Annotated in this window: 50 protein-coding genes (2 of these 50 cut by a window edge); 21 read left to right on the forward strand and 29 right to left on the reverse strand. The window is 63.5% G+C overall.

Annotation, left to right across the window (positions count from 1 at the left end; all coding sequences use genetic code 11):
* The 6 genes in view from Q0936_RS12865 to Q0936_RS12890 are tightly spaced (at most 3 nt apart) and all read left to right on the forward strand, a layout consistent with a single transcriptional unit that may run on beyond the window.
* Positions 1-2,070: the 3' portion of a 3-hydroxyacyl-CoA dehydrogenase NAD-binding domain-containing protein gene (locus tag Q0936_RS12865; RefSeq protein WP_299295105.1), read on the forward strand. 21 nt of this gene lie to the left of the window's left edge; the window shows 2,070 of its 2,091 coding nt (coding positions 22-2,091); its start codon lies off the left edge, out of view; it ends in the stop codon at positions 2,068-2,070.
* Positions 2,071-2,073: 3 nt separating this feature from the next.
* Complete coding sequence (locus Q0936_RS12870) at positions 2,074-3,273, forward strand: acyl-CoA dehydrogenase family protein (RefSeq protein WP_299295103.1); 1,200 nt, start codon at positions 2,074-2,076, stop codon at positions 3,271-3,273.
* Positions 3,273-4,343 (forward strand): acyl-CoA dehydrogenase family protein, encoded by a 1,071-nt coding sequence (locus tag Q0936_RS12875; RefSeq protein WP_299295101.1) that lies wholly within the window; start codon positions 3,273-3,275, stop codon positions 4,341-4,343. The genes Q0936_RS12870 and Q0936_RS12875 overlap by 1 nt, the downstream gene beginning before the upstream one ends.
* A complete protein-coding gene (locus Q0936_RS12880) occupies positions 4,324-4,755 on the forward strand; it encodes a PaaI family thioesterase (protein WP_299295099.1) in 432 nt (143 codons plus the stop codon). The genes Q0936_RS12875 and Q0936_RS12880 overlap by 20 nt, the downstream gene beginning before the upstream one ends.
* Positions 4,752-5,522 carry an oxepin-CoA hydrolase, alternative type gene (locus Q0936_RS12885; protein WP_299295097.1) on the forward strand — a complete coding sequence of 257 codons (771 nt, stop codon included), beginning with the start codon at positions 4,752-4,754 and terminating at the stop codon, positions 5,520-5,522. Before Q0936_RS12880 ends, Q0936_RS12885 begins: the two co-directional genes overlap by 4 nt.
* Positions 5,522-6,997 (forward strand): class I adenylate-forming enzyme family protein, encoded by a 1,476-nt coding sequence (locus Q0936_RS12890; protein WP_299295095.1) that lies wholly within the window; start codon positions 5,522-5,524, stop codon positions 6,995-6,997. The genes Q0936_RS12885 and Q0936_RS12890 overlap by 1 nt, the downstream gene beginning before the upstream one ends.
* Positions 6,998-7,007: 10 nt before the next feature.
* Here the strand turns inward: Q0936_RS12890 and rpe are convergent, their stop codons facing one another.
* The gene (gene rpe, locus Q0936_RS12895) at positions 7,008-7,697 is read right to left on the reverse strand and encodes a ribulose-phosphate 3-epimerase (RefSeq protein WP_299295093.1); all 690 of its coding nucleotides are present in this window, start codon (positions 7,695-7,697) and stop codon (positions 7,008-7,010) included.
* A 191-nt stretch (positions 7,698-7,888) separates the two neighbouring features.
* Between rpe and xylB the strand changes: the two genes are divergently transcribed.
* On the forward strand, positions 7,889-9,337 hold the full coding sequence (gene xylB / locus Q0936_RS12900; protein ID WP_299295091.1) for a xylulokinase: 1,449 nt from the start codon (positions 7,889-7,891) through the stop codon (positions 9,335-9,337).
* Complete coding sequence (xylA, locus tag Q0936_RS12905; RefSeq protein ID WP_299295088.1) at positions 9,334-10,641, forward strand: xylose isomerase; 1,308 nt, start codon at positions 9,334-9,336, stop codon at positions 10,639-10,641. The genes xylB and xylA overlap by 4 nt, the downstream gene beginning before the upstream one ends.
* A gap of 18 nt (positions 10,642-10,659) precedes the next feature.
* On the opposite strand, the gene Q0936_RS12910 is transcribed toward xylA, so the two are convergent.
* The 8 genes from Q0936_RS12910 to Q0936_RS12945 all read right to left on the reverse strand — a co-directional run bounded on the left by Q0936_RS12910 (position 10,660) and on the right by Q0936_RS12945 (position 19,358).
* Positions 10,660-11,928, reverse strand: a complete 1,269-nt coding sequence (locus tag Q0936_RS12910; RefSeq protein ID WP_299295086.1) for a glutamine synthetase family protein — start codon at positions 11,926-11,928, stop codon at positions 10,660-10,662.
* Positions 11,929-11,933: 5 nt separating this feature from the next.
* Positions 11,934-13,154 (reverse strand): cytochrome P450, encoded by a 1,221-nt coding sequence (locus Q0936_RS12915; RefSeq protein ID WP_299295084.1) that lies wholly within the window; start codon positions 13,152-13,154, stop codon positions 11,934-11,936.
* A complete protein-coding gene (locus tag Q0936_RS12920) occupies positions 13,151-13,864 on the reverse strand; it encodes a type 1 glutamine amidotransferase (RefSeq protein ID WP_299295082.1) in 714 nt (237 codons plus the stop codon). Before Q0936_RS12920 ends, Q0936_RS12915 begins: the two co-directional genes overlap by 4 nt.
* Positions 13,865-14,005: 141 nt before the next feature.
* Positions 14,006-14,938 (reverse strand): tripartite tricarboxylate transporter substrate-binding protein, encoded by a 933-nt coding sequence (locus Q0936_RS12925; RefSeq protein WP_299295080.1) that lies wholly within the window; start codon positions 14,936-14,938, stop codon positions 14,006-14,008.
* A gap of 34 nt (positions 14,939-14,972) precedes the next feature.
* A complete protein-coding gene (locus tag Q0936_RS12930; RefSeq protein ID WP_299295077.1) occupies positions 14,973-16,463 on the reverse strand; it encodes a tripartite tricarboxylate transporter permease in 1,491 nt (496 codons plus the stop codon).
* A complete protein-coding gene (locus tag Q0936_RS12935) occupies positions 16,463-17,203 on the reverse strand; it encodes a tripartite tricarboxylate transporter TctB family protein (RefSeq protein ID WP_299295075.1) in 741 nt (246 codons plus the stop codon). Before Q0936_RS12935 ends, Q0936_RS12930 begins: the two co-directional genes overlap by 1 nt.
* Positions 17,200-18,561, reverse strand: a complete 1,362-nt coding sequence (locus Q0936_RS12940) for an aminotransferase class III-fold pyridoxal phosphate-dependent enzyme (protein ID WP_299295073.1) — start codon at positions 18,559-18,561, stop codon at positions 17,200-17,202. Before Q0936_RS12940 ends, Q0936_RS12935 begins: the two co-directional genes overlap by 4 nt.
* Positions 18,558-19,358, reverse strand: coding sequence for an IclR family transcriptional regulator (locus Q0936_RS12945; RefSeq protein WP_299295070.1), 801 nt, complete (start codon positions 19,356-19,358; stop codon positions 18,558-18,560). The genes Q0936_RS12940 and Q0936_RS12945 overlap by 4 nt, the downstream gene beginning before the upstream one ends.
* 88 nt (positions 19,359-19,446) lie before the next feature.
* Between Q0936_RS12945 and hpaE the strand changes: the two genes are divergently transcribed.
* Positions 19,447-20,958, forward strand: a complete 1,512-nt coding sequence (hpaE, locus tag Q0936_RS12950; RefSeq protein WP_299295068.1) for a 5-carboxymethyl-2-hydroxymuconate semialdehyde dehydrogenase — start codon at positions 19,447-19,449, stop codon at positions 20,956-20,958.
* A gap of 31 nt (positions 20,959-20,989) precedes the next feature.
* Complete coding sequence (locus Q0936_RS12955; RefSeq protein ID WP_299295066.1) at positions 20,990-22,387, forward strand: pyridoxal-dependent decarboxylase; 1,398 nt, start codon at positions 20,990-20,992, stop codon at positions 22,385-22,387.
* Here Q0936_RS12955 and Q0936_RS12960 read toward each other — a convergent pair.
* Complete coding sequence (locus Q0936_RS12960) at positions 22,384-23,286, reverse strand: glucokinase (RefSeq protein WP_299295063.1); 903 nt, start codon at positions 23,284-23,286, stop codon at positions 22,384-22,386. The two genes, Q0936_RS12955 and Q0936_RS12960, sit on opposite strands and share 4 nt — an antisense overlap.
* 216 nt (positions 23,287-23,502) lie before the next feature.
* Between Q0936_RS12960 and Q0936_RS12965 the strand changes: the two genes are divergently transcribed.
* Positions 23,503-24,705: an ROK family transcriptional regulator gene (locus tag Q0936_RS12965; protein ID WP_299295061.1), complete on the forward strand. Its 1,203-nt coding sequence runs from the start codon at positions 23,503-23,505 to the stop codon at positions 24,703-24,705.
* A gap of 29 nt (positions 24,706-24,734) precedes the next feature.
* Here Q0936_RS12965 and Q0936_RS12970 read toward each other — a convergent pair whose 3' ends face one another.
* Both Q0936_RS12970 and Q0936_RS12975 read right to left on the reverse strand, forming a co-directional pair.
* Positions 24,735-25,475, reverse strand: a complete 741-nt coding sequence (locus Q0936_RS12970) for an SDR family oxidoreductase (protein ID WP_299295059.1) — start codon at positions 25,473-25,475, stop codon at positions 24,735-24,737.
* 3 nt (positions 25,476-25,478) lie between these two features.
* Complete coding sequence (locus Q0936_RS12975) at positions 25,479-26,114, reverse strand: YceI family protein (protein WP_299295056.1); 636 nt, start codon at positions 26,112-26,114, stop codon at positions 25,479-25,481.
* 99 nt (positions 26,115-26,213) lie between these two features.
* Between Q0936_RS12975 and Q0936_RS12980 the strand changes: the two genes are divergently transcribed.
* Positions 26,214-27,101 carry a LysR family transcriptional regulator gene (locus Q0936_RS12980; protein WP_299295054.1) on the forward strand — a complete coding sequence of 296 codons (888 nt, stop codon included), beginning with the start codon at positions 26,214-26,216 and terminating at the stop codon, positions 27,099-27,101.
* On the opposite strand, the gene Q0936_RS12985 is transcribed toward Q0936_RS12980, so the two are convergent.
* Positions 27,098-27,556 (reverse strand): Lrp/AsnC family transcriptional regulator, encoded by a 459-nt coding sequence (locus Q0936_RS12985; RefSeq protein WP_299295052.1) that lies wholly within the window; start codon positions 27,554-27,556, stop codon positions 27,098-27,100. The two genes, Q0936_RS12980 and Q0936_RS12985, sit on opposite strands and share 4 nt — an antisense overlap.
* A 126-nt stretch (positions 27,557-27,682) precedes the next feature.
* Between Q0936_RS12985 and Q0936_RS12990 the strand changes: the two genes are divergently transcribed.
* Positions 27,683-31,087: an indolepyruvate ferredoxin oxidoreductase family protein gene (locus tag Q0936_RS12990; protein ID WP_299295050.1), complete on the forward strand. Its 3,405-nt coding sequence runs from the start codon at positions 27,683-27,685 to the stop codon at positions 31,085-31,087.
* Here Q0936_RS12990 and Q0936_RS12995 read toward each other — a convergent pair.
* The 6 genes from Q0936_RS12995 to Q0936_RS13020 all read right to left on the reverse strand — a co-directional run bounded on the left by Q0936_RS12995 (position 31,074) and on the right by Q0936_RS13020 (position 36,211).
* Complete coding sequence (locus Q0936_RS12995; RefSeq protein WP_299295049.1) at positions 31,074-31,739, reverse strand: D-lyxose/D-mannose family sugar isomerase; 666 nt, start codon at positions 31,737-31,739, stop codon at positions 31,074-31,076. The two genes, Q0936_RS12990 and Q0936_RS12995, sit on opposite strands and share 14 nt — an antisense overlap.
* A gap of 4 nt (positions 31,740-31,743) precedes the next feature.
* The gene (locus tag Q0936_RS13000; protein WP_299295048.1) at positions 31,744-32,676 is read right to left on the reverse strand and encodes a carbohydrate kinase; all 933 of its coding nucleotides are present in this window, start codon (positions 32,674-32,676) and stop codon (positions 31,744-31,746) included.
* Positions 32,655-33,272 carry a nucleoside/nucleotide kinase family protein gene (locus Q0936_RS13005; protein ID WP_299295046.1) on the reverse strand — a complete coding sequence of 206 codons (618 nt, stop codon included), beginning with the start codon at positions 33,270-33,272 and terminating at the stop codon, positions 32,655-32,657. The genes Q0936_RS13000 and Q0936_RS13005 overlap by 22 nt, the downstream gene beginning before the upstream one ends.
* 1 nt (position 33,273) lies before the next feature.
* Positions 33,274-34,041, reverse strand: coding sequence for an ATP-binding cassette domain-containing protein (locus Q0936_RS13010; protein WP_299295043.1), 768 nt, complete (start codon positions 34,039-34,041; stop codon positions 33,274-33,276).
* Positions 34,041-35,108, reverse strand: coding sequence for an ABC transporter permease (locus Q0936_RS13015; protein WP_299142718.1), 1,068 nt, complete (start codon positions 35,106-35,108; stop codon positions 34,041-34,043). Before Q0936_RS13015 ends, Q0936_RS13010 begins: the two co-directional genes overlap by 1 nt.
* 83 nt (positions 35,109-35,191) lie before the next feature.
* The gene (locus Q0936_RS13020) at positions 35,192-36,211 is read right to left on the reverse strand and encodes a sugar ABC transporter substrate-binding protein (RefSeq protein ID WP_299142716.1); all 1,020 of its coding nucleotides are present in this window, start codon (positions 36,209-36,211) and stop codon (positions 35,192-35,194) included.
* Positions 36,212-36,362: 151 nt separating this feature from the next.
* Here Q0936_RS13020 and Q0936_RS13025 point away from each other — a divergent pair, with 151 nt between their 5' ends.
* The gene (locus Q0936_RS13025; RefSeq protein WP_299295040.1) at positions 36,363-37,565 is read left to right on the forward strand and encodes an ROK family transcriptional regulator; all 1,203 of its coding nucleotides are present in this window, start codon (positions 36,363-36,365) and stop codon (positions 37,563-37,565) included.
* Positions 37,566-37,576: 11 nt separating this feature from the next.
* Here Q0936_RS13025 and ugpC read toward each other — a convergent pair whose 3' ends face one another.
* From ugpC to Q0936_RS13050, 5 genes are all read right to left on the reverse strand, one after another.
* Positions 37,577-38,665, reverse strand: coding sequence for a sn-glycerol-3-phosphate ABC transporter ATP-binding protein UgpC (gene ugpC / locus Q0936_RS13030; RefSeq protein ID WP_299142712.1), 1,089 nt, complete (start codon positions 38,663-38,665; stop codon positions 37,577-37,579).
* Positions 38,666-38,716: 51 nt separating this feature from the next.
* A complete protein-coding gene (locus Q0936_RS13035; protein WP_299295038.1) occupies positions 38,717-40,372 on the reverse strand; it encodes an alpha-amylase family glycosyl hydrolase in 1,656 nt (551 codons plus the stop codon).
* Between the two features lie 9 nt (positions 40,373-40,381).
* A complete protein-coding gene (locus tag Q0936_RS13040) occupies positions 40,382-41,536 on the reverse strand; it encodes a carbohydrate ABC transporter permease (RefSeq protein WP_299295037.1) in 1,155 nt (384 codons plus the stop codon).
* A 27-nt stretch (positions 41,537-41,563) separates the two neighbouring features.
* Positions 41,564-42,799, reverse strand: a complete 1,236-nt coding sequence (locus Q0936_RS13045; RefSeq protein WP_299295035.1) for a sugar ABC transporter permease — start codon at positions 42,797-42,799, stop codon at positions 41,564-41,566.
* 126 nt (positions 42,800-42,925) lie between these two features.
* Positions 42,926-44,284: an ABC transporter substrate-binding protein gene (locus Q0936_RS13050; RefSeq protein WP_299142703.1), complete on the reverse strand. Its 1,359-nt coding sequence runs from the start codon at positions 44,282-44,284 to the stop codon at positions 42,926-42,928.
* Between the two features lie 244 nt (positions 44,285-44,528).
* Between Q0936_RS13050 and Q0936_RS13055 the strand changes: the two genes are divergently transcribed.
* The 4 genes from Q0936_RS13055 (at position 44,529) to Q0936_RS13070 (ending at position 50,922) form a co-directional block, all read left to right on the forward strand.
* A complete protein-coding gene (locus tag Q0936_RS13055; RefSeq protein ID WP_299295034.1) occupies positions 44,529-45,554 on the forward strand; it encodes a substrate-binding domain-containing protein in 1,026 nt (341 codons plus the stop codon).
* A 2-nt stretch (positions 45,555-45,556) separates the two neighbouring features.
* A complete protein-coding gene (locus tag Q0936_RS13060) occupies positions 45,557-46,882 on the forward strand; it encodes a GH1 family beta-glucosidase (protein WP_299295031.1) in 1,326 nt (441 codons plus the stop codon).
* A 44-nt stretch (positions 46,883-46,926) separates the two neighbouring features.
* Positions 46,927-47,340: a hypothetical protein gene (locus Q0936_RS13065; protein ID WP_299295029.1), complete on the forward strand. Its 414-nt coding sequence runs from the start codon at positions 46,927-46,929 to the stop codon at positions 47,338-47,340.
* A gap of 126 nt (positions 47,341-47,466) precedes the next feature.
* Complete coding sequence (locus tag Q0936_RS13070) at positions 47,467-50,922, forward strand: AAA family ATPase (protein ID WP_299295027.1); 3,456 nt, start codon at positions 47,467-47,469, stop codon at positions 50,920-50,922.
* Here the strand turns inward: Q0936_RS13070 and Q0936_RS13075 are convergent, their stop codons facing one another.
* The 3 genes from Q0936_RS13075 to Q0936_RS13085 are packed head-to-tail and all read right to left on the reverse strand — an operon-like array spanning position 50,923 to position 53,935.
* Positions 50,923-52,095 carry a lytic murein transglycosylase gene (locus tag Q0936_RS13075; RefSeq protein WP_299295025.1) on the reverse strand — a complete coding sequence of 391 codons (1,173 nt, stop codon included), beginning with the start codon at positions 52,093-52,095 and terminating at the stop codon, positions 50,923-50,925.
* Positions 52,083-53,000: an adenosylcobinamide-phosphate synthase CbiB gene (cbiB, locus tag Q0936_RS13080; RefSeq protein WP_299295023.1), complete on the reverse strand. Its 918-nt coding sequence runs from the start codon at positions 52,998-53,000 to the stop codon at positions 52,083-52,085. Before cbiB ends, Q0936_RS13075 begins: the two co-directional genes overlap by 13 nt.
* Positions 52,997-53,935 (reverse strand): threonine-phosphate decarboxylase, encoded by a 939-nt coding sequence (locus Q0936_RS13085; protein WP_299295021.1) that lies wholly within the window; start codon positions 53,933-53,935, stop codon positions 52,997-52,999. Before Q0936_RS13085 ends, cbiB begins: the two co-directional genes overlap by 4 nt.
* Before the next feature lie 186 nt (positions 53,936-54,121).
* Here Q0936_RS13085 and Q0936_RS13090 point away from each other — a divergent pair, with 186 nt between their 5' ends.
* Positions 54,122-54,481, forward strand: coding sequence for a response regulator (locus tag Q0936_RS13090; RefSeq protein ID WP_299295019.1), 360 nt, complete (start codon positions 54,122-54,124; stop codon positions 54,479-54,481).
* On the opposite strand, the gene Q0936_RS13095 is transcribed toward Q0936_RS13090, so the two are convergent.
* Entirely contained in the window at positions 54,466-55,452 is a 987-nt protein-coding gene (locus Q0936_RS13095) for a glutathione S-transferase family protein (protein ID WP_299295017.1), read from the reverse strand. The two genes, Q0936_RS13090 and Q0936_RS13095, sit on opposite strands and share 16 nt — an antisense overlap.
* Positions 55,453-55,670: 218 nt before the next feature.
* Here Q0936_RS13095 and Q0936_RS13100 point away from each other — a divergent pair, with 218 nt between their 5' ends.
* On the forward strand, positions 55,671-56,027 hold the full coding sequence (locus tag Q0936_RS13100; protein ID WP_299295015.1) for a hypothetical protein: 357 nt from the start codon (positions 55,671-55,673) through the stop codon (positions 56,025-56,027).
* 54 nt (positions 56,028-56,081) lie between these two features.
* Here Q0936_RS13100 and Q0936_RS13105 read toward each other — a convergent pair whose 3' ends face one another.
* Positions 56,082-57,251 carry a MalY/PatB family protein gene (locus Q0936_RS13105; protein WP_299295013.1) on the reverse strand — a complete coding sequence of 390 codons (1,170 nt, stop codon included), beginning with the start codon at positions 57,249-57,251 and terminating at the stop codon, positions 56,082-56,084.
* Between the two features lie 99 nt (positions 57,252-57,350).
* Between Q0936_RS13105 and def the strand changes: the two genes are divergently transcribed.
* Positions 57,351-57,671: the 5' portion of a peptide deformylase gene (gene def / locus Q0936_RS13110; protein ID WP_299295011.1), read on the forward strand. Its footprint extends 204 nt past the window's final position; only the first 321 of its 525 coding nucleotides appear in the window; its start codon is at positions 57,351-57,353; its stop codon lies beyond the right edge, outside the window.

Raw genomic sequence — 57,671 nt, forward strand, 5'->3', positions numbered from 1 at the left:
TCGAGACAAGGCGATATCGCCGTTCTGACAGTCCAGAACCCGCCGGTGAATGCGTTGGGCCAAGCCGTGCGGCAGGGCCTGTGGGACGGCATGGACCGGGCCGAAGCGGATGACGGCGTACGCGCCGTACTGATCGTGGGCGACGGGCGCGCGTTTTTTGCCGGGGCCGATATCACCGAATTTGGCAAGCCGCCGCTTGAGCCGCATCTGCCCGACCTGATCAACCGGATCGAAGCCTCGCCATTGTTGGTGGTGGCGTCGATGCACGGGGTGTCCCTGGGCGGCGGTCTTGAGGTGGCACTGGGCTGTCACTACCGGATCGCCGTGCCGTCCGCCAAAGTGGGCCTGCCCGAGGTGCATCTGGGCCTGTTGCCGGGTGCTGGCGGCACACAGCGCCTGCCGCGTCTGACGGGGGTTGAGGCGGCGTTGGACGTCATGACCACGGGTCGGCACATCGGTGCGGCCAAGGCCCATGCGCTGGGCATCATCGACGTCGTCGAGGACGGCAATCAGATGGAAAACGGTCTGGCCTATACGCAGCGCCTGCTGGATCAGGGCGCGGTGCGCCGCCCCGTGTCCGAGATGGACCCGCCCGCGGCCATCGACTGGGACGCCGCGTTCGAGGCCATTTTGGCCAAAGGGCGCGGCCAGATTTCGCCCGCATGGTGCGTGCGTGCGGTGCAGGCCAGCGTTGAAAAGCCGTTTGACGAAGGGCTCAAGACCGAGCGCCAGATTTTCTACGACCTCATGCAGACCGATCAGCGCAAGGGTATGATCCACGCCTTTTTCTCGGAACGCGCTGTGTCGAACCTACCGGAGTTGAAAGGTGTTGAGCCAAGCGAGGTCCAGCACATCGCCGTGATCGGCGGTGGCACCATGGGCGCAGGCATTGCCACGGCGGCGCTGCTGTCGGGCCTGCGTGTGCACCTGCTCGAGATGTCGGCGCAGGCGGGTCAAGCCGCCCGTGGCCGGATTGAGGGCAACCTCGCCGGTGCCTTGAAACGCGGCAAGATCAACGCCGAGCAACATGATGCCATCCTTGGTCAGGCGCTCCAGATCGTGACCAGCTATGACGCTTTGGCGGACGTCGATCTGGTGATCGAAGCCGTGTTCGAGGACATGGAGGTCAAGAAACAGGTCTTTGCGGAACTGGACCGGGTGTGCAAACCCGGCGCGATCCTCGCGTCCAACACCTCTTACCTTGATGTCGACGCCATTGCGGCGACCACCTCGCGGCCCACGGACGTGTTGGGCCTGCACTTCTTTTCGCCAGCACATGTGATGAAACTGCTTGAGATCGTCGTGGGCGACAAGACCGCGCCGGAGGTCACCGCGACGGGCTTTGCGCTGGGCAAAATGCTCGGGAAAATCAGCGTGCGCGCGGGTGTGTGTGACGGGTTTATCGGGAACCGGATCCTCGCCACCTATCGCACTGCTGCCGACCAGATGATCCTTGACGGGGCCTCGCCCTACGAGATTGACGCGGCACTCGAGGACTTTGGTTTTGCGATGGGTCCTTTCGCCGTCGCGGACCTGGCCGGGCTCGACATCGGCTGGGCCGTGCGCAAACGCAAGCGTGCCGAGGGGCATGCGCCGAAACGCGACACGACCTATGCCGACACCCTCTGCGAACAGGGCCATTTCGGTCAGAAGACGGGCAAAGGCTACTACGACTACGCCGCAGGCAACAAAGCCCGCGTGCCTAATCCAGACGTATTGCCCATGATCGAAGCCGACCGCGCGCGGCTGGGCATCACACCTCGCGACTTCACCCACGAGGAAATCACCCGCCGCTACATGGCCGCCATGGTCAACGAATCCGCCAAAGTTGTCGGCGAGGGCATCGCCCGCCGCCCGCTCGACGTCGATATGACGCTGCTCTTCGGCTACGGCTTTCCGCGATACCGGGGTGGCCCGCTGAAATGGGCGGACATTGTGGGGCTCGAAGACCTCCTCAAAGACATCACCTCCTATGCCGCCGAAGACCCGGAGTTCTGGGCGCCCGCCCCCCTGTTGGAACAACTGGTGGCCGAAAACAAAACCTTCGATGACCTGAACAAAAAGGGCTGAGATATGGACCTGAGCTACTCCCCCGACGAACTGGCCTTTCAGGCCGAAGTGCGCGCGTTTCTGGCTGGCGAACTGCCGCAGGATATCGCAGAAAAGGTCCGACTGGATACGGACCTGACCAAAGACGACATGGAACGCTGGCACGCGATCCTGAACAATCGCGGGTGGCTGGCGCAAAACTGGCCCAAGGCTTTTTGCGGTGCCGAATGGTCCGCCGTCCAGCGCCACATCTACGACACCGAAGCCGCCGACGCCAACGCCCCCCGCATCGTGCCCTTTGGCCTCTCGATGCTCGGCCCTGTCCTGCAAAAATTCGGCTCGAAAGAACAGCAGGACCACTGGTTGCCCCGCATCCTCGACGGCACCGACTGGTGGTGCCAGGGCTATTCCGAACCGGGCGCAGGCTCCGACCTTGCGTCGCTGAAAACCAAAGCGGTCCGCGATGGCGACCACTACATCGTCAACGGCCAGAAGACATGGACCACGCTTGGGCAATTCGCCAACATGATCTTCTGCCTTGTCCGTACGGACCCGGATGTCAAACAGCAGGAAGGGATCAGTTTCCTGCTCATCGACATGGACACGCCGGGCGTCGAAGTGCGGCCCATCATCCTGCTCGACGGCTGCCACGAGGTGAACGAGGTCTGGTTCACGGACGTGCGGGTGCCCGTCGAAAACCTCGTGGGCGAGGAAAACAAGGGCTGGACCTATGCCAAATACCTGCTCACTCACGAACGCACGGGGCTGGGCGGCGTGGGCTTCTCCCAGGCGGGTCTCAAGACCGTCAAACGCATCGCTCGCGCCGCCAATCACAACGGCAAGCCGCTCATCGAAAACCCCCATTTCGCCGCGCGCGTCGCACAGGTTGAGATCGATCTGCGCGCCATGGCCACAACAAACCTGCGCATCATCTCGCAGGCCGCCGCAGGCGAAGCACCGGGGCTGGAAGCCTCCATGCTCAAGGTCAAAGGGTCGATCATCCGTCAGGAAATCAACGATTTGGCCCGCCGCGCGGTTGGCCCCTATGCGATGCCCTTTGCGTCCGAGGCAGTAGAAGGGGCCAACGACCGCATCCCCGACCCGCTGGACGCAGGACCGGTTGCAGGCCAGTACTTCAACAACCGCAAGCTTTCGATCTTCGGCGGGTCCAACGAAATCCAGCGCGGCATCATCGCCAAAGTGACCATGAGCGGAGGTGCATAATGGACTTCAACCTGACCGAAGAACGGCAGATGCTGCAAGACACGCTGCGCCGCTACCTGCGCGAACAATACGGTACCGCACGGCGCAATGAGATCCTCGCCTCTGACACCGGCTTCTCCGCCGACATCTGGACTGAACTCGCAGACCTCGGCATCCTCGGCGCGCTGTTCGCCGAGGACCATGGCGGCTTTGGCGGCGCAGGCTTTGACATCGCCGTGGTGTTCGAGGAACTGGGCCGCGCGGGCGTGGTGGAACCGGTGCTGGACTCTGCGCTGATGGGCGGTCGCCTCCTCGCGGCAGCGGGCAAAACGGACCTTGTCGAACTGGTCATTGGTGGCTCCTTGCACCTCGCTGTGGCCCACGGCGAACCTGACAGCCGCTATGACCTCGACCACGTAAACACCACCGTCTCCGACAACAAACTCACAGGCCGCAAGGCCGTCGTGATGAACGCCGAAGCCGCCGATCACCTGATTGTCTCGGCCAAGAACGGCGGCAGCATCGCGCTCTACCTCGTGGATAAGGGCGCGCAGGGTCTCGACATCCAGGGCTACCCACTCCTTGCAGGAGGACGCGCCGCCGAAGTCACGCTCGACAACACACCCGGCGCACCGTTGGGCCTCACGCTCGCAGACTACGAGGCCGCCAACCGCCTCGCCCTCATCGCCCAATGCGCAGAGGCTCTCGGTGCTATGGAAACCGCCACCGCGCTCACCAAAGACTACCTGATGACACGCAAGCAATTCGGACGGCCCATTGGTACCTTCCAAGCGCTCGCCCACCGCATGTCTGACCTGCTGATCGAGCTGGAACAGGCGCGGTCTGCCGTCATCAATGCCGCAGGCTATGCCGACGGTAAGGATGCCGACCTGCACCTCTCCGCCTCCAAAAACCTGATCGGACGCATCGGTCGCCTCGTGGCCGAAGAAGCGATCCAGATGCACGGCGGCATTGCCATGACGCAGGAATACGAACTGGCCCACATCGCCAAGCGCATCGTCATGGCCGACCACCGTTTCGGCGACACGGACTATCATCTGGAGCGGTTCATTGCCCTCTCTGCCGCCTGACGGCGATCCAAACGGGCCGGGCATCATCCGCGACGAAACCGGCGCGCAAACACTGCTGGGGTACGTCGTAGACATCCGTGAGGCGGGTGGCGTGTCGCGCTGTTGGCTCGACATCGGTGTGCAGCACGGCAACCGTCACGGCGGGCTGCACGGTGGCATCATGTCCGCCATGCTCGACAATGCCATGGGCTTTGCCGCCGCGCGCACAGGCAATGACGACGGCAGCACTAAGGTCGCGACCCTGACCATGACCACCAATTACCTCGCCCCCGCCCGCGACGGCGTGGTGGTCGCGACGGGCGAAGTATCTGGCGGTGGGCGCAGCACGATCTTTACCGAAGGGCGGCTCGAGGACGAAAACGGCACTGTCCTCGCCACTGCGACAGGCGTTTACAAACGGGTGCGCACATGACCGCGCGCATAGAGGACGCGGGCGATCGGTTGATCATCTGGAACGGCAATGCGGCGCGACGGGGTGCGCTTGGTCCGGAACTCTATGCGGCCATTCGGACAGCGATGGAACAAGCCGTGCACCCGCGCATTCGCGCAATCATCCTGACCTCGGACGGGGATTTCTTTTGTGCCGGCGGCGATCTGAATGTCCTGATTGAACGGCGGAGCCTGTCCGAAGCAGAACGGCGGGCCAAGGTGGATGACCTGCACGACTTGATCCGGGCCATGCGCGAGAGCCCCGTTCCGATTATAGGCGCGATCAAGGGCGGCGCGGCAGGTGCGGGCGCATCTCTGGCACTGGCTTGCGATCTGATTGTCGCCGAGGCGGGGGCAAAGTTCACAGCGGCCTATGTCAAAGCCGGGCTGGTGCCTGACGCGGGTCTGACCGCCTCCCTTGCCCGTCTGGTGCCACGGACCCTCGCGATGGAGATGTGTATCCTCGCGCGCCCCGTGACCAGTGAACGGTTGCTGGCCCTGGGTGCCATAACGGACTGTGTCGCTGGGCCGGATGTGCTGACCCGTGCACATCAACTGGCGGACGAGGTCGCGCGCGGCCCCCGAGACGCGATTGGGGCCATACGGTCGCTTGTCGCGTCCGCCTATGATCAAACCGAAGCCGTGCAGCTTGATCTTGAACGGGATGCAATGGCGCGCGCGGCAGGTGGGGCAGAGTCAGCCGAAGGGATTGCTGCCTTTCTGGAAAAGCGCCCCGCGAGGTTCGACTGATGGAAAGCGTGGCCGGACTATTGTCGCACCAAGTGGCCACGCAACCGGGCGCGCTTGCCCTTGAAGACACCACCGGCGCGCGGTGGACTTACGCGGACCTCGACCGCACGGCAGATGCGCTTGCCGCGACCCTCGGTCAGCGCGGGGTGATTGCAGGAGACCGCGTGTTGGTCGTGTCCGAGAACTGTGCCGCGGCAGTTGCGGCGCTCTTTGCCGTATGGCGTCTGGATGCCGTGGCTGTGCCGGTCAACGCGCGCCAGACAGCGCGTGAATTGAACCGTGTCATCGCCCATGCCGAACCCAGTGCGATCCTGTTGACGACAGAGGTGTCACCGGATGCGCAAACCCATGCCGAAACCCTGCATGCACGGCCGATTTCGGGCGCGTGGGGCATGCTGGCGCTGGTTTGTCCCCGCGGGGACAGTGCGCGGGCCCAAGAGGATGTGGCGGTTTTGCTCTATACGACGGGCACCACCGGTGATCCCAAGGGGGTGATGCTGACCCATGCGAATGTGCGGTTCGGTGGGGCGACCTCGGCCAACCTGCGCGCGATGACGCCCGCCGACGTGATCTATGGCGTGCTGCCTACCACACATGTGTTTGGCCTGTGCTCGGTTGTTGTGGCGGCGATCCATGCGGGTGCGCCGGTGCGCCTTGTGCCGCGCTTTGACGTGGCGTCTGTGTTTGGCGCATTGCGCGGCGGGATCACGCTGTTTTCGGCGGTGCCGCAGATGCATGCGCTGCTGATGGCCCATGCGAAATCACTGGGCTTGGCCGCGCTTGGATCCGAGACGCTGCGCTATGTGTCATCCGGTGCTGCACCCCTTGACCCCACGTGGAAACGCGAGGCCGAGGCGTTTTACGGCGTCGCCCTGCAAAACGGGTACGGCATGACCGAAAGCACCGCTGGCACGGCCGCCACGCGCAACGCGATTGGCGACCCGGATACCTCTGTTGGACCGGTCTTGCCCGGTATTGAAATCGCGATCGATGCTGAGGTGGCGGGTGGCGAAGTGCTGACGCGCGGTCCGCATGTGATGAAAGGGTATTTCCGCAATCCTGACGAAACCGCCAAGGTGCTGAACGCGGATGGATGGCTGCGCACCGGCGATCTGGGGCGCATTGATGCCCAAGGTCATTTGCACATTCTAGGCCGTGCGAAAGAGCTGATCATACATGGGGGGTTCAACGTCTTTCCGCCCGAGGTCGAAGCGGCGCTGAACGATCATCCGGACGTCGTGCAGGCCGCCGTGGTGGGTCGGAGCAAGGGAGGTGACGAAGAGGTTTTGGCATTTGTCCAGGTTCCAAACGGAAGCGTTTTGAAGCCCGAAGAACTGCGCCTGTTCGTCAAAGACCGGTTGGCCGGATACAAGCAACCCTCACACTATGTGCTGGCCAATGCCTTGCCTGCAGCGCCCACCGGCAAGATCCTGAAACACAAACTGATCGAAACCTTTGCCGGGCAGTTGCCCTGAGGCGGGCGGGTTAGGTCCAGACACCTTCGGCGGCTGCGCGAATCGCGCGGATGTTTTGACCGTAGGGCGTGGGGTCACTGACCGACCCGCCACGGAAAACGGCCGATCCGGCCACAAGAACGTCCGCACCGGCGCGCGCCACAATCGGCGCAGTGACCGGGTCGACGCCGCCGTCGATTTCGATGTGCACAGGCCGATCCCCGATCATCTCGCGCAGGGCTGTGATCTTGGCCGTCATGTCGATGAACTTCTGCCCGCCAAAGCCCGGGTTCACGGTCATCACGCAAATCAGGTCGACCATGTCCATGAGGTCCGCCACCGCCGTTGCGGGTGTGCCGGGGTTGAGGGCAACGCCCGCTTTCATGCCTGCGCCACGGATGGCTTGCAGCGTCCTGTGAATGTGCGGTCCTGCCTCGACATGTGCTGTCAGCACGTCCGCGCCCGCATCGGCAAAAGCCTGAATATAAGGGTCAACCGGCGCAATCATCAGGTGAACGTCCATGACACCCTTGATGTGCGGGCGGATCGCGGCACAGGTCGCGGGGCCAAAAGTGATGTTCGGCACGAAGTGTCCGTCCATGACATCGACATGGATCCAATCTGCGCCCTGCGCCTCGACGGCGGCGCATTCGGCCCCGAAATTGGCAAAGTCGGCGGCCAGGATGGATGGCGCAATCTTGATGGAACGGTCGAAGGTCATGCAGGTCTCCGGGTTGCGATGGCCGCGCTATATCCGGTCAGGGCCACGGTGGAAAGGGCACGCGATGTCTGTCGGCCGTGCGTGATAGTGGTTTGGCGGTTTGCGCGATGGGGAACTGCAGGCGGCCACTTGGGAATTTAATTTGACAAAGAAATTAAATGCGGCGACTGTGAGCAAGAGGGAGGACGACAATGTATCTGGGGCTTGATGTAGGCACGTCCGGTGTCAAAGCGCTATTGGTGGATGCCGACGGCCGTACGGTCGGCAGTGCGGATGCCACATATGACGTGACGAACCCCGCGCCCGGCTGGAGCGAGCAGGACCCTGCCGACTGGACGGGTGGGGTTGCGCAGGCGCTGGCGCAGTTGCGATCAGCGCATGGCAGCGCCTTTGCCGCGATCAAGGGATTGTCGTTGTCCGGTCATATGCACGGCGCTGTTCTGGTGGACGCAGAGGGCGCGGTTCTGCGCCCCTGCATCCTGTGGAATGACACGCGCAGTCACGCCGAGGCGGCAGAAATGGACGCTGCGGAAGCCGCTCGTGATCTGAGTGGCAATATCGTCTTTCCCGGATTCACGGCGCCAAAACTGGCCTGGGTGGCCCGGCATGAACCAGAGGTGTTTGCCAAAGTCGCACGCGTCATGCTGCCCAAGGATTATGTTGTCTGGTGGCTCACCGGGCGATACGCGACCGAGATGTCAGACGCCGCTGGTACCGCCTGGCTCGACGTGGGCAAGCGGGATTGGTCGGATACGCTGTTGTCCCTTGGCGGTATGACGCGGGCGCAAATGCCCGATCTGCTGGAAGGGACCGATGTAGTTGGCCCGGTCCAGAGCGCGCGCGCTGATCTGGGGCTGCCGCAAGATGCGCAAGTCGTGGCGGGGGGTGCAGACAATGCGGTTGCCGCCTGTGGGGTTGGCGCGTTGGGCGAGGGGGACGGGTTTGTGTCACTGGGCACATCCGGCGTCGTTCTGGCCGGGCGCGACCGCTATGCGCCCATGGCGGCAAACGCTGTCCACACATTTTGCCACGCCGTGCCGGGGCGTTGGTATCAGATGGGCGTTGTGCTGGCCGCGACCGACAGCATGAACTGGCTGGCCCGGATCACGGGGCAGAGCGCAGGGGCGCTGTCCGACGCCTTGGGCACCAAGGTGCAGGCACCGGGTGGGGCCAAGTTCTATCCCTACCTGTCCGGAGAGCGGACGCCGCACAACGATGCTCAGGTTAGGGGCGGTTTGACCGGTATTGATATTGCATCGACCCCGCAGGATCTGACCCGCGCCGTGATGACGGGGGTGAGCTTTGCCCTGCGCGACAGCCTTGAGGCCCTGCGGGGGACCGGGGCGCAACTGGACAGCGCGCTGGCCATTGGCGGCGGCACGCGGTCGCCCTATTGGACCCAGCTTTTGGCGACTGTGCTGAACCTGCCGCTGGAACGCCCGGACGAGGGTGCCTTTGGTGCGGCACTGGGTGCTGCGCGGATTGCGATCTGTGGCGTGACCGGCGCCGCGCCCGCGCAGGTCATGTCCAAACCACCGATAACCGATGTCATCCAACCCGATGCCGCCCATGTGGCCGCCTACGATGACGCCTATGCCGCCTTTGCCGCGGCCTACCCAACCTTGAAAGCCATGCCATGACCACTGGATTTTTTGACGCCGTTGCCCCCGCCACATTCGAGGGGCCAGACAGCACCAACCCGATGGCGTTCCGCCACTACAACCCCGACGAGATCGTCATGGGCAAGCGAATGGAAGATCACCTGCGCTTTGCCGTGGCCTATTGGCATTCCTTTGCCTGGGAAGGGGGCGACCCCTTTGGTGGCCAGACGTTCATCCGCCCCTGGCACCCGCAGGATGACATGGGCCGCGCCAAGATGAAGGCCGATGTGGCCTTCGAGATGTTCGAGCGGTTGGGCGTGCCCTATTTCTGCTGGCACGATGCCGACATCCGGCCCGAAGGCGATACATTCGCCGAGAGCCTCGACCGGTTGAACGAGATCACCGACTATTTCCTGGAAAAGATGGACGGGACCAAGATCGGCTGCCTGTGGGGGACGGCCAACATGTTCAGCCATCGCCGCTGGATGTCCGGTGCCTCGACCAACCCGGACCCCGATGTGTTTGCCTATGCCGCTGCAACCGTCAAAGGGTGCATGGACGCGACGCAGAAACTGGGCGGTCAGAACTATGTCCTGTGGGGCGGGCGCGAAGGGTACGAGACGCTGCTCAACACCGATATGGGCCGCGAGCTGGACCATATGGGCCGGTTCCTGAACATGGTGGTCGAGTACAAGCACAAGATCGGTTTCGAAGGCACCATTCTGGTCGAACCAAAACCGCAGGAGCCGTCCAAGCACCAGTACGATTTCGATGCCGCGACCTGCATCGGGTTCCTGCGCAAATACGGGCTGGAGGACGAGGTGAAGCTGAACCTCGAACAGGGGCATGCGATCCTCGCGGGCCATTCGTTCGAGCACGAGATTGCGGTGGCCGCCGCTGACGGGATGTTGGGGTCGATCGACATGAACCGCAACGACTACCAGTCGGGTTGGGACACCGACCAGTTCCCCAACAACGTGCCAGAAGTGGCGCTGTGTTATTACCACATCCTGAACGCTGGTGGGCTTGGCACGGGCGGTACGAACTTCGATGCCAAGTTGCGGCGTCAAAGCCTCGACGCCGAAGACCTGATTGCCGCCCACGTCGGCGCGATGGACATCTGTGCGCGCGGCCTCAAGGCGGCGGCCGCGATGATCGAAGATGGCGGTTTGGGCGACGCATTGTCGGCGCGCTATGCCGGGTGGGACACGGATGCGGCGCGTTCGATGCTGGACAGCGATCTGGGCGCGATCTCGGATCGTGTTCTATCCGAAGGCATTGAGCCGCAGCCGCGGTCGGGCCGTCAGGAGATCCTGGAGAATTACGTCTCGCGCTTTGTCTGAACGGGGCGCGGCGAGGGCTCAGACGAAGGGCAGGTAGAAGTCGCGGACCTCGTCCACGGACTTGTCCTTGAGCCGTTTCCATTCGTCCTGTTTCAGGAAGATCAGCGCGTTGCACAGATCCGCGCCCACGGCAGCGCGCAGGGGCGCGTCCGCGTCCAGCGCATCCAGCGCCTTGTCGAGCGCGGATGGCACATGGCGCGTGGCGCGCACGTTTTCCAACCCGTCCAAGTCTTCGGCGGCGGGCAGGTCATAGCCGTTTTCCACGCCCAGCAGGGCCGCCTGCAACACCGCCGTCACGGCGAGGTACGGGTTTGTTGCGCAATCGGCCATGCGGTGTTCCAGCCGCGCGGACCGGGGGGAGGTCACGCAGGACCGCGTCGTGACCAGCCGGTGATCGTCGGCCCAGTTGGCCCAATACCCGGCCATCGACGCAGGCCCGAGGCGGTCATAGCTGTTCACGGTCATCGCCAGCAGGGCGGCCAGCCCTTCGTGGTGGTGGATCAGCCCGGCCATGCAGCCACGCGCCACATCCGACAACTGCCCGTCGGGCGCGATGACATTGCCACCCTGCGCGTCCTCGAAGCTGAAGTTGATATGCAGGCCGGATCCGCCCCGATCGGGGATCGGTTTGGGCAGGAAGGTCAGCAACAGGTCCATGTCCGCCGCCACCTCGCGGGCCATTGTCTTGAACAGGAACGCGCCGTCGCAGGCGGCGAGTGCGTCGTCGAACTGCATGGTCAGCTCGAATTGGCCGTTGTCATATTCGCCGTTCATCGATTCGATGCGCAGACCAACCTCTTCTGCCGTGGCCCAGAGGGCGTTCATCAATCCGGCGGGATCGTTCTGCGGGCCGGTGCCGTACACAAAGGCGCCGGGCGTGTCATAGGGCTCCCACACGCCATCGGTGCCTTGCTGGAACACATAAGCCTCCATCTCCAGTCCGACCTTGGGCGTCAGCCCGCGTGCCTGCCACGCGGCCACGGTGGCCTGAAGCCGCCCGCGCGCGCATAGGCCAAAGGGCGCGCCGTCCGCGTGCAGGGTACCAAGGGCGATGTCGGTGTCCTGTTGCCAGTCGGGGTGCCGCGCCTCGTCCAGCACAAGCTCCATGTCGGGGATGCCGTCAAAGACGCCCGCGCCCGGCACGGGGATCAGGTCGCGGTCAAAGGTGGTGCCGAACACACCGCGGGCAAAGCCGACCTTGCCCCCCGCGGCCACGTCCGATGGCACGTATTTGCCGCGCGGCAGGTTCAACAGATCGCAAAACAGGGTGCGGGTGCGTGTGGTCATATCGGTCACTTCAGCGTTGGGCGCAGGGTCAGCGATTTGACCCCGCAGATGAAATTGGATCGGGTCCAGGTCGGCTCTGACACCGCGTCGAGCCGGGTGATGCGGCCTGCCAGTTCTTGCAGGATGCACCGCAATTCGAGTTTGGCAAGCCACATGCCAAGGCAGACATGCGGCCCGCCCTGTCCAAAGGCGAGGTGGCGGTTCGGGCTTCGGTCCAGTTGCGCGCTGTGCGGGTTGTCGAACACCGTCTCGTCGCGGCTGCCGGAGGCGAACCACATCAGCACCTTGTCGCCCGCGCGGATGGTCTGGCCGTGCAGGTCGATGTCGCGCGTTGCCGTGCGGCGGAAATGCAGGGTGGGCGAGGCGAGGCGGATGATCTCGTCCGCGCAGGTGTCCCAGACCTTGCCCGTTTGCAGCTGCGCCAGCAGGTCCGGTTGCCGTGTCATGAGGTGCAGCGCCATCGCGATGGAATAGCGGGTCGTGTCGTTTCCGGCGGCCACCAGCAGGCAAAAGAAGTTCTTGAAGTCCTGCGGCGTCATCGCGCCGTCCTCGCTGCGCAGCACGCGGGCGAGGATGCCGTCGCCGTCCACTTGCCGCGAGCCATCCAAGATCGTGTCGGCATAGTCATAAAGCTCGACCCCCGCAGGCGACCGGAACGGCATCATGCGGTAGGCGTCGGTGTCGACCTTGTCGATCACGGTGGTGGTAAAGTCGGGGTCCGTGTTCCCGATCAGCGCGTCGCCCCGTTCCACCAGCCAGTCGAGGTCATCCTCGGGCACGCCGAGGATGCGGCCCAGCATCAGCATCGGCAGCCGCTTGGCGATCAGGTCGATGCCGTCGAATTCCGCATGGTCCAGCGCCTGACCGACGATGTCGCGGGCCAGCTCCTGGATCAGCGGTTCGAACCGGGCGATGACGGGCTTGGCAAAGACGGGATTGACAGCGCGGCGGGTGCTGGAATGTTCGGGCGGGTCAGTTTCCTGAAAGGTGCGGCGCGACATGTATTCGTCGTGGCTTTGGTCCTCGATCCGGATGCCCTGTGCGCTGGAGAATGTCGCGGGGTCCTTTTGCGCGGCCATGATGTCGGCATAGCGGGTGAGCGACCAGAACCCCTTGTTCCCGGCAAAGGCGTCCGTCCAGTGCACCGGCGCGTCGCGGCGCATTTGCGTGAACGTGTCGTGGGGGATGCCATCCACAAAGCTGTCGTGATCGGCGAGGTTTTTCATGGGGTGCCTCCGAAAAAACGGGTGGCCCATTGGGCGAATGTGCTGCCATGTGTGGGCGTGGCAAGTGTGGCTTTGGCTGCTGCGACCTCTTCGGCGGCAAGGTGCGGCGCGGTCTCGTCTAGAACGCAGCGCATGAAGGGATCGGTGAATTCCGGGTGCGCCTGCGTGGTCAGGATATGCGTGCCCTTGGTGAACCCGGCGATGGCGCATTTGGGGGACTGCGCGTATGCGCTGCACCCGTCGGGCAAGGCTGTCACGGCATCGTGGTGAAACTGGTAGAGGTTCAGCGCCTGCGTCTGTGGCTGCATATAGGGATGTTGCGCCGTCAGTTCGATCTGGTCGATCCCGATATTCCAGTCCTGACGCGCGACCTGCCCACCCAGTGCCATGGCGATCGCCTGATGGCCGAAACAGGCCCCAAGCAGCGGCTTGCCCGCCGCATCGCAGGCGCGGATGAAATCGTATAGCGCGGGCAAAAAGGGCAGTTCTTCCAGCACGCTCAGCGGCGAGCCGGTGATCAGGAATGCGTCCTGTTCGTCCACGCTGGTAGGCACCTCGCCACCGATTGTCATGTAGACGCGGTAGGTGAACCGTTGATCCTGCGCATCGAACAGGTCGCGGAACCGGTGGCTGTCGTCGGGAAAGGCATCACCGATGGGTGATTTGTCGTGGTTGACCTGGAGCAGACCGAGTTTGAGGCGTTGGGTCATGTCTTTCTCACTAGGTTTCCGCCCCGCTCAAGCCGTCCGAGGGTGGCGCGGTACGCGCCGCCCGTGGGGGCGGACGGCGCGTTGACATCCTTTGGATGTCTGCGTGTTCAGCGGCCACGAAAGGTGTCCGCCATGGCTGGATCACCGACCCAGGATCGCGTTGATCTCGGCGGATTTCTCACGATCCGTTGCGATCCGTGCCTCGGCCTCGGCCTGACCCTGCCAGTAGACGGCGGCTCCGGTCTCGGCCATCAGGGCCTGTGCTTCGTCCGATGCCATGGTCTTGGCGGCGACTTCGGCGATGGTGTCGATGACCTCCTGCGGCGTGCCCTTGGTCACGAACAGGCCGTTCCACAGCTCGATGTCGTTGACACCAGACTGCGACGCCACCGTTTCCACACCGTCGAGCTTGGCAATCGGGTTGGCGCCGATATTGCCCAGCACGTTGATGTCACCCAGGCAGGGTTCGATCAGCGCGAGCGTCGTGTTGATCACATCGGCATCGCCCGAAGACAGCGTATTGCAGTCCAGCAAATCGAACGCGCTGTCGTCGGCAAATTCAAAGTCCATCTTGACCGCTGCTGCCATCGACACGGCGGTGGGCGTCAGGCCCGCGCCAAAGTGGCCCAGCACGACGTCGTTGTCCTGCGCATAGGCCGCCAGTTCTGCCATGTTGGAATAAGGCGCATCGCCTGATGCGGCCAGCACGAACGGGTAGGTCAGAAAGATGCCCACGGGGACGAAACTGTCCTCTTCGATGCCGATGTCGATCTTGGGGCCGACGATGGGCACACCGATCACGAAAGACCCGATGACCGACCCGTCATTTGGCGCGTTCAGCACCTCGAGCGCGCCGGGGAAGGGTCCATCGCCGCCGCCGGGGCGGTTCACGACGGACGCAGGCTGGCCCGTGGCCTCGGCCATGTCGGCGGCGATCATGCGCGTCAGGATGTCCTCGAAATCACCCGGAGGCCACGGCACGATGAACTGCACGGGGCCTGTGGGGTACTCTGCCAGCGCGGGGCCGGTCAGGGCAGCCAGGGCAAAGGCTGCGGTGGTCAAAAGCTTTTTCATGTGTACTCTCCCTGAGTTTATTTTGCTTTTGCGGTCAGTGTTCGAACCGTCTGGTGCGAACGGTGGTGATGATCGTGACGGCGATCACGATCAGGATCACGACAAAGAGCGTCCCGGCCACGGGCCGGTTCACGATGTCGAAAACGGTTTTGATCTGGCCTGCGCCCGCCGTCAGCTTGTCGATCATGATCGACCCCAGCACGAGGCCCAGCACCACGGGCACCAAGGGCCAGTCGAGCCGCCGCAGGATATAGCCGACATAGCCGAACCCGGCGGCAAACATGCAGTCGGTAAAGGAATTGCGGATCGAAAAGACGCCGACAAAGGCGAGGATCAGGATGAACGCGCCCAGAAGGCGGTTGGGGATATAGATGATGCGCGTGATCGCGCGGGTCGAGATCAGCAGCGTCATGAGCACCAGCACGTTGATCAGCAAGAGCGCGATAAAGAGTGAGAACAGAAAATCCGAGTTGTTCTCGAAAATATCCGGCCCCGGTTTGATCCCTGCGTCAAAGAACACGACCATCATCATCGCGGTCAGCGCCTCGCCCGGCACACCCAGCGCCAGCAGGGGCACCATCGCGGCGGCGGGGACGGCGTTGTTGCTGGCCTCGGACGCGATCAGCCCGTCCGGCGCGCCGCGCCCGAACTGGCCGGGGTTTTTCGAGATCGCGCGCGCCGTGGAATAGCTGAAGAATTGCGCCACGAACTCGCCCACGCCGGGGATGATGCCCATCACCGTGCCGTAGCCTGCGCTGCAAAAGGCCACGACCGGGTGTTTGCGCAACTCGCCAAAGCCCCGCAAGAGGCCGCCCCTGATCCGCGCCTCGGGCGGGTCCGCATCCTTGCCCGTTAGCAGGAACAGCGCCTGGCTGATGGCAAAAATGCCGACGATCACCACGATCAGGTTGAAACCGGGATAGAGGTATTCGATGTCGAACGTATAGCGGTCGATCTGCCGCGTCGTCTGCCGCCCGACCAGCGCAATCAGGAACCCCAGCCCAAAGAGCAGCGCGGCCAGGCCCATCGTCTTGCGATGCGCGGCAATCAGCAGGACAGCCCCCAGAACGGCGGCCATAAAGATATCCCGCTGACCAAAGAGCGCACCGAGATCGCGCAGGTAGGGGCCAAAGACCATCAGCGCGGTCAGCCCCAGCAGGATCGAGAAACACCCGCCAAAGAACGACGCGGCATAGGCCAGCGACAGCCCGCGCGCGGCCTCGCCCCGTCGGGTCATGGCATAGCCGTCATAGGTGGTCAGCGCATTGACCGGCGTGCCGGGCGTGTTGATCAGGATCGCGGGGATGGCCCCGCCATACATCGATGACCCATAGACTCCGAGCAGCAGGACCAGCGACACCAGATCATCCAGAAACACGGTGGCGGGCAGCAGGATGGCGATGGCGATGGCCGGGCCGATCCCCGGCACCGCCCCAATCGCCAAGCCACCCACCGACCCGATCAGGATCGCGATCAGCACGGGCCAGCTGGCAAGGTTGTCGAGACCGGCCCAGAACGCCTCCATCAGAACCACACCTGCATGAAGGTCTCGAGCCGTTGGGGCAGCTGGTCATAGAGCCAGATATTCACGGGCGTGCGGATTTGTAGGCCCGTGCGGAACACCAGCACAATCGCGAAACTGGCGGCAAGGCAGATGCCCATCCACCGCGCGCCGCGATAGCCCATGCGCCATGGCAGCAGCGTGCCCATCAGAAGGGTCGACACCAGATAGCCCAGCACCGGCACCAGCAGGGTGTAGCCCACGAACCAGCCCACAAATTCCAGCGCGCGCAGCCATTGCGACATCTCATAGCCCACGGCGGTGGGTTGCCCGAACCGGGTGCGCCAACGCTGGGCGCGCCACGCGGTATGGAGGTTCCAAAGGGCCGCCGGCACCAGCACCGCAAGGCACATCAGCGGCGCGACCCACCCCTGTTTCAGGATCCGCCCCAGCCGTGCGGGCCGTTTGTCGGGCTCGGTGATCCCGAACTGGTCCATCCAGTACCGCGCCATGTTGGCGGGCAGCTTGCGGTCCTCCCATCCCGTCTGGGAAAAGAAGAAGGCGAGGAAAAACAGCGCCAGGAGCGCCATGAACAGGGAAAAGATCAGATCCCCCCGTCCGCGCCGGAAATCGGTGATGTCAGCCACGTTGATCTTTTGCGCAGGCGGCGTGGCAGAGGCAAAGCGCGGGGTCGTCGCCCGTGACCGGATCACGGCGCGCGGTGTCGCGCTGGTCAGCGCGCGAGGGGTGACCCGGCTTGTCACGCGGCTCCGGACATGGCGGTCAGGCCTGCCTCGGTCGCGGACAGGATGGTCTGGATGTGGCCTGCGTCCACCACCAGCGGCGGCGAGAAGATGGCGTTGTTGCCCGACACCCGGATCATCACGCCCGCCTCATAGGCGGCCTTTTGGAACACCAGCGGCAGCGCCTTGCCCACGGGGGTTTTGGCGCTGCGGTCGCTGACCAGTTCAATGGCGCACATCAGCCCCTCGCCGCGCACGTCGCCGATCATGTCAAAGCGGTCGGCCAGCGCCTGCAGCCCGGCCTTCAACTCGGCCCCGCGGGGGGCTGCGTTTTCCCAGGGCTTTATGCGCATCGTTTCCTCGACCGCGGCGACGGCGGCGGCGGCACCAACCGGGTGACCGGAATAGGTATAACCGGAATCGACCGACCCCGCGCCGCTCTGGTCATCCTCGAACGCGGCGGCCACGTGGTCTGCGATCATCACCGCGCCAAAGGGGAAATAGCCGTTTGTGATCGCCTTGGCGGTGCACATCAGGTCCGGCTGCACGCCCCAGTGGCGCGACCCGGTGGGGGATCCTGTGCGGCCAAAGGCGGTGATCACCTCGTCCGCGATCAGCAGCACGCCGTGTTTGTCGCAGATGTCGCGCACCATGGGCATGAAGCTGGGATGCGGCGGGATCACCCCGCCCGCGCCCTGCACCGGCTCCATCACAAAGGCGGCGATGGTGTTGGCCCCTTGGAACGCGATCTCACGCTCCAGCATGCCCGCGCTGAGGCGGGCCAACTCTGCCGGGTCGTCCGTGCCGAAGGGGTTGCGATAGAGGTAGGGGCCGGGGATGTGGAAACAGCCCGCCATCAGCGGCTCGTATGTGTTGCGGAACTTGGCGTTGCCATTCACCGACGCGCCGCCGAAATGCGTGCCGTGATAGCCCTTGTCGAGGCTGATGAACTTGGTCCGCGTGCCCTCGCCACGGATGCGGTGGTATTGCCGCGCCAGTTTCAGCGCGATCTCGATGCTGTCCGACCCACCCGAGGTGAAGAAGCTGCGGCTCATCCCGTCGGGGCCAAAGAAATCGGCAAGCAGGTAGGCCAGTTCGATCGCCTTGTCGTTCGAGGTGCCGCGAAAGGTCGAATAATAGGGCAGGGCGTCGAGCTGCTGGGCGATGGCGTCCTTGACCGGCTGGCACGAGTAACCAAGGTTCACGTTCCAGAGGCCGCCCACCGCGTCGATGCTGCGGTGCCCGTCCACATCCGTAATGTGCACCCCGTCGCCGCCCGTCAGGATCGTGGGCGGGTTGGCCATGCTGTCGGCCGGGTGCGCCATAGGGTGCCAGAACTGGCGGGCATTGTTTTCCTTGAGGAAATTGCTGTCTTTCATGACGCGGCCCTTTCGTGGCTGGGGGTCCAGATGGCGTGGAGGTCTGCGGGTACGGTGCCGCCAATGGCGGCGGACAGGGCCGCACCGCTTTGCATCAACAGGCGGGCAAGGCGCGCCTCGACCTGCTTTCCGCCTCGGCTGGTGGGGTAAGCGATGGAGCAGGTCGCAACAGCGCGGCCTGCGGCATCAAAGAGTGGGATGGCGACAGAGGACACGCCAAGTCGCAACGAATCGCGGTTACGTGCGTATCCACGTTGCGCGATTGCGGCCAGATCGCCGCGCAGGCTGTCGGGGTCCGGCGGCTGACCGCCCGGCACCCAGGTCCGTTGATCGGCGACCGCCATGTCCAGCAGATGCCGCGACGAAAACGCCAGATAGGCCATGCCCGATGACGTCGCCAACAGAGGCGGCAGGCCATAGGCGTCAAAACTCACGCGCACGGGGTGGTCGTGGTGTTCGGCGTGATAGACATCGACCAGATCAAATCCGTGCAGGCGGCTGATGTGCACCAATTCGCCTGCCGCGCGGCTCAACCGGTCGGTCTCCGCCCGGATCATCTCGACCTCTGGCACGGTGCGGGCGCGCATGCCCGCCAGCCGGGTAAGGGCCGGACCCAACCGATAGGCGCGGCTGTCTGCGTCCTGTTCCAGAAATCCCGCAGCTTCCAAAGCGACCAGATGACGGTGCACCGTCGCCTTGTCACGCCCGGTCAGGCGCTGCGCATCCGACAGACCCAGTTGTGGCCGGGTCTCGGAAAACAGTTCGAGCAGCTTCAACGCTTTTGCAATCGTCGACATGGAGATCAGCTTGACGCACCTGACAGGACCTTGCAATATATTTTTGCGTCCACAGGTTCACTATATGAACCAATAAAGGCCAAAGCTGATGACTGACCTCGCCCATAACCTGTCTGCACTGCGCTCCATGCTGGAAGATGTGGCGCAATCGGGCATCCTGAACCACATCGATGGCAAACCCGTGCCTGCGGTGTCGGGCGCATGGTTCGACACTCTGTCTCCGGTCGATGACAGTCTGGTGGCCCGTGTCGCGCGCAGCGATGTAGCGGACGTGGACCTGGCGGCGCAGGCGGCAGCACGCGCCTTTGCGGACTGGCGCGATATGCCCGCGACGGAACGCAAACGGATCCTGCACGCCGTGGCAGATGGCATCGAGGCGCGGGCCGAAGAGATTGCGTTGTGCGAGTGTTGGGACACCGGCCAGCCGATCCGCTACATGGCCAAAGCCGCGCTGCGTGGGGCCGAGAACTTTCGCTTTTTCGCCGATCGTGCCGGGGCCGCGCGGGATGGTCAGACGCTGCCATCGCCCAGTCTGATGAACATCACCACCCGTGTGCCCATTGGTCCGGTGGCGATCATCACGCCGTGGAACACGCCGTTCATGCTGTCCACGTGGAAAATTGCGCCCGCACTGGCGGCGGGCTGCACAGTGGTTCACAAACCGGCAGAGCTGAGCCCGTGGACGGCCCGCGTCCTGATCGACATCGCCGAAAAGGCTGGCGTTCCGCCGGGGGTCTGGAACCTGATCAACGGAATGGGCGCGGAGGCGGGCAAGGCGCTGACCACCCACCCGGATATCAAGGCCATCGCCTTTGTCGGGGATGGGGCGACGGGGTCGGCCATCATGGCGCAAGGCGCGCCGACCTTGAAACGTGTCCACTTTGAACTGGGCGGCAAGAACCCGATCATCGTCTTTGATGACGCCGATTTCGAGCGTGCCTTGGATGCGGCGGTGTTCATGATCTATTCGCTCAATGGCGAACGCTGCACATCGTCGTCGCGCCTGTTGATCCAGGACAGCATCGCGGATGCCTTCGAGGCCCGCGTGGCCGAACGTGCCCGTGCCATCCGTGTGGGCCACCCACTGGATCCCGCAACCGAGGTGGGGCCGCTGATCCACGCCGATCACCGCGCCAAAGTCATGGCCAGCTTTGACACCGCACGTGCCGAAGGAGCCACAATTGCCGCCGGTGGCGCGCGTGTGGGTGACGTGGGTCAATACGTGGCGCCCACGCTTTTTACCAATGCCCGCAATGACATGACCATCGCGCAGGATGAAATCTTTGGCCCGGTGCTGACGTCAATCCGGTTCGACACCGAGGACACAGCCCTGCGTCTGGCCAATGACACGGTCTATGGGCTGACCGCCTTTCTCTGGACGTCGGATGTGACGCGCGCCATGCGATTTTCGGACCGGTTGGAGGCAGGCATGGTTTGGGTCAATTCGGCCAATGTCCGACACTTGCCCACCCCCTTTGGCGGGATGAAGGCCAGCGGCATTGGTCGCGACGGCGGCGACTGGTCCTTTGATTTCTACATGGAGCAAAAGCACATCGGCTTTGCCACCAGTGACCCAAAGATACCGCGCCTCGGCGTGTGAGCGCACACAACCGGATCAAAAGGATGACACGATGAGCTGGGATGACTTCGCCGACCACGCCAAGGCCGCCGCCGATTGGGGTGCCGACTATCACCGGACCCTGCGGGACCGGCCCGTGCGCGCGCAAACAGCGCCCGGCGACATCGCAGCACAGCTCGACGCAACCCCGCCCGAGGACGGCACCGGCCTGGCGGACATCATGGCCGATTTCGAAACCATCGTGATGCCGGGCATCACCCATTGGCAGCACCCGCGTTTCTTCGCCTATTTCAACTCCAATGCGGCACCTGCATCCGTTCTGGCCGAGTTCCTCGCGTCGATCATCGCGCCGCAATGCATGCTCTGGCAGACGTCGCCCGCCGCGACCGAGATGGAAACGCGCATGATGGATTGGTTGCGGCAGGGGCTGGGCCTCGACCCGGCCTTTCAGGGTGTGATCCAGGACAGCGCGTCCTCTGCCACACTGGCCGCGGTGCTGACGATGCGCGAACGCGCGCTGGACTGGGCGGGCAATACGCGGGGCCTGTCGGGGCAACCGACCTTGCGGATCTACTGTTCCGACCAGGTTCACAGCTCGATTGATCGCGCCATCTGGGTGGCGGGCATCGGTCAGGACAACCTGGTCAAGATCGCCACCACAGGCGACTTGCGCGCGATGGACCCGGCGGCGCTGCAGGACGCCATCACCCAGGACCGGGCCGCCGGATACGTGCCTGCGGGCATCATCGCCGCAACAGGCGCAACGGGTATGGGCGCCTGTGATGACCTGCAGGCCGTAGCCAGCATCGCCGCGCGCGAAAACCTCTGTTCCCATCTCGATGCCGCCTGGGCTGGAACGGCGATGATATGTCCCGAATTTCGCCCGCTGTGGGAGGGTGCGGACCAGTTCGACAGCATTGTCTTCAACCCGCACAAATGGCTTGGCGCCCAATTCGACTGTGCGGCGCATTTCCTGCGTGATCCCGATCTGCTGCGCCAGACACTCGCCATCCGACCGGAGTACCTGAAAACCCACGCGCAGGGCGACATCACCGACTATTCGGAATGGTCGATCCCGCTTGGACGGCGGTTCCGCGCGCTCAAATTGTGGTTCCTGATGCGCCACTACGGGATGGAGGGGCTGCGCACGCGTATCCGGAATCACGTCGCGTGGAGTCAGGCGCTCTGCCACCGTCTGGGGGCGGAGGATGACTTTGACATCGTGACCGAACCGATCCTGTCGCTCTGGACGTTCAAGGTGGCGGGCGCGTCTGATGACGCGACGCAGCGACTGGTCGATGCGATCAACGATGACGGGCGCATCTACCTGACGCAAACGCTGGTCGACGGGCAAAAGGTCATCCGCTTTACCGCCGGGCAATTCGATTGCGAAGAACGGGATTTCGACACGGCCTTCGACACGATCACCGAGATCGCGCGCGCGCTTTAGCCCGGCTGCGACACAGCCAGATAGCGCGCGCAACCATGCAGCGCGGATGCGTCGTCGGTCATCAGATAGGTCGGAATGCGCGGCATCCGGTCACCAAACCGATCATCCGCCAGCAAGGGTGCCAGCGTCATGTCCCCGTAGGGCGACTGGATCAGCGTCTTGGCCAGACTGCCGTTAAAGAAAATACCGCCCTCGGGCAGGTAGATATAGGCCAGTTCCCGGACCAGAGCACCCAGCGCGCGGGCGGCCACTTCGATCGTCTGCTGACCACCTTCCGAGGTCCCGACATCTTCGGGTTTGCAGGTTACGCCGGTTCGCGCGCGGTGCAGATTTGCAAATCCGCGACCTGCCAACAAATGCTCTACGGTTGCGAATTCAGATGGATCCTTGACCGCCTCGGACACGATGGTCGCAACAGATTGCGGCACCCGTGCGTGTCCCATCTCGGCGGCAAAAACCACACCCGACGGGCGGTGTGCGACGGCCACGTTGAACCCGGTGCCAAGCCCCACAACCATCGCCTGCGGCTCGTCCTCGACCGGCGTACCGCTGAGGTGGTGCAGGGACGGGCCGGACAACACACAGATCGCGTGCCCATGCGCTTCGAGATCGTTGAGCAGATACACTGCCTCCAACGACAATTCCTGAGCCAGCGTGGCCGCATCGAAGTGCCAGTCGCGGTTTGTCAGGCGTCCCTCGCCCTTGCCCACAGGGCCCGCAATCGCAACGGCGGCTGCCGTCAGCGGTGGGTGATCCGCCATATAGGCGCGCGCAACATCGGCAAAGCCCGCGTAATTTTCATTGCGAAACCGCTGCACCGTTTCCGCGCGCACTCCGCCTTCATCAGCCAGTGCAAGGCGGCAATTCGTGCCTCCGACATCTGCAACAAGATACAGCATTGATGTGTCTACCCACTTTGTCTGTCAGCGCCGGACACGGGCGCCTGATTTCTCGGACTGCGGCCATTCTGCGGTTCCAACGGCCCGGCGTCGCCTGTTCGGGCGCTGCAACGTTGTTCCTCTTACGGTGTTTTAATTTGGAAGGCTAATTAAATTGGACAAGCGTCTCAAAAAAGGTCAGGTTTGAGCCTGTAAACAAAGTCCGGGAAGGTCTTTATGGCGTTTGGCCACCAGAAAGTCGAAAGCAGGCGGCGTGTGCTGCGCGAAATCGCGCAACATGGGCCATTGCCGCGCATTGATCTGGCGGAACGCACGGGAATCAGCCGGGCAACCGTGACCTCGGTGACGGCGGAATTGCTGCGCGGCGGATTGATTGCCGAAGTGCCCCGCGATGCCCGTACCGACGAGGCCGCACGGGGCCGACCCCGCGTGGATCTGAGGATCGCGGGCGAGGCGCATTTGATTGCGGGCCTCAAGGTGTCGGACGTGTCCATTTCGCTGGTGCTGATCGACTTTGACGGGCAACGGGTCGCGGACCATGAACACCCCTTGCAGGAACGCAGTCTGGCACCCGAAGCCCTGGCGCAGGAAATTGCCACGGGCCTCGACCGGTTGGCCGCCAAAGTCGGGCGCAAGCGGGCCGACATTTCGGGGCTGGGCGTGGGTCTGGCGGGGATTGTCGATGCAACACACGGGTTGGTGTACTGGTCGCCGTCGCTGGACCAGCGCAACGTGCCATTTGGTGAGGTTCTGACCCGGCATCTTGGCTTGCCTGCCTATCTCGACAATGACGCCAACCTCGTGGCCAAGGCGGAAATGATCTTTGGAGAGGGCAAACACCACTCTGATTTCATTGTGGTTACCATCGAAAGCGGCGTTGGCATGGGCATGGTTCTGGGCGGGCAGGTCTATCGCGGCACGCGCGGATGTGGTGCGGAATTTGGCCATACCAAGGTGCATCTGGACGGCGCGCTGTGCCGCTGTGGCCAGCGCGGCTGTCTTGAGGCCTATGTGGCGGACTATGCGCTGGTGCGCGAGGCGACCAGTGTGGGTGGCGTCAGCCTGACCATGCCCACAGCCCAAGCTGTGAACACCATCCTGCAAGCGGCCAAGACAGGCGACCCGACGGCGCGCACGGTCATCGAACGCGCGGGCAAGATGTTTGCCATCGGGCTGGCCAATCTGGTGAACATCTTTGATCCCGAACTGGTCATCCTTGCCGGTGAACAGATGCAATTTGACCACCTCTATGCGGATGCGGTGATCGAAGAGATGGGCAAGAGCATCGTCCAGATCGACAAACCCGCCCCCGCGGTGGTCGTGCACAAATGGGACAACCTGATGTGGGCCAGCGGTGCCGCGGCCCACGCGCTCGACTTTGTGCAGGACAGTGCGGTTGAGGCGGTGCAAGACACCTGACGCCGTACTGTCGCTGCTGTTTTGGCGGGTCAGAGGGGCGGCAATCCGACGGCTGCCCGCCCTTCATCGGTCTTGAGCGAGAAATCCTGCCCACACCACGCGTCGCCCACCGCACCGGTCAGGATGGCGATGGCCTGGGCCACCCATTCGGCAGAGATATGCGCGCCCCAATCCAACTGGCTGACCGGGTTGATCCCGCTGGCCGCAATGTCGCGCTGCATGTCTGTGGCCACCGTGCCGGGCGACAGACCCATCACGCGCACGCCTTTGTCGCGGACTTCTTTGTCGGCCACGCGGGTCAGGGACAGCACCGCCGCCTTGGTCGCGCAATAATGGCTCCAGCCCTCCAGCGCCGAGGTGGCCGCGCCCGATGACATGTTGATCACGGTACCGCTGCCCCGCGCGATCATGCCGGGTAGGGCCGCGCGCAGGCCGTGATAGACGCCCTTGACGTTGACATCGACCACCTGTCCCCACGCAGCAGGATCACTATCGGCCAGACGTGCGATCGGGTCGATGGTGCCTGCATTGTTGATCAGGATGTCCACGTCCCCGGCCTCTGCCATCAGCGCCTGAACCTGATCAAAGTCGCAGACATCACACGGGACAGCGCGACCACCAATATCGGCGGCCAGCGCCTTTAGCTTCTCCATATCGCGCGCCGCAACCACCACGTCCGCCCCGTGACCGGCCAGAACGCGCGCCGTGGCGGCGCCAATCCCTTTGCTGGCCCCGGTGATCACAACTGTCTTTCCCGCCAGATGCTCCATCGCTCAGCGGCCCCATGTGCAGGGGATGTTGGCATCCGTTGCACCCGCGCATTGCACCAGGTCGAAATGCAGGTCGAGATCAACGCTCAGCCCCGTGGGGCTGTCGAGAAAGGCGATGAAATCCATGCCGTGATCCAGGCGCAAGATCTCTCCGCTCGCCTCGAACCCGACAACACGCACCTCTTCGTAATTGGGGATGAAGTCGGGATAGGTCCGGTCCCGCACCATCGTGAAATCCAACGTCACCGGTGCCGTCTGCCCGCGCAGGGTCAGATCCCCGGTCAGTTTCCCGCTTGTTGGCGTCAACATCAGGATGTCGGTTGAGGCAAAGGTGATCTTGGGCGCTTCGGCCGCGTTCAAATAGTCTGCATGCCGCAGGTGATCGTCGCGCTGCTGGTGGTTGCTGTCCACGCTCGCGGCATCGACGGTAAAGGTGATCTGAGAGTTTTCGGGTGCCGCTTCGTCGATCAGGAAGGTCCCGTCGAAGCTGTTGAACCGACCGACGGTCCGGCTCAGCCCCATGTGGTTGATCTCCCAGCCGACGTGCGCGTGACCCAGGTCAAGCGTCCACTCGGTCGGTTCGGCATGGGCTTGGCTGGCGGCAAGCAAAAGGGCTGCAATGGGAATGGTGCGTGTCATGGGTGTCTCCTTTGACTGTGTGATGCCAACGGATGTACGCCTTGCGACTTACGCAAAAAATGCCCTTGCGAGCATCAGATTGATGCGTAAATTGCACGAATGGACACCGACGCCCTCAGAACACTGCAACTTGTCGCGCACCACCAAAGCTTTGCCGGGGCCGCCCGTGTGCTGGATGTAGACCCGTCATCGGTCAGCCGTCTGGTCGCCACGGTCGAGGCGCAACTGGGCCTGCGCCTGTTTCAGCGTTCGACCCGCCAGTTGACAGTGACCGAAGCGGGCGCGCTCTACCTGTCGCGTGTAGGGCCACTGCTCGATGATCTGGACCTCGCAAGGGACGCGGCGGCGCGCATCGGAACACAACCGGGCGGGCGCGTGCGGCTCACGGCCTCAGTCGCATTCGGCCACGAGGTGATTGTGCCACAGCTCGGCGCGTTGCGCCGCCAACTGCCCGAGATCGAGCTGGAACTGGTTTTGAGTGACCAGACGCTTGATCTGGTCGCCGCACAGGTGGACATCGCGGTTCGGCTGGCACCGGCACCCAAAGGCGACCTGATCAGCACACGCCTTATGTCGACGCGTTACCGTGTCGTGGCATCCTCCGCCTACATCGCGGAACAGGGTGCGCCACCCACGCCTGCTGCGCTGGCTGCGCACGACTGCCTGCGCATGACCCTGCCGGATTATCGCACCGAATGGCGGTTCCTAACGGGTGGTGCAGAGACCGTTGTACCGGTGTCTGGCCCACTGCTGATTTCAAACGCGCTGGCACTGCGCGCGGCGGCGCGGGAGGGTCTGGGGCCTGCGTTGCTGGCGGATTGGATGACCGACGGTGACATCGCACGCGGCGATCTGGTGGACCTGTTTCCGCACCACGCGGTGACAGCCACGGCCTTTGATACGGCGGCCTGGTTGCTCTATCCCAGCCGTGCCTACCTGCCCGCCAAGGTGCGGGCGGTCATCGACTTTCTGCGTGCGCAGCTCTAGGGCGTTACACCGCGGTTGGCCTTGATCTCGCGCAGAACCACGTTGGTCTGCGCGCTGGCCACCGCAGGCAGGCGAAACAGGAACCCTTCGAGAAACGCGTTATAGGCGTCGATGTCACGGCACAGGACGCGCATCTGGTAATCAGACTGACCCGTGGTGGCATAACACTCGACCACTTCGGCCCGCACAGACACGGCACGGATAAACGCCTCCAGATCCGCTTCGCTGTGGCGGGCCAGTTGGACGTGAACAATTGCCTGAAACCGCAGGCCCGCCGCTTTTGGGTCCACAACCGCGCCGTAATGCGTGATGATCCCCGCCTCTTCCAGGGCACGCACGCGCCGCCAGCAGGCAGAGGCGGACATGCCTACCTGTTCGGCCAGGTCGGCGTTGGACATCCGGCTGTCGGCTTGCAGCAGGCGCAAGAGGGTATGATCACGCGAATCCAGCTTCATGTGAGTAATCTATCCGAAAACTCTCAAAATACCGAACAATCAGTTCGAAAAGAAGCATATTCACGCCACATCTGGTAACCTTCACCACCCCGCGCGGCCCATCCTTGACCATAGAGGAGCCCGCACATGACCAAAGCCGAAACCGCGTTTCCGACCTATCAACTGGCCGATCGCTATACGCGTAGCGAAGGGCGCGTGTTTCTCACCGGAACACAGGCACTGGTGCGCATCATGCTCGATCAGGCGCGTCGCGACCGGCAGGCCGGGCGGAACACGGGCGGCTTTGTGTCGGGTTATCGCGGCTCACCTTTGGGCGCGCTGGACCTCGAGCTGTGGCGCGCGCGCAAGGCCACCGAGGCCGCCAATATCACCTTTATGCCCGCCGTGAACGAAGACCTCGGTGCCACCGCTGTCCTGGGCGCGCAGCAGGCCGTTTTGGACCCCGCGTGCCAACACGATGGCATCTTTTCCATGTGGTACGGCAAGGGGCCGGGCGTCGATCGGTCCGGGGATGCACTGAAACACGGCAACGCCTATGGCGCGTCGCCGCTGGGGGGCGTGCTGGTTGTGGCAGGGGACGACCACGGCTGCGTGTCTTCGTCCATGCCGCACCAATCCGATGTGGCGTTTATGGCGTGGTTCATGCCCACGCTGAACCCTGCGTCAGTCGGCGAATACCTGACCTTCGGGGCTTATGGCCTCGCGCTCAGCCGGTTCTCAGGCACATGGGTCGGGTTCAAGGCGATCTCTGAAACCGTCGAAAGCGGCGCATCGATCGAACTGCCCCCCGACCCGGTGTTTGCCCAGCCAGACTACACCGCGCCACCCGGCGGGTTGCACATCCGGCCCTCTGACCTGCCTAGCCCAGACATCGAAACCCGGATCCAGCACAAACTGGACGCCGTGCGCGCCTTTGTCGAAGCGAACCCGATTGACCGGCCCGAATACAACGTCTCGGATGCACAGTTCGGCTTTGTCACCACGGGCAAGGCGCATCTGGATCTGCTTGAGGCGCTGCGCCTTCTGGGTCTGGATGCACAGACGTGTCACCGCCACGGCGTCGACATCTACAAGGTCGGCATGGTCTGGCCGCTGGCCCGCCGTGACGCGCGCGCCTTTGTGCGCGGCAAGACCGAGATCATGGTGATCGAAGAGAAACGCGGGATCATCGAAAGCCAGTTGAAAGAGGCGTTCTATGACCTGCCGCGCGACATACCTGACCGTATGGTGGGCAAGTATGATGAGACCGGCACGCCCCTTGTCCCATGGACGGGCGAGCTGTCGCCGCTGAAGCTCGCGCCCTTGATCGCGGCGCGTTTGCATCCCTTCATGCCAGAGGCCGATCTGCCCGCCAAGGCGCGCGCGCTCGTCCGTCCGCCCCAGTTGCTGAACGTGACCGGTGCCACACGCACACCGTTTTTCTGTTCGGGATGTCCGCACAACACATCGACCAAAGTGCCAGAGGGGTCGCGCGCGGCCAGCGGTATCGGCTGTCACGTCATGGCGTCGTGGATGGACCGCGAAACGGGCGGATATGCCCAGATGGGCGGCGAGGGTGTGCCGTGGGCTGCGGCCTCGCGGTTCACGGGCGGGGGCCACATCTTTCAAAACCTGGGCGAGGGGACATGGTATCACTCCGGCTCGCTCGCCGTGCGCCAGGCCGTCGCGGCGGGGGCCAACATCACGTACAAGGTGCTGTTCAATGACGCGGTTGCCATGACGGGCGGCCAGCCGGTCGACGGCCCCGTCAGCGTCCCGTCCATTGCCTGGTCCAGCCATGCCGAAGGGGTCGCGCGCATCGCGCTTGTGTCCGATGACGTGGCCAAGTTTGACCGCGCGGCCCTGCCACCCGGCACCACCTTTCACAACCGCGACGCGCTGGACACGGTTCAACGCAGCTTGCGCGACGTGCCGGGCGTCACCGTGCTGATCTACGAACAGACCTGCGCCACGGAAAAACGCCGCCGCCGCAAACGAGGCACGCTGCCCCCGGTGACGCGCTTTGCCGTGATCAACCCTGACGTCTGTGAGGGATGCGGCGACTGTTCGGTCCAAAGCAATTGCCTCAGCGTTGAACCCTTGGACACACCGCTGGGCCGCAAGCGGCGCATCAACCAATCCAGTTGCAACGCGGACATGTCCTGTCTGTCCGGCTTCTGCCCCAGCTTTGTCACGGTCGAGGGCGGCACCCGCGCCGCCGCGCACCCTGAGATGATCGATGTACCGGCTCGACTGCGCGCTGTACCCGCCCCGGAATTGCCGTCGCTGGATAATCCATTTGACCTGCTGGTGACGGGGGTGGGCGGCACTGGCGTGGTGACTGTCGGTGCGCTGGTCACAATGGCCGCACATCTCGAAGGACGCGGCGCATCAGTGTTGGATTTCACCGGCTTTGCCCAGAAATTTGGCACTGTCCTCAGCTATATCCGTCTCGGACAGACACCCGGCGCGCTGCACCAGGTACGGATCGAAGAGGGGGCGGCCGACGCGGTGATTGGATGTGACCCGGTGGTGTCCTCCTCCCCCAAGGCCTCCGCGCACTATCATCCGGGCACGCGCATGGTGCTGAACCGGGCCGAGATGCCGACGGGGGATCTGGTGCTGCACCGTGATGCCGATCTGCGCATCGACGACAGAGAGATGGCGATCCGCGATGTCATAGGCGCGGCCAACCTCGCTGCCTTTGACGCCAACGCGCTGGCCGAACGGATCATGGGCGATAGCGTTTTTGCCAATGTGATGCTGCTGGGTGCTGCGTGGCAGCGCGGGATGGTGCCGGTCAGCGAAATGGCGATCAAGCAGGCGATCACACTGAACGCTGTGGCCATTGAACAGAACATGCGTGCCTTTGACATCGGACGCATCTGGGCGCACGACCCCACGTCTTTCGATGTGGGTGATGTCCCGACCCGGCCACGCACCGCCGCCGACATCATTGCCCATCGCAGCGTCCTGTTGACCGACTACCAAAACGCCGCCTACGCCGCGCGCTATCGCGATATCCTGCGGCGATACACGTCCGGTTTCGCGCCGGAGGATCAGGCGCTTGCCGCCCGCGCGCTCTATAAACTGATGGCTTACAAGGACGAATACGAAGTCGCGCGCCTGCACGCCAGCCCGGCCTTTGCCAAGGACCTGTCCCGTCAGTTCGACGGCGCGTTTGCGGTGCACCACCACCTTGCACCCCCGTTTCTGTCCTGGCGCAAGGACGCGCAGGGCAGGCCGCAAAAACGGGCATTCGGTGCATGGATGGGGCGGGTCATGCGGGTTCTGGCCCGCGCCAAAGCGTTGCGCGGCACATGGGCCGACCCGTTTGGATATACCCGCGAACGGCGCGAAGAGCGCGCGTTGATCGCGTGGTACGTCGCAGGTCTGGAACGGTTGGCCGGAGGTATTGTCGATCCTGAGGCCGCTCAGGTTTTTCTGGCCGCTCCGCTCGAATTTCGAGGCTTTGGCCCGGTCAAGGCAGACGCGATTGCGCGGCACAAGCCCGAGGCCGATGCCGCGCTAGAACGTGCTAGTAGTCGCTGACCAGCAGATGCGTAGGGGCCACGTCCTCTTCGATCGTGGAGAACCGCCCGATGGGTTCGGCAAAGATGTTGTCGGTCAGATCGTCATTGACCGTCGATACTTCGTGGATCAGGCAATCGCCACCCTCGCCCCAGAACGCGTGCCACGTCGTCGGTGTCAGCGTGACCGATGCCCCAACGGGCAGTTTCAGATGCCCACCGGCGGGCAGGGTGACGGGCACCCCGTCGGTCAGCACGTGCACGTCCGCCTTGCGGTCGATCTGCCCCTCGGCGTCGCAGGTAAAGAGCTCGAGCACCAGCGTGGCACCGCCACGGTTGATGATGTCCTCGGTCTTGAGAACGTGCCGGTGCATCGGCGACAGCTGATCCTGCCGCGAAATCATCAGCTTTTCTGCATAGAGCATCGCGCCCTGCTGGCCCATCTCGGTCAGGTCGCCGTTGCGCATGGTAAAGAGGAACAGGCCCATCTCGTCGAACCGGCCCTGGCCGTAATCGGTGATGTCCCAGCCAAGGTTGCGGTCGCGGATGTGGGCGGCCTTGTCGCTGCGCATTTCGTCGGGCGACCAGGTGCCAAAGGGCGGCACGGTCCAACCGTGTTTGGCAAAGAAGTCGGCACCATCTGCGAGGATGTCATTTACGCGGGATCGTTTCATCGGATCAGTCCAGTTCGTTGGCCCAGGGCGGGTTCGCCCCGGCGCGGGATACGGTCACAGCCGCCGCACGGGCGGCAAGGTTCAGCATGTCGGTCAGCACGGCCTCAGACAGCGTCGGGATCGCGGCGGGCGACAGCGCGCCCGCGTTGCGCAGCGCGGCGAGGCAACCGGCGTTGAAGGTGTCGCCTGCGCCGACCGTGTCGACGACCTCGACCCGTTTGGCGGGCACGCGGACGGTGGCGCCGCCCTTGACCAGCGCGGTGGCCCCCGCGCTGCCTTCGGTCAGCAGCAGCATCTTGGGACCCATCGCCAACAGGGCCTCGCTTTTGGCGGCCAGATCGCCTTCGGGGATCAGCCAGCTTATGTCGTCATCGGACAGTTTCACGATGTCCGCACGCCCGATCAACCGCTCCAGCCGGGCGCGGTACGCGGCCTGATCGGTGGCAAATCCGGGGCGGATATTCGGGTCTGCCATCACCAGCGTGCTGGCCGGAACCCCCAGCGCCATATTGGTTAGGCTGTCGGCCACGGGCAGGTTGCACAGGCTGATCCCGCCAAAGAACACCGCCTCTGTCCCCGCGGGGACAGTGGGCAGATCGGCGGGAGCAATCGCGCTTGTCGCGGTCTCGGTGTCGTAGAAACTGTAGGTCGCGTTGCCGCCATCAAGGTGGACAAAGGCCAGCGTCGTGTTGCGGTTGCTGCGCACGGCGTGGCTGGTGTCGACATGGCTGGTGGTCAGGTGCGCGTCGATCATGTGGCCGAACGGATCCGACGACAGGCCGGTCACCAGCCCGGTGGGCACATCCAGACGCCCCAGCGCCACGGCGGTGTTCAGAACTGCGCCCCCCACATGGGGCACATAGGCCCCGTCGGCATTGGGGATCATGTCGATCAGGGCCTCGCCCGCGCACAGGATCATAAAGGTGTCTCCGTCCATGTGATGTCGGCCGGAGCCGAGTGTGTCAGTACCGTGGTGATATTCGGCACGTCGTTGGTGTCAATCCATGCTTGCGCGTTTGGCTTGCCATGTTCGGCCCAGCGGGCCCTGAGCCGGTCGACCAGAACTTCCATCGGGGGATGCAGAGCGAGGGAGAACGTCCAGTGGGCGCGCAGGCGGTTCCAGGGTACCGCATCGAGCAGCAGGTAATTGCCCTCGACCACCACGGTCGTGCAGGACGCGGGCACGCGGCCCGCGCCGGCGATGGCAATCTCGCGCGTGCGGTCAAAGATCGGAAAGACGACCGGGCCGTCGGATTGCAGGGCGGCGATCATGCGCGCGAACCCGTCCGCGTCAAAGGTATTGGGTGCGCCCTTGCGGCTTTGGGTGCCGTCGATGCGCAGCAGCCGGTCATCGAGGTGAAAGCCGTCCATGGGCACCACGACCGACGGCTCGCCCGTCGCCGTCAGGCGCGCAGCGATGGTTGCGGCAAGTGTGCTTTTGCCGCTGGCGGGCGGCCCCGCCACGGCCACGAGACGCCGGTGTGGCGTCGGGGGCCGGTCGAGGATCTGCGCACAGATCTGGTCGAGCGTCATATCAGGCCGCCATCTCCGGCTCTGCCGCGCCGGTCATATAGGCGACGGCGTCGGACATCGAATGTTCTTTGGGGTCGATCACGCAGAGCCGTTTGCCCAGCCGGTGCACGTGGATGCGGTCGGCGATCTCGAACACGTGGGGCATGTTGTGGCTGATCAGGATGATGGGAATGCCGCGCGCGCGCACGTCCTGGATCAGCTCCAGCACCTTGCGGCTTTCCTTGACGCCCAGGGCCGCGGTAGGTTCATCCAGGATCACGACCTTGGACCCGAACGCCGCGGCACGCGCCACGGCGACGCCCTGACGTTGCCCACCCGACAAGGACTCCACCGCCTGATTGATGTTCTGGATGGTGGCGAGGCCCAGTTCGTTCAGCTTTTCGCGGGCGAATGCCTCCATCGCGGATTTGTCGAGACGGCGGAACACCTTGCCCATCAGACCCGGTTTGCGGATCTCGCGACCCATGAACATGTTGTCGGCGATGGACAGGGCGGGGGACATGGCCAGCTGTTGATAGACCGTTTCGATCCCTTCGGCGCGGGCGTCGATGGGCGAGCGGAAGTTGACCTCGCGCCCCTCGAGCCAGACTTGCCCCTCGTCCGGGACAACTGCGCCCGACACCGCCTTGATCATCGAGGATTTGCCCGCGCCGTTGTCGCCGATCACGGCGAGGATTTCGCCGGGCATCAGGTCAAAGTCGGCGTGGTCCAGTGCGGTCACTTTGCCATAGCGTTTGACGAGGCCGCGTGCCTTGAGGATGGGTTCCATTACGCGCTCACTTTCCGGATCCATTGATCCACGGCGACGGCTGCGATGATCAGCACGCCGATCAACATGAAGGTCCATTGCGGGTCGGCCCCGGCCATGCGCAGGCCCAGTTCGAACACGCCCACGATCAGCGCCCCAAAGAGCGCCCCGGCAATCGAGCCGCGCCCGCCAAAGAGCGAGATGCCCCCGATCACCACGGCGGTGATGGACTGGATGTTGCCGATCACACCGGTCGTGGCGGACGGAGAGATGGAGCCAAAGCGCCCGATCATCACCCAGCCTGCCAGTGCGCAGATGAAACCGGCGGTCATGTAGACGGTCATGTAGGTCTTGTGCACGTCTACGCCCGACAGCTCTGCCGCCTCCGGGTCGTCGCCCACGGCATAGACATGCCGCCCCCACGCGGTTGATCGCAGCACATAGGCCAGCCCGACAAAGAGGCCGATCATCACCACGACGCCAAAGGTGAACGTGGCGCCGCCGAACTGGATCTTGGTGCCGAGGAATTGCAGGAACGCGGCCTCGGCCTCGATGTCCTGGGACCGGATGGTTTCGTTTTCGGAATAGAGGTAATTCGCGGCGAGCACGATCTGCCACATGCCCAGCGTCACGATGAAGGGGGGCAGTTTCATGCGGCTGACCAGCCAGCCGCTGATGGCGCCCAGTGCGGTGCCGACGGTCAGGCCGATGGCCACGGACACGGCCGGTGGCACGCCGTATTGGAACGTGGCCTTGCCCATCACCACGGTGCACAGCACGGCAATCGCGCCCACGCTGAGGTCGATGCCCGCGGTCAGGATGATCAGCGTCTGTGCGGCGGCCAGCACGCCCACGATCTGCACCTGTTGCAGGATCAGTGTCAGCGCGAAGGGCGAAAAGAAGCGCGATCCCAGCAGGATGCCAAAGAGGGCAATCGAGAAGAGCAGGACCGTCAGCGGCACCAGCGACGGTGTCTGGTGCAGGGTGTGTTGCAGGCGGCCAACAAGGCCTTTGCGCGTGTCTTCGAACTCCGCGACCTTGGCGTCGGCGGTCGAGACGGCGGATTCGTAATTGTCGGATGGGGACATGGGGTGGCGTTTCCTCGGGCAAGACGGGGGGCAGGCGTGATGCCCGCCCCCCGAAGCGTTAGGTCAGGTATGCTGCGGCGGGATCAGCCCCAGCAGAGGTCCTTGCCTTCGGCGACCGAGATGCTGTCCACACCGTCAGCGGGCTTGTCCGTGACCAGGGCGACGCCAGTGTCAAAGAACGCCTTGCCATCTGTCGCGGCAGGCTTGGTGCCGTCCTTGGCCCATGCGGCAATCGCCTCGATGCCCAGTGACGCCATCAGAAGCGGGTATTGCTGCGATGTGGCGCCGATCACACCGTCGGCCACGTTCTGCACGCCGGGGCAACCGCCATCGACGGACACGATCAGCACGTCATTTTCGCGGCCAATCGCCTTGAGCGCCTCATAGGCACCGGCAGCGGCGGGTTCGTTGATGGTGTAGACTACGTTGATGAACGGATCCTTGGCCAGCAGGTTCTCCATCGCGCGGCGGCCGCCTTCTTCGTTGCCGGCGGTCACGTCATTGCCGACGATGCGGGCGTCGGTTTCGTCACCCCATTTGTTCGGATCACCCACGTCGATGCCAAAGCCAGTCAGGAAGCCCTGATCGCGCAGCACGCCCACGGTGGGCTGGCTGATGGCCAGGTCAAGCATGCCGATCTTGGCATCCGCTGCGGCGTCACCCAGCGAGGCGGCGGCCCATGCACCAATTAGTTCACCGGCGAGGAAGTTGTCCGTTGCGAACGTCATATCAGCCGCGTCAATCGGTTCCAGCGGCGTGTCGAGCGCGATGACCAACAGGCCCGCGTCGCGCGCCTGCTGAACAACCGGCACGATGGAGGCGGTGTCGGATGCGGTCAGCAGGATGCCCTTGGCCCCGTTGGCGATGCAGGTTTCAATCGCCTGCACCTGCGTTTCGTGGTCGCCGTCCACCTTGCCCGCATAAGAACTGAGGTTCACGCCCAGCTCTTCGGCCTTGGCGGTCGCACCTTCGCGCATCTTCACAAAGAACGGGTTCGTATCCGTTTTGGTAATCAGGCAGGCGGAAACGCCGTGACCATCCGCAAATGCGGCCCCTGCCATGGCTGTCATCGCGCAAGCAGTGCTCAAAAGTAATTTCTTCATGGTGTCCTCCCAAAAAAGTGGTCGCCCCGAACGTGTACGTCCGGAAGCAACTGCCCTAAGGGAAACGCGATTCTGTGAGACTGTCAATTAATAATTCAACTTGATTTATTAATTACCGTTCACCAAGATCGAGTGCGGAGGAATGTGTCTTATGACATTGGACCACGTGCGCAGCCTGTCGGGTGGGATCAACCAGACGGGTGTGCGTGCCTATAATGAGCGGCTGTTGATGTCGGTGTTGCAGCGCAACGGCGCGTTGCCGGGCAGTGACCTGGCACGTCGGACGGGGCTGTCGCCCCAGACCGCGTCGGTCATCCTGCGCAAGCTGGAACAGGACGGGCTGTTGTCCAAGGGCGTGCCGGTCAAGGGCAAGGTGGGCAAGCCGACGGTGCCTTATTCGCTGAACCCGGACGGGATGTTTTCCATCGGGCTCAAGGTGGGGCGGCGCAGTGCGGATTTGCTGGTGTTGGACATGATGGGTCAGGTCCGCCACCAATTGCGCGAAACCTATGACTACCCGTTGCCCAGCAACGTGTTTGCGTTTCTGAATGATGGGTATGCCCGCCTGCGCGAGATGATGTCGGACAACATGCGCGCACGGCTTTGCGGTGTGGGCATTGCGGCCCCGTTCGAGCTGTGGAGCTGGCATGAGCTGCTGGGCGCGCCTGCCGAACAGTTCGCCGCGTGGAAAGACGTGGATTTCGTTGAGGAAACAACCCGGATCACAAACCTGCGCGCACATATGGTGAACGACGCGACGGCGGCGTGCAGGGCCGAGCATGTGTTTGGCATCGGCCGCGAATATCGCGATTACCTGTATTTCTTTGTCGGGGCCTTTGTGGGTGGCGGCGTTGTGCTGGATCACGCCGTGTTCGAGGGCAACCAGCGCAACGCAGGGGCGCTTGGCACTTTGCCGGTTGCAGATTTGGATGGTCAGCCTGCGCATCTGATCGACCTTGCGTCGATCAGGACGTTAGAATTGCGACTGATCCACCACGGGCATGATCCGAGACAGCTGTGGCAACAACCGCAGGACTGGGCGCATCTGGAACACTACGTTGCACCGTGGCTGGCGCAGGCGGCGGATGCGTTGGCCACGGCCAGCGTGGCGGCCTGTGCGGTTCTCGATTTCGAGGCGATTGTGATCGACGGCGCGATGCCACCCGCTGTGCGCGCGCGGCTGGTCGAGATGACGGAAAGCGCGATGGCGATCAAGGACATGCGGGGATTGATCCGCCCCGCCACAGCCGAGGGGCAGATTGGTGCCAATGCCCGCGGCATCGGCGCGGCCACGGGGCCGATCCTCAGTCAATTGATGCTGGACCGGTCAGCCGTTCTGTTTGATCACGGCTGACCGAGGGGGCCTTAGCGGTAGTAAAGCGACTTGCCGTTGTGGAACAGTTGCACCTTGCCCGGTTCAGCGCCGACCTTGACCGTTGTGCCACGCAGGTCCTGGTGGATGCCGGGCATCTTGGCCAGAACCGGTGCGGCCTCGCCTTCGGCCTTGAAGTAGAGGATCGTCACCTCGCCCAGGGCTTCGGTGAAATCCACGACACCCTCATAGACGGCCTCGCCGGTGGTGACGGTCATATCTTCGGGGCGCACGCCCACGTTGACCTTGAGACCCTTGTCCGCATCGGTTGTCGGCACGGCGGACGTCATCATCAAACCACTGTCCATCTTGATCTTGGTCTGCGCGCCGGTCTCGACAATCTCGCCGGGCAGCAGGTTCATGGACGGTGAGCCGATGAACTGGGCCACAAATTCATTCTCGGGCCGCTCGTACAGTTCCAGCGGGCTGCCGACCTGCGCAATGCCCTTGTTCGCCAGCACCACGATGCGGGTGGCGAGCGTCATCGCCTCGACCTGGTCGTGGGTGACGTAGATCATCGTGCTGTCGGGCATCGACTCTTTTAACTGCGCAATCTCGATCCGGGTGGCGACACGCAGGGCGGCGTCGAGGTTCGAAAGTGGTTCGTCAAAGAGATAAACCTTGGGGTCGCGCACAATCGAGCGGCCAATGGCAACCCTCTGACGCTGGCCGCCAGACAGGGCCTTGGGCAGGCGGTCAAGATAGGGTTCAAGCTGGAGAATACGCGCAGCCTTGTCGACGGCGGCATTGATCTCTTCGTTGGATTTCTTGGCCAGCTTGAGGGCAAAGGTCATGTTGTCCCGCACCGTCATGTGCGGATAGAGCGCGTAGGACTGGAACACCATCGCAATGCCGCGCTGGGCGGGGGGGACGTCGTTGACCACCGTGCCGTCAATCTCAAGCGTCCCGTCCGAGATTTTCTCGAGGCCTGCGATCATGCGCAGCAGGGTCGACTTGCCACAGCCGGACGGCCCGACAAAGACGATCAACTCACCCTTGGCGATATCGAGGTTGATGTTGTTGAGTACGTTGACCGTGCCGCCGTAGGTCTTGGCGACATCGGTCAGTTTCAGATCGGCCATTGTTCTTCCTCCCAAAAATCACCCGTTGAACCGGGCGCTGGTTCCGTTTGTTCAGGTCTTGAGCGACAGGGCGACTTGCCATGGCCCAAGGTGCAGTTGCCCGTCCGGCCCCGGTGCGGTGCTGCCCAGTTCCGACCCAACGGTCGCCCAACTGCCGTCGGGCAAGGCGTGGGTGGCAGGCGCATCGCTGAGGTTGAACGCGCAATAGAGCGTTTGATCGCCCAGCGTCCGGGTAAAGCTGACCACAGACCCGTCCGCAGACACGCCACCATGCGTGCCCTTGACCAGGGCGGGGTGCGTGCGGCGAAAGGCGATGGCCCGGCGGTAGTGGTGCAACAGCGCGCTGGGGTCGTCCTCTTGCGCGGCCACAGACCGGTTCAGGTGGTCCGAACTGACCGGCAACCAGGGGTTGCCACTGGTAAAGCCGCCGGTCTGGTTCGACGGTTCCCACACCATCGGCGTCCGGCATCCGTCACGACCCTTGAACTCGGGCCAGAACTCGATGCCATAGGGGTCTTGCAGGTCCTCGAACGCCACGTCCGCCTCTGGCAGGCCCAACTCTTCGCCCTGATAGAGGCAGACAGAGCCGCGCAGACACAGGATCAGCGTTGCATAGGCCCGCGCCGCCGCCGGTGTCAGATCCCAGCGGGTGATGTGGCGCATCACGTCGTGGTTGGAAAACGCCCAGCAGGCCCAGCCGTCAGCGGCCACGGTATCGACCTCGGCAAATACCTGCGCCACCCGCTCGGCGGTCAGCGGGTCCTTCGCCAGAAACTCGAACGCATAACACATCTGCACACCTGTGGTGCCTGCCGTGTACTGGCCCAGCAACTCCAGCCCACGCTGTGCATCGCCCACCTCACCAACGGCTGCGGCACCGGGATACTCTTCGAGCAGCGCGCGGAACCGCGCAAGAAACTCCAGGTTCTCGGGCTGGTTCTTGGAATAGAGGTGTTCCTGATGGTTATACGGGTTCACCGACGGCGCGATGTTGGCATTGCGCCGCTCTGGCGGCAGGGCCGGATTGTCGCGCAGATCCTTGTCCGCATAGTAAAAGTTGATGGTGTCGAGGCGGAAGCCATCCACACCCCGGTCCAGCCAGAACCGCGTCACATCCAAAAGTGCATCCTGCACTTCCGGGTTGTGAAAGTTCAGATCGGGCTGCGTCGACAGGAAGTTGTGCAGGTAATACTGCTCGCGGCGCGGCTCCCATGTCCAGGCGGGGCCACCAAAGATCGACAGCCAGTTGTTGGGCGGCGTGCCGTCTGGCTTGGGATCGGACCAGACGTACCAGTCGGCCTTGTCGTTGGTGCGGTCCTGATGGCTTTGTGCAAACCACGCGTGCTGGTCCGATGTGTGGCTCAGCACCAGATCAATCATCACGCGCAGACCCAGTTCGTGCGCGGTTTCGACCAATGCGTCGAAATCCGCCAATGATCCAAACATCGGGTCCACGTCGCAATAGTTGCTGACGTCATAGCCAAAGTCTTTCATCGGCGAGGTAAAGAACGGCGAAATCCAAATCGCGTCCACACCCAGCGAAGCGATATGCGGCAGGCGTTGCACGATGCCCAAAAGGTCACCAACACCGTCGCCATTGCTGTCCTGATAGCTGCGCGGATAGATCTGATAGATCACCGCACCGCGCCACCAATCCGTATCGACGTCCAAAACTTTGGCCATGTCGAAATCTGCTTTCTTGTTCATCTTGAGCCTTTACTTGACCGAGCCGGCCAAGAGGCCGCGCACGAGGTATTTCTGCATTGCAAAGAAGACGGCGAGCGGCACTGCAATCGAGACAAAGGCCGCTGTCGCCAGAATTTCCCAGTTGCCGCCGCGTGTGCCCAGCAGGTTCACGATCTGGTCGGTCATCACCGTGGTCTGACCGGTTGAATCGATCAGGAAAACCTTGGCGACCAGCAGGTCGTTCCACGTCCACAGGAACTGGAAGATGGCAAAGGACGCCAAGGCAGGGAACGACAGCGGGAGGATGATCTTGGTAAAGATCTGGAAGTCCGTCGCCCCGTCCACCTTGGCGTTTTCGATGATGTCGCGCGGCAGCCCGACCATGTAGTTTCGCAAGAGATATATCGCGAGCGGTAGCCCGAACCCGGTGTGGGCCAGCCAGACGCCCAGATAGCCTTTGCCGATGCCGACGCCGACATGGAGTTTCAGCAATGGAATGAGGGCCAATTGCAACGGCACCACCAGCAATCCGACAACACAAGCTATCAGGATCGCGCGACCGGGAAAGTCCATCCACGCCAGCGCATAGGCGGCGAATGCGGCCACGACGATGGGAATGATCGTGGCCGGGATCGTCACGGTCAGCGTGTTAAAGAACGCCTTGGCCATGTTGTCGGTGTCATTGCCGCTGGTCATGATGTTCACGTAGTTTTCGGTCGTGAACTCGGGCGGCGACACAGCGGTGACAAAGGCGCGCTGCCCCCGTCCGCTGATCTGTTCGTCGTTGCCGGACCAGACATAGTTGCCCTCTGCGTCGATCGAGAACGTCTCGCCATCGCCCAGGTCGGCGACGTCGCCCGCTTGGTAGGCATCCACCGCGCGGGACGAGGTGCCCCAGCTCTGGATGTCGCCGCTGGCATTGTTTTCTTCAAAGAAGTTGCCTTCGACCACAAACATGTCACCGCGTTGGATGCGGTTTTCGTCCGGGTCGGAGGCGCGGTAGCGTTCGGTCTGTTCCGACGGGAACATCGACGCCCACCAGCCCGACCCGACAATCTGGTCAGCGGTGCGGAAGGACGACACCAGCAGGCCGAAGGTGGGGAACACCCACAGTGCAACCAGCAGGACGACGCAGATGTTGACGACCCATCCCAGAGACGACTTGGAACCAGCGATATTATCCATTATTTTGCTCCTTGCGATCGCGGGCCATCATTTCATCTCCTTGCGGGCGTTGTAGACGTTCCAGACGAGGATCGGGGACACCATGATCATGATCACGATGGCCGCAGCCGACCCCACGCCCCAGTCATTGGCGCGGAACAGTTTGTCGAACATGTAGTTGGCCAGAACCTGCGTTTCCCACTGGCCGTTGGTCATCGCGAACACGATGTCGAACACCTTGAGAACGGTGATGGTGATCGTGGTCCAAACCACCACAATGGTCCCCATGATCTGCGGCACCTTGATCTTGAAAAAGATCTGGAACGGGTTGGCCCCGTCCACGATGGCGGCCTCAACCGTTTCTTCGGGGATGCCGCGCAGGGCGGCGGACAGGATCACCATGGCAAAGCCGGTCTGGATCCAGATCAGCACGACCATCAGCAGGAACGAGTTCCAGAACGGGATGGTCAGCCACGTCTGCGGCTCGCCATACGGGTAGTCAAAGGTGAACACACCCACCAGCGACGTCAGCGACAGGTACACCAGATAGAGCGCGGCACCGCCCACAAACAGGCGCAGCGGGACAAACCCGGCACCACCGCCATTCTGGCGACTTTCCGCAATGGGACGGATGAAAATCCAGCCGACGTAGGCCACGATCGCACCAAAGGCCAAGAGCATCAGCGCAGGCACAGCCTGAAGGAACAGGAACGACCCGATGCCACCATCAAAGTTCAGCCAGACCGCATTCAGCACACCAATCTGGCTCTGATCGGCGGGGCGCGCCTCGTAGATGAGTTTAAAAATGACGCCCGCACCGACAAAGGAAATCGCCATGGGCATAAAGATCAGGGACTTCGCAATCGACCCCCACTTGATCCGGTCGGTCAGTTGCGCGGCCAGCAGGCCAAAAGCGGTCGAGGCGGCGGGCACGACGATAAGCCACAACAGGTTGTTGCGCAGCGCCTCCCAGAACTTGGGCTCGGCCACCATCTGATTGTAGTTGGCCAGCCCCACAAACGCGCCGCCCTGATCACGGTCGGTGAACGACAGGCGCAGCGTCTCGAACACGGGGTAGGCGAGGTACAGACCCAGCGCGAAAATGGCAGGGAACAGGAACAGCCAGGGGCGCACCATATTGGCACGGTTGATATTGCGACCCGCCTGCGGCCCGGTGGCCGGAAAGATTACCTTGTCGAGGAACTGGTTCGATCCCCAAAAATACAGAAGACATCCGCCGACACCGGCAAGAATAGTCACAAGTCCCAAGAGTGCGGGGTTCATCTGGCTTCCTCCCTATGGCGAGGCCCGGTTTTCGAATGGGGTTTCTCGCAACCGGCACGCGGGGCCGGCGAGTGGACCAGCCCGCAACACGGGCGGACTGGTCGGTCTTGTGAGTGGTGAAACCGCTTACTTCAGCGCGTCCCAGCTGTCCTGAATTTCGGACGCAACGGTTGCCGCATCCTTGCCACCTGCATAGTCCACCATGCCGGTCCAGAACGTGCCCGCACCAACGCCACCAGGCATCAGGTCGGAGCCGTCAAAACGGAACGTGGTCGCGCCCAGCAGAACGTCACCCAGCGCGCGCAGCGTGTCGTCCTTGTAGGCTTCGGTGTTGACGCCCTTGTGGGGTGTCAGGAAGCCGGTCTGCGCCATCATGATCTCGTGGCTCAAAGGCAGTTGGAAGAACTCCATCAGCGACGTTGTGGCATCCGATGGATCGGTGATCGCCATCAGCGTGCCGCCACCCAGAACCGGGTTGCCCAGATCCTTGTCCGCATAGGACGGGAAGTAGAAGAAATTGGTGTCGACACCAAACTCTACGTCCTCAGGGAAGAAGGCAGGCACAAACGACGCCTGACGGTGCATGTAGCACTGCGGGGGCGAGGTGAAGAGGCCCTTGGGGCTGTCACGGAAGTCCGTGGAGGCAACTGCACCAGCACCGCCGGATACTTTTGCGTCGTCACGGGCAAAATGGCCGAACTCTTCGATCGCGGCGATGACGCGCGGGTCATTGAACGGGATCTCGTTGGTGGTCCACTGGTCGTATACTGCCGGATCAACCGTACGCAGCATCATGTCCTCGACCCAGTCGGTCGCAGGCCAGCCTGTCGCGGCACCGGAACCCAGACCGATACACCAAGGTGTGTCGCCATCGGCAACGATCTGGTCTGTCAGGGCCTTCAGCTCTTCCATCGACTGCGGGATGTCATAGCCCGCGTCTTCAAAGTTCTCGGGGTTGTACCACACGAGCGACTTGACGTTCACGTTGTAGAAAAAGCCGTACATCTGGTCGGCGCCCGATGCATCCGCGTAGGTGCCCAGATCAACCCAGGACTGGCCAGCGGCATAGTTTTCGGCAACCCAGTCACCGGTGCCTGCGGGCAGCGGGTGCAACTGACCCTTGGACGCCATCACAGCGGCCAGGCCGGGCTGCGGGAACACGGCGACGTTGGGGGCGGAACCCGCTTCGGCGTCGATCACGATCTGCTGCTCAAAGCTGTCGGAACCGGTATAGATCACGTCCGCGCCTGTGGCCGCTTCGAAATAGGCCAGCGCGTTGTTCAGGTAGCCGTCCTCGGGTGTCAGCCAGGGGCCGAACACTGTCACGGTCTGACCGCTCAGGTCAGGCGCGCCAGCGGCCCATGCGTCATAGCTGTCCCAGCTGAACGGGCCTTCGCCCGGTGCAAAGGCCAGGTGGCCATCTGCATGAACAGTTGCAGCTGTGATAGCCAACGCTGCGGCGCTGGCCAAAAGTGTCTTGGTCATTTGTATCGTCCTCCCAAAGGTGTCCAAGCGAGCGGTTTGTCACCGGTCATAAGCACCAGACCAAAGTTGTCAAAGCGCTTTGGAATGCGCAGAACGTTGCTGAAAAATTCCCGCCTGTCAAACGCTGTGCATGTGTGTGGTGATATTATTTTAACACGGAGCGCGGGAATCGCCGAAGCTTTTGACGATTGCGTCACAGTTCGGTAGCGTCGCGGCACCTAAAGCGCTTTGGACCGGAATAGCCGTGAATCTCAAGGAACTCTCTCATCTGCTGGGGTTAAGCCAGACCACCGTCAGCCGCGCGTTGAACGGATACCCCGAGGTGTCAGAGGCCACGCGCGCCCGTGTGGTCGCCGCCGCGCAAAAACACAGCTACAGCCCGAACACCCGCGCGCAGGGGCTCGCAACCGGGCTATCGCGCTGTATCGGCCACGTGATTTCGGTGAATGATTCGGGTGAAATGGTGAACCCGATCTTTGGGGATTTCATGGCCGGTGCGGGCGAAACCTATGCCGCGCACGGCTATGACATGATGGTCACGCGCGTGGGCCAGGCGGATGAGGCGGACATCTATCGCAACCTCAAGGCGCGCGGCGCGGTCGACGGGCTGGTTGTGCATGCCCCGCGCAAGAATGACCCGCGCCTGCCGCTCCTGACCGAGATTGGCCTGCCCTTTGTGGTGCATGGCCGCTCGACCGGGGCGACGGTCGATTATTCATGGCTGGACGTGAACAATCGGCGCGCGTTTCGCGATGCTGCGGCCTATCTGACGTCGCTCGGGCACCGCCGCATCGCCCTGATCAACGGTCAGGAAGAGCTCGATTTCGCGATTCGCCGGCGCGAAGGGTTCGAGGCCGCGCTGGCCGAGGCGGGAATCGCCGTGGACCCGGCCCTGATGGCGCGCGGCGAGATGACCGAAGACTACGGCCACGCCTGTGCCGCCCGGATGCTTGATGCGCAGGACCCGCCGACGGCCTTTCTTGCGGCGTCCATCATCTGCGCCTCTGGCGTGCGGCGAGCGCTGGATGAACGCGGGCTGCGGCCGGGTGCGGATGTGTCCATTGCCACCTTTGACGACTGCCTCAGCTATTTTGGCAACGGCAGCACGGTACCTGTGTTCACCGCGATGCAATCCTCGGTACGTGCCGCCGGTGCGACGCTGGCGCAGATGCTACTGGACCGGATCGACGATCCAACCGGCCCCCACCAACAGACGCTGTGGGAGGCCGAATTTGTGATCGGTGCCTCCACTGACAAAGTTAAGGACTAGCTATGTTCACCCATAATCGTGCTGATTTCCCCAAGGATTTCCTCTTTGGGGCGGCAACCTCTGCGTATCAGATCGAGGGCCACGCCCATGGCGGGGCAGGGCGCACCATTTGGGACGACTTTGCCGCCACACCTGGCAATGTGGTGCGGGCCGAACACGGCGGTCAGGCCTGTGATCACTATCACCGCTACGAGGCGGACCTCGACCTGTTGCAGGCGGCGGGCTTTGACGCCTACCGCTTTTCGACCAGTTGGGCGCGGGTGATGCCGGACGGGCGCACGCCCAATCCCGAAGGGCTCGATTTCTACGACCGGCTGACCGACGCCATGCTGGAACAGGGCCTCAAACCCTGCGCGACCCTCTATCACTGGGAACTGCCCTCGGCACTGCAGGACAAGGGCGGGTGGCGCAACCGCGACATCGCCGGATGGCTCGGAGACTTTGCCGAGACGATCATGGGTCGCATCGGGGACCGCATGTATTCGGTGGCGACGATCAACGAGTTCTGGTGCGTCGCCTTCCTGTCGCATTTTCTGGGCCACCACGCACCGGGCATGCGCGACATCCGGGCCGCGACGCGGGCGATGCACCACGTGTTGCTGGCCCACGGCACAGCCATCGAACGGATGCGCGGCATGGGCCTGTCCAACCTTGGCGCGGTGTTCAACATGGAATGGGCCACACCCGCCGATGACAGCGCTGAAGCCGCTGAGGCCGCGGCGCTCTACGATGACTACTACAACCACTTCTACGTCTCTGGTGCGTTCAAGGGCCGATATCCAGACCGCCTGGTGGACGCACTGGGCGCCCACCTGCCCGACCGCTGGCAGGACGACTTTGCCACCATCTCGACCCCGCTCGACTGGGCCGGTATCAACTACTACACCCGTTCGATCATCGCCCCGACGGATGGCCCCTGGCCGCACCACACCTCTGTCGAGGGGCCACTGCCCAAAACCCAGATGGGCTGGGAGGTCTATCCCGATGGCCTGCGCGATTTCCTGATCCGCACGGCGGCGGACTACACCGGCGATCTGCCCCTCTTCGTGACCGAAAACGGCATGGCAAACGCAGATGTCATCACCAACGGACAGGTCCAGGACGACGCCCGCATCGCCTATTTCGAAAGCCACCTGAACGCCGTCAAACAGGCCATTGCCGCCGGTGTGCCGGTGCAGGGCTACATTGCGTGGTCCCTCATGGACAATTACGAATGGGCGCTGGGCTACGAAAAAAGGTTCGGCATGGTCCACGTCGATTTTGACAGCCTCGAACGCACGCCCAAAGCCTCTTGGCACGCGTTCAAGGCAATGCTGAACGGAGCCTGACCGGCGTTAAGACACTCTTAACCGTGATCCGGCAAGGGTGGGACATGCGCCTGACCCTCGCCCTGCTTGTCTTTGTCCTGACCCTCGCCGCGTGCAACAGCGCCGGGCCCTATTTCCGGGGCCTGCCCGCCACCACAGTCACGGTCGACGGCTCCACCTTCGACGTGCGTGTCAACGGACGCCTGGCCGAGGCGATCCGCACAAATGTCGAATACGCCCCGCGCTTTGGCCCCATCCGCACTCGCGCCAAATACGCGATGGAACAGGTCAGCGGCTGCCCGGTCAAAGAGGTGCGTGGCGATCAGGCACAGATCACCGGCATCCTGAAATGCGGCGACGACAACCGCCCGATCGACCGGTCCCGACCACAGGGTGACTACGAGTGTATCACCCTCGACAGCTACATCAGCCCGGCGACAAATGAACTGGTGCTGGACCTCGATTGCGATCTCATCTGAGCGGCAAACCGCAATATCTTGTGGATAACCCGCCTATTGGCGCACTTTCTGGGGGTAAGTCGTTGACAGACGTGCCCGCCACCGCTCACGATACCAGCCCAGTATCCACAGCACGGGCACCATATCTTGCGCTTTTCGAAACTCAGGCTCACAGGGTTCAAATCCTTTGTCGATCCCACCGATCTGATCATCGCTGATGGTCTGACCGGCGTCGTGGGTCCAAACGGTTGTGGTAAATCCAACCTGCTTGAGGCGCTGCGCTGGGTGATGGGCGAAAACCGTCCCACGGCCATGCGCGGCGGCGGGATGGAGGACGTGATCTTTGCCGGTGCGGCCACCCGTCCGGCCCGCAATTTCGCCGAAGTCAGCCTGCACATGGACAATTCCGAGCGGCTGGCGCCCGCCGGGTTCAATGATCTGGACACGCTTGAAATCGTCCGGCGTATCACCCGCGACGTGGGCAGCGCCTACAAAACCAATGGCAAGGATGTGCGCGCCCGCGACGTGCAAATGCTGTTTGCGGACGCCTCAACCGGCGCACATTCGCCCGCGCTGGTCCGTCAGGGGCAAATCGCGGAACTGATCAACGCCAAACCCAAGAATCGCCGCCGCATCCTCGAAGAGGCCGCAGGCATTTCGGGCCTCTATCAACGCCGCCACGAGGCGGAGCTGAAACTCAAGGGCGCGGAACAGAACCTTGCTCGCGTCGACGACGTGATCGAACAACTGGCGGCGCAACTGGCCCAATTGGCGCGTCAGGCCCGGCAAGCGGCCCGCTACCGCGAAATCGGCGAACAACTGCGCCTGTCCGAAGGGCAACTGCTGTACCGGCGCTGGCGCGAGGCGGACGAGGCGCGCGCCAAGGCCGACGAGGATCTGCGCGCCCGCACCACCGCCGCGGCTCAAGCCGAAGGCGCAGTTCAGATCAGCGCCAAGGCCCGGCAGGCCGCCGAGGACGCGCTGCCGCCCCTGCGTGAGGAAGAGGCGATTGCCGCCGCCGTCCTGCAACGTCTGGCGGTCCAGCGGGACACGCTCAGCGATCAGGAACGGCAAGCGGCCCAGACCATCGAAACCCTGACCCAGCGGATTGCCCAACTGGGCCGCGACATCGACCGCGAGGGTGGTCTGAACCGCGATGCGGGCGAAACCATCGAACGTCTGGAATGGGAAGCAGGCGAGATTGCCAAGGCCAGCGAGGGTCATACCGAACTGCTCGCCGCCGCATCCGAGGCCGCGCGCGAGGCGGGGCAGGTCCTGCAAACCCGCGAGGCCGACCAGTCGGAAAAGACCGAGGATGTGGCCCGTCTGGCCGCGCGTCACGGCTCTGCGCAACGCCTTCTTGAGGACAGCCGCAAAGTTGAACAGCGTTCAGAGGCCGAAGCGGTCAAGGCGCGTGCCGCCGTCGCCAACAGCCAGGCCGCGCTCGACAAGGCCGGAACCGATTTCGAGGCCGCGCAAACCGCCGCAGCCACGGCTGAGGCAACGGCGCGTGCGGCGGACGAGACCTTGCTGGCTGCCGAAGAGGCCCGCGCCGAAACCCAGTCCCGCGAGGCGGATGCCCGCGCCGAACGCTCCGAGGCCGAGGGCGAGATGAACGCGCTGCGGGCCGAGGCGGGTGCGCTGGCCAAACTGGTGGAACGCGACACTGCCGAGGGCGGCCAGATCCTCGACCGGCTGCAAGTGCAACAGGGCTTTGAAAAGGCGTTAGGCGCGGCGCTTGCCGATGATCTGCGCGCGCCCGAGGTTGACGCGGATGGCCCGTCGGGCTGGACCGTGCTGCCCGACTACGATGTGCCACAGCCCTTGCCAGATGGCGTCACGCCCTTGACGGCGCATGTGTCGGTGCCGGATGTGCTGGTGCGCCGGATGGGCCAGATTGGCCTGTGTGACGCCGATGATGCCGCCCGTTTGCAGCCCCTTCTGCAGCCGGGTCAACGGCTGGTCTCGCCCGAGGGTGACCTGTGGCGCTGGGACGGGTTCCGCGCCTGGGCCGAGGATGCGCCGAGCGCCGCAGCCCTGCGCCTGCAACAGCTCAACCGCTTGGAAGAATTGAAACAATCGCTGGAGCGCGCCACCTCGCGCGCCGATGGCGCACGGCAGGCCCACGAGGCGCTGACCGCCCGCATGGCCGACCTGACCGAGGCCGACAAACGCGCCCGCCACGCCCGCCGCGAGGCGGACCGCATGGTCGCCGACGCCGCCCGCGCCCTCAGCCGCGCCGAGGCGGACCGCAACCTGGCACAGGGCCGTCTGGAGTCGCTGGGCCTCGCCGTGACCCGCCACGAAGAGGACGCAATGGCCGCCCGCGCGCGGGTTGCCGAGGCGGACACGGCGCTGGCCGACCTGCCTGATCTCGACGCCGCACGGGCCGAAGCTGACGACCTGCGCATGACGGTCGAGGCCGCGCGCATCACCATGATGTCGCGCCGCTCTGCCCATGACGATCTGCGCCGCACCGGCGAGGCACGCATCAAACGCGCACAAGAGATCACCAAGGAGATCAGCGGCTGGAAGCACCGTCTCGAAACCGCCGAACGCCGCACCGCCGAACTGGTTGAGCGCAAGGCAAACTCCGAAGCCGAGCTGAAAGTGGCCGAGGCCACCCCCGGCGAACTGGCCGCCAAACGCGCCGCTCTGGGCGAAGAGATCGCCCGCGCCGAGGCCCGCAAGGCCGACGCAACCAATGCGCTGTCTGAGGCCGAAGGCAAACTGCGCGACGCAACACTGGCCGAACGCGAGGCCGCACGTCTCGCCTCCGAAGCCCGCGAGGCCCGCGCCGGATCCGAAGCCCGCGCCGAAGCCGCCCGCGAAACCGTGGCCTATGCCGCCGAACGCATCGCAGACGAGGCGCAGGTGACGCCCAACCAACTGCTCGGCACGCTCGACATGGCGCCCGACGACATCCCCGGCACCGAGGCGCTCGAGGCCGATGTGAACCGGCTCAAACGCCAGCGCGACGCACTGGGTGCCGTGAACCTGCGCGCCGAGGAAGACGCCAAAGAGGTGCAGGTCGAACACGACACACTGGTCGCCGAAAAGGCCGACCTCGAAGAAGCGATCAAGACCCTGCGCAGCGGCATCGCCAGCCTCAACCGCGAGGGGCGCGAGCGTCTGCTGACTGCGTTTGAACAGGTGAACTCGAACTTTTCCCTGCTCTTCACGCACCTCTTTGGCGGTGGTGAGGCGAACCTCGTGATGGTCGAAAGCGACGATCCCCTCGAGGCCGGCCTCGAGATCATGTGCCAACCGCCGGGCAAGAAACTGTCGACCCTCAGCCTGTTGTCAGGCGGCGAACAGACCCTAACGGCGATGGCGCTGATCTTTGCGGTGTTCCTCGCCAATCCCGCGCCGATCTGTGTGCTGGACGAGGTCGACGCGCCGCTCGACGATGCAAACGTCACGCGCTTTTGCGACCTGCTGGACGAGATGTGCCGCCGCACCGACACGCGGTTCCTGATCATCACGCACCACGCGGTGACCATGGCGCGCATGGACCGGCTCTTCGGCGTCACCATGGCCGAACAGGGCGTCAGTCAGCTTGTCTCGGTCGACCTGAAAAAGGCGGAAACGATGGTCGCCTGATCACAGGCGTCCAAGCAGCCCAGGCGTCGGCCACGCATCCGCAGGCAAGCCCAGCCGCTTCTGTTCGGCTTGAACCGCCGCACGCGTTCCGGACCCCAGAATGCCGTCGATCTTGCCCACATCATAACCGCGGGCCTGCAACTTCTGCTGCAACCGCTTCATCTGATCCGGTCCCAGCCCCTGATCGGGATTGCCCGCGTCATAGACTGGCGCGCCGCCCAGACGGGTGGCGAAATAGGCAGCCGTCAAAACATAGGTAAATGACTGATTCCACTCGAAATACACGTTGAAATTCGGATAAGCGAGGAACGCAGGTCCCTTGTGCCCCTGCGGCAGGATCAACGACGCAGGCAAGTTGGCCAAGGACCCCTGCCGCGCCTGCACACCCAGTTTTTGCCAGTCCGCAGATGATTTGACCGTGCTCAACCCGCTGACGCTCCAATCCATCTGGGCAGGCATCACAACCTCTTGCAACCACGGCTCACCCGCGCGCCAGCCAAAATGCTGCAACATCTTGCCGCCCGACATCAGCGCGTCGGGGGCCGAGCTTTTGAGCCGCACGGCCCCGTCGCCATCGCCGTCCACGCCGTTCTCCAGAATATCGGCGGGCAGCATCTGCACCATGCCGATTTCGCCAGCCCAGGCACCGGTGGTGCGCGCCGGGTCGAAGGCACCGCGCGCAAACAGTTCCATCGCGGCAAAGACCTGCGGGCGGAACAGATCGGGACGGCGGCAATCATGCGCCAGCGTCACCAGCGCGTTGGCCGTGTTGAAATTACCCTGAAACGCACCGTAATCCGTCTCGAACGCCCAGAACGCCAACAACACATTCCGGTCCAGTCCGTATGACCGCTCAATCCGATCGAACACGCTGGCAAATTGACGTGCCTTGGCCCGGCCTGCGTCAATGCGGCCTTGCGAAATCAGCCGCCGGGAAAAGTCGATAAAGGGGCGTTGGAACACGCCTTGCGCGCGGTCGGCCTTCAGCACGGCGGGGTCCTGCCGGACGCTGGCCAGAAACCGGTCCGCTGTTGCGGGTGGAATGCCGCGTGCGACGGCGTCGGATTTGAGGCCGGATTTGAACGCGGAAAATGATCCGCCGCACTGCGCCGCCGCCAGTCCGGGCAGGGCCAGCAACGCCAGCGCGGCTGCGCAATTTCTCAAAACACCCATGAAAATCCTCCAATCAAAACAATGGCGCACAGCGCCAGTCCCCATGCCTTCCACACGATCAGGATGGCGGCGTCAATGTCCGCCGGTCCCAGTGTGTGCCGTCCGTCCCCGTTGACCCAGGCCAGATCCTGCATCTGCCCGTCATAGCTGCGCGGCCCGGCCAGTGCGATGCCCAGGGCCTGCGCCATTGCGGCCTCGGGCCAGCCCGCGTTGGGCGACCGGTGCAGGGCCGCGTCACGCACGATCTCTTGCCAATGCCGCAGGCTGCCACCCGCACCCGCGATCAATGCCGCTGTCAGTCGGGCAGGGATCCAGTTCAACACGTCATCCATCCGCGCCGCCGCCCAGCCAAAGGCGGCATGGCGTGGGGTCAGATACCCGATCATGCTGTCGGCTGTGTTCACGATTTTGTAGACGATGATCCCCGGCAGTCCCGCCACCAGGAGCCAGAACGCCGGGGCGATGACGCCGTCGCTGAAATTCTCTGACAGGCTTTCGATGGCGGATCGGGATATGCTGGATGGTGTCGCTGTGCTGACATCGCGGCTGACGATCATCGCCACGGCCCGCCGTCCCGCCCTATCCGACAGCCGCAGACCATCAGCAACGGCGCGCACGTGTTGGACCAGCGACTTCTGAGCGAGCAATACGGCAGCAATCAGAATGCTGACCAGACCGCCCAGTTGCGACAGCGCCAGACCGATTAACAATCCGGCGCTCATCAGGACAACCAGTGCCGCAACCCCCTTGGCCCGCTGCGCAGGTGCTGCGTTCCAGTGTCGGTCCAAGGCCCCAACCAGTCGGCCCATTAGCACCGCGGGGTGCGGCACGCGCGCCCACAGCCAGCGCGGCTCGCCCGCCAGGGCATCCAACGCCATGGCCGCCGCAAGCAGGATCGCCGTCAAAGCGCCGCCTCAACTTGACCCCAGCGCGTGGCGGGTGGCAGTCCGATACGAAGCCAGTCGGATGCGTATGGAAAGGTGCGGCTCCAGACATGCCCGCGTGCCAACCGGTCCTGCCAAGCCTGCGCATCATCAACACGGTACAGCCGAAACAGGTCCGTACCACCGATCAGCGCAGCCCCTTTGGCGTCAAACATCCCGTCCAGCCGTTTGGCATCCTCTGCCAGCCGCGCGCGCGTGGCCGCTGCCCAATCGATATCCTCCAGCGCCCGCGCCCCAATGTCGAGCGCTGGTCCAGAGACCGGCCACGGCCCCAACATATCGGCCAGCCGCGTGATCATCGCCGGATCACCAATGGCAAAGCCCAACCGCAGGCCGGCCAACCCCCAGAATTTCCCAAAGCTCTTTAGGATCAGGGTGCCGGGCCGCGTGGCGCGCCCGATCAGGCTGGCCTCCGGCATCACGTCACAGAAACTTTCGTCGATGATGTGCAGGTCGGCCCGGGCATCACTCCCGCTCCATACTTTTCCGTCTGGATTGTTCGGATGCACCTCGACCCGCGCCTGTGCCTGCCCATCCGGTGCAACCGTCCACCCGTGCTGTGCAAAGGCGGCGGCGTGTTCGTTGTACGTAGGCGCGGGGATGCACACCGTTGCCGGTGCGGCCAGCCGCGGTATCTGTGAAATCAACGCCGACGCACCCGGTGCGGCCAACACCGCAGCCCCGTCTGGCACCGACCAAAAGCGGCGCGCCGCCGTCACCAGCCGCGCAGCACGGTTCTCATCGGGCAATGCCGTCCACGCATCCGCTGCGGGCATCTCAACCGGATAGGGTTCGGGATTGATTCCCGTCGACAGGTCCACCCACATGTCGCGCCGCCCGCCATACCTGGCAACAGCAGCATCCAGCCCGCCGCCGTGGTCGCGTTTTTGTGCCACGTGCAAGCCTCCTGTCCACGATCTGCCAATATCGGCGTCAATACGCCTGCAAAAAGCGGATTGCCGCGCGTTTTTCAAGGCTTTGTGAATACGTTAATTCGATTTTCAGGTCATTAATCATTTGTTAACAGAATAGGAACATCTACCGAGCCCAAGGGGCCGGGTGACGCGGGTTGTGGAGAGAAAATGGACGTACTCATCGTCGAAAGCCGGGCAGAGCTTGGCACCGTGTGGAGCAGGCACCTTGAACGGCAGGGCTATGCCGTGACCCACGTCGAAAGCCAGGACGCCGCCGTCGATCACCTGGCACAGCACAAGGCCGACATCATCGTTCTGGATCTTGTGCTGGATCAGGGCAGCGCGCTGGCCGTGGCCGATTTCGCCAGCTTTCGCCAACCCGATGCCCGCGTGATCTTTGTGACGGACACCACCTTCTTTTCAGACGGCTCGATCTTCAACCACGCCAGCAACGCCTGCGCTTTTGTACCCGCAGGCACCCCACCCGAAGACCTCGCGGCAATGGTCGAACACTACGGCGTCAGTTGATCCCGCCCATGCGGGGCATCAAAATCCAGCACCGGATTGATGGGCACGATGCGATGCGGATTGATGCTTTCGTGGCTGTAGTGATAGTGGCGCACGATGTGCCCCATGTTCACCGTCCCGGCGACGCCGGGCACCTGGAACAGCTCGCGGGTATAGGCCCACAGGTGCGGGTAATCCACCAACCGCTTGCGATTGCACTTGAAATGCAGGTGGTACACAGCGTCGAACCGCACCAGCGTCGTCCACAAACGCCAGTCCGCCTCGGTCAGCCGATCCCCCATCAGATAGCGTGACGTGGCAAGCCGCGCCTCCAGCCATTCCAGCGTGTCAAACAGCGGATGCACCGCGTCATCATAGGCGGCCTGCGTCGTGGCAAAGCCCGACTTGTAAACCCCGTTGTTCAGCGTGTCGTAAATGCGGTCGTTTACCGGTGCGATGGCGTCGCGCATCTCTTCGGGCCAATAGTCATCGGTGTTGCCGGTGATCCCGTCAAAGGCGCTGTTGAACATGCGGATGATCTCGGAACTTTCGTTGCTCACGATGGTCTCGCGCTCTTTGTCCCAAAGGATCGGCACCGTCACGCGGCCCGAAAACACCGGATCGGCCTTGGTGTAGATGTCGCGTGCAAACGGCAAACCATAAATCGTATCCCCCGTCGCCCCGGCGTCGTCCGCTTCAAACGTCCAGCCGTCGGACAACATGTCGGGATGCACCGCCGAAATGCTGATGTGATCGGCCAGTCCCTTCAATGCCCGGAACACCAGCGCGCGATGCGCCCAGGGGCAGGCATAGGACACATAGAGATGATAGCGCCCGCTTTGCGCCTTGAACCCTTCGGTGCCGGATGGTCCCGCGCTGCCATCGGCGGTGATCCAGTTGCGGAACTTGGCTTGGCTGCGCTGAAACTTGCCGCCGCTCGACTTCGTGTCGTACCACTGGTCGTGCCAAACGCCGTCTACCAACAAACCCATGCCATCTCTCCTGTCTGGTGCTTACCTCGACCTAGCCCTGCCTGACATCGTGTCCAAGGGGGCGGCCCGCGCACCCAGCCTGCGCACATGCACACGACCGACCAGAGTCACCCGATGGCCACAACCCAAAAGAGTCACAAGCCTGTCACACGGATTTAACTGGATCGTCACGGTCGCTGCGCCATGTTGCAGTGTGGGGATGGAAAGGAAGGTTTGTCATGACGACATTCGTACCGAAAGAAGTGCAAGCCGGGCTGGACAGCGCGCGCCTGCAATCACTGAAATCCGCATCGCGCCTGCGCCTGTCCGCAGATGGCAGGACCTATCCTGTGCTGCGCATGTGGAAAACCGGGTTTTCCATGCAGGCCGAAGCCGCGCCGCATCTGCGCGGCTACGTCGACCTTTATGATGGCGCGATCCACCTGTTCCAGTGTCTGATCGTCGCCTCCGACGAAGAGGCGGGCGAAATGCGCTATGAATTCAAGCGTTTGACGGCCGTGGCCGAACGGCCCGCACTGGACTTTGTTCAGGCCGAAAACGCGCCGGTGGCCCTGCTGACCAACAGCGTGGACTAACGCCAGCGAGGCGCAGGGCAATCCACTTGCCCTGCTGTTTTCAGGAGCGCCGCCTTACTGCAAATCGGCAAAGGCCTTGGCCAACCGTTCGACCGCTTCCTCGACGCGGGCGCGCGGCGTGGCGATATTGAATCGCAGCCAGCTGTCGCCGCCCTTGCCAAAGGTCGGCCCGTGGTTGACCGCGATACAGGCGTCTTTTTCGACCCGGCGGGTGAACTCCTCGCGGGTCATGCCGGTGTCTTCGAAATCCACCCAGGACAGATAGGTCGCTTCCAACGCCATGGACTTGAGGCCGGGGATTGCGTTCACGCCTGCGTCGAACAGGCGGCGGTTGCCATCCAGATAGTCGACCAGCCCGTCGACCCATGCGGCACCGTCTGGTGAATAGGCTGCGGTCGCCATGAACAGGCCAAAGGAATTGGGCGACAGGCCCAACGCGGCCATCCGTGCGGCGAATTTTGCCCGCAGGTCGGGGTCTGCGATGATCACGTTGCCGGAATGGGATCCCGCGATGTTGAACGTCTTGGTGGTGGCGGTCATCATCACCAGCCGGTCGGCAATGCCCTCGATATGGGTCATCGGGATATGGGTGTGGCCGGGCATGACCAGATCGTGGTGGATCTCGTCCGACACGAGGATCAGATCGTGCCGCTTGGCAAAGGCTGCGACGCCTTCCAACTCGGCCTTGGTCCAGACGCGCCCACCGGGGTTGTGCGGCGAACACAGGATGACCATCTGCTCGGACCCGTCCATCTGGGCGTCATAGGCGTCGAAATCCATCTCGTAACGGCCGTTCGCCTGCACCATCTCGCATTCCACCACGCGGCGACCGTTGGCTTTGATGACCTTGGCAAAGGCGTGGTAAACGGGCGTGAACAGGACCACACCGTCACCCGGCGATGTGAATGTGTCGACGCACATCGCCGTGCCGTTCACCAGCCCGTGCGTGGTAAAGATGTGGTCCGCCTCGACCTGCCAGCCATGCCGTTCGGCCATCCACCACTGGATCGCCGCGCGGTATTTGCTGTCGTCCCCGAAATAACCCATGATCCCGTGATCGACCTGGCCTTGCACCGCATCCAGCACCGGCTGGGGCGGGCGGAAATCCATGTCGGCCACCCACATGGCCAGTCCGGTGTCCGTGGGCACGCCATAGATGTCCTCCATCATGTCCCACTTCACGCAATGGCTGCCGCGGCGGTCGATCAGGTCGTCAAAGCTCATGTGGGATCTCCGGTATCTGGTTTCGCCGCAGGCTAGCGCGCCCGCGGCCAAGCGCAAGGGGACATTGCGGCCCGGCCCCGCTTGTCCTAAATGCAAGGCATGAAACGCCCGATCATCTTGCACCCCGATCCCCGCCTCAAGAAAAGCTCGGCACCCGTGGCTGACCTGTCCGACGACCTGCGGCAACTGGCGGATGACATGCTGGAAACGATGTACGACGCGCCGGGCATCGGTCTGGCCGCGCCGCAGGTGGGTGTGCTCGACCGGCTGATCGTGCTCGACTGCGTCAAGCTCGACACCGAGGCACCCCGCCCGCTGATCATGTTCAACCCCGAAATCGTGGCCGTGTCCGACGAACAGAACGTCTACGAAGAAGGGTGCCTGTCCATCCCCGAGCAATTCGCCGACGTCACCCGCCCC

It is taken from the genome of uncultured Tateyamaria sp. (assembly GCF_947488715.1).
Classification (GTDB): Bacteria; Pseudomonadota; Alphaproteobacteria; order Rhodobacterales; family Rhodobacteraceae; genus Tateyamaria.

Coding starts and splice junctions, on each gene's coding strand:
- xylA (WP_299295088.1), top strand. CDS start 9,334: ATGACCACTGGATTTTTTGACGCCGTTGCCCCCGCCACATTCGAGGGG.
- Q0936_RS12945 (WP_299295070.1), bottom strand. CDS start 19,358: ATGTCGACGATTGCAAAAGCGTTGAAGCTGCTCGAACTGTTTTCCGAG.
- Q0936_RS13005 (WP_299295046.1), bottom strand. CDS start 33,272: ATGACGCTCGACCAGATCTGTGCGCAGATCCTCGACCGGCCCCCGACG.
- Q0936_RS13020 (WP_299142716.1), bottom strand. CDS start 36,211: ATGAAGAAATTACTTTTGAGCACTGCTTGCGCGATGACAGCCATGGCA.
- rpe (WP_299295093.1), bottom strand. CDS start 7,697: ATGACCTTCGACCGTTCCATCAAGATTGCGCCATCCATCCTGGCCGCC.
- Q0936_RS13045 (WP_299295035.1), bottom strand. CDS start 42,799: ATGAACCCCGCACTCTTGGGACTTGTGACTATTCTTGCCGGTGTCGGC.
- Q0936_RS13065 (WP_299295029.1), top strand. CDS start 46,927: ATGCGCCTGACCCTCGCCCTGCTTGTCTTTGTCCTGACCCTCGCCGCG.
- Q0936_RS12910 (WP_299295086.1), bottom strand. CDS start 11,928: ATGACCACACGCACCCGCACCCTGTTTTGCGATCTGTTGAACCTGCCG.
- Q0936_RS12870 (WP_299295103.1), top strand. CDS start 2,074: ATGGACCTGAGCTACTCCCCCGACGAACTGGCCTTTCAGGCCGAAGTG.
- Q0936_RS12925 (WP_299295080.1), bottom strand. CDS start 14,938: ATGAAAAAGCTTTTGACCACCGCAGCCTTTGCCCTGGCTGCCCTGACC.
- Q0936_RS13000 (WP_299295048.1), bottom strand. CDS start 32,676: ATGGACGGAGACACCTTTATGATCCTGTGCGCGGGCGAGGCCCTGATC.
- Q0936_RS12875 (WP_299295101.1), top strand. CDS start 3,273: ATGGACTTCAACCTGACCGAAGAACGGCAGATGCTGCAAGACACGCTG.
- Q0936_RS12990 (WP_299295050.1), top strand. CDS start 27,683: ATGACCAAAGCCGAAACCGCGTTTCCGACCTATCAACTGGCCGATCGC.
- Q0936_RS12955 (WP_299295066.1), top strand. CDS start 20,990: ATGAGCTGGGATGACTTCGCCGACCACGCCAAGGCCGCCGCCGATTGG.
- Q0936_RS13015 (WP_299142718.1), bottom strand. CDS start 35,108: ATGTCCCCATCCGACAATTACGAATCCGCCGTCTCGACCGCCGACGCC.
- Q0936_RS13035 (WP_299295038.1), bottom strand. CDS start 40,372: ATGAACAAGAAAGCAGATTTCGACATGGCCAAAGTTTTGGACGTCGAT.
- Q0936_RS12975 (WP_299295056.1), bottom strand. CDS start 26,114: ATGACACGCACCATTCCCATTGCAGCCCTTTTGCTTGCCGCCAGCCAA.
- Q0936_RS12985 (WP_299295052.1), bottom strand. CDS start 27,556: ATGAAGCTGGATTCGCGTGATCATACCCTCTTGCGCCTGCTGCAAGCC.
- xylB (WP_299295091.1), top strand. CDS start 7,889: ATGTATCTGGGGCTTGATGTAGGCACGTCCGGTGTCAAAGCGCTATTG.
- Q0936_RS13105 (WP_299295013.1), bottom strand. CDS start 57,251: ATGAGCTTTGACGACCTGATCGACCGCCGCGGCAGCCATTGCGTGAAG.
- Q0936_RS12980 (WP_299295054.1), top strand. CDS start 26,214: ATGGACACCGACGCCCTCAGAACACTGCAACTTGTCGCGCACCACCAA.
- Q0936_RS13050 (WP_299142703.1), bottom strand. CDS start 44,284: ATGACCAAGACACTTTTGGCCAGCGCCGCAGCGTTGGCTATCACAGCT.
- Q0936_RS13100 (WP_299295015.1), top strand. CDS start 55,671: ATGACGACATTCGTACCGAAAGAAGTGCAAGCCGGGCTGGACAGCGCG.
- ugpC (WP_299142712.1), bottom strand. CDS start 38,665: ATGGCCGATCTGAAACTGACCGATGTCGCCAAGACCTACGGCGGCACG.
- Q0936_RS13025 (WP_299295040.1), top strand. CDS start 36,363: ATGACATTGGACCACGTGCGCAGCCTGTCGGGTGGGATCAACCAGACG.
- Q0936_RS12920 (WP_299295082.1), bottom strand. CDS start 13,864: ATGACCCAACGCCTCAAACTCGGTCTGCTCCAGGTCAACCACGACAAA.
- Q0936_RS12995 (WP_299295049.1), bottom strand. CDS start 31,739: ATGAAACGATCCCGCGTAAATGACATCCTCGCAGATGGTGCCGACTTC.
- Q0936_RS12960 (WP_299295063.1), bottom strand. CDS start 23,286: ATGCTGTATCTTGTTGCAGATGTCGGAGGCACGAATTGCCGCCTTGCA.
- hpaE (WP_299295068.1), top strand. CDS start 19,447: ATGACTGACCTCGCCCATAACCTGTCTGCACTGCGCTCCATGCTGGAA.
- Q0936_RS13010 (WP_299295043.1), bottom strand. CDS start 34,041: ATGGAACCCATCCTCAAGGCACGCGGCCTCGTCAAACGCTATGGCAAA.
- Q0936_RS12930 (WP_299295077.1), bottom strand. CDS start 16,463: ATGGAGGCGTTCTGGGCCGGTCTCGACAACCTTGCCAGCTGGCCCGTG.
- Q0936_RS12965 (WP_299295061.1), top strand. CDS start 23,503: ATGGCGTTTGGCCACCAGAAAGTCGAAAGCAGGCGGCGTGTGCTGCGC.
- Q0936_RS13075 (WP_299295025.1), bottom strand. CDS start 52,095: ATGGGTGTTTTGAGAAATTGCGCAGCCGCGCTGGCGTTGCTGGCCCTG.
- Q0936_RS12940 (WP_299295073.1), bottom strand. CDS start 18,561: ATGAAAGACAGCAATTTCCTCAAGGAAAACAATGCCCGCCAGTTCTGG.
- Q0936_RS12890 (WP_299295095.1), top strand. CDS start 5,522: ATGGAAAGCGTGGCCGGACTATTGTCGCACCAAGTGGCCACGCAACCG.
- Q0936_RS12885 (WP_299295097.1), top strand. CDS start 4,752: ATGACCGCGCGCATAGAGGACGCGGGCGATCGGTTGATCATCTGGAAC.
- Q0936_RS12970 (WP_299295059.1), bottom strand. CDS start 25,475: ATGGAGCATCTGGCGGGAAAGACAGTTGTGATCACCGGGGCCAGCAAA.
- Q0936_RS13090 (WP_299295019.1), top strand. CDS start 54,122: ATGGACGTACTCATCGTCGAAAGCCGGGCAGAGCTTGGCACCGTGTGG.
- Q0936_RS13060 (WP_299295031.1), top strand. CDS start 45,557: ATGTTCACCCATAATCGTGCTGATTTCCCCAAGGATTTCCTCTTTGGG.
- Q0936_RS13095 (WP_299295017.1), bottom strand. CDS start 55,452: ATGGGTTTGTTGGTAGACGGCGTTTGGCACGACCAGTGGTACGACACG.
- Q0936_RS13040 (WP_299295037.1), bottom strand. CDS start 41,536: ATGGATAATATCGCTGGTTCCAAGTCGTCTCTGGGATGGGTCGTCAAC.
- Q0936_RS12915 (WP_299295084.1), bottom strand. CDS start 13,154: ATGAAAAACCTCGCCGATCACGACAGCTTTGTGGATGGCATCCCCCAC.